Genomic DNA, 46,464 nt, shown 5'->3' on the forward strand with positions numbered 1-46,464 from the left:
CAAGGGCCGCCTCTACGCCCCCGAAGCCCTCCACCTGGTCGACGCCATCCCGCTCACCTCCGTCGGCAAGCCCGACAAGAAGCGCCTGCGCCAGGCCCTCGCCGACTGAACCCGCTCCGGACCTCGCGCTTGCGCGAGGTCCGGAGCGCGATGGGACGCGCACCGAAACCCCACCGAACCCCGGCCGGATCCCCACCCGCTTTCACCCCAAGGCGGGGTTTGGCTCAATGAACCACCGCCCCGGTGCCGAGAAGCCAACGGGGGGTGGCGGCGCTGAGGGCTGCCACCCCTCCCCGGCCCCGGCGCTGGGGCGGATTCACTCCGGGGCGGGGCCCCCGTCGGCCGAGTGAGGCCCGTCGGCCCCGTCGGCCCCGTCGACCGCATCGCCCGCATCGCCCGCATCGCCCGCATCGCCCGCCGCCAGGCAGCACCGCACGAAGTCCCGCACCACCGGGTTCCCGTCGTCCGCCGCGGCCCACGCCACCGCGATCCGGCTCGGGCTGACCCCGCTCACCGGCCGGTAGGCGATCCCCGGCCGGGCGTAGAAGCGGGCCGTGGACGCGGGGGCGAGCGCGACCCCGTAACCGTTCGCGATGGCGCTCAGCCAGTCGTCCGGATGCTCCACCACGGCGCCGAAGCGGACCGGGTGGCCCTCCCGCTCATCGGCGGCGACCCAGTAGTCCCGCCAACGGCCGGTCTCGGCCGGGGCCGCGACGAAGGGCTCGTCCCACAACTCCCGGAACGGGACCACCGCCAGCGCCGCCAGCCGGTGCGCCGACGGCAGCGCGACCCACCGCGGCTCGGTGAACAGCTCGGCCACCCGCCACCCCTCCTGCCCGGGGAACGGCAGCCGCAGCAGCGCCACATCGGCCTCCCCGGCGGCCAGCCCGGCCGTCGGGTCCGACCACGCGGTGTGCCGCATCTCGACCCGCCAGCCGGGATTGCGGTCGGTGAACCCGGCGACGATGCCCGGCGTGGCCTCGTTGGCGGCGCTGGCCAGGAAGCCCACCCGCAGCACCCGCTCCGCCCGGCTGGCCGCGCCCCTGGCCTCGCGCAGCGTCGCGTCCCAGTCGGCCAGCAGGCCCGGCACCCGCGCGGCGAGGCTCCGCCCGGCCACGGTGAGCGCCATCCCGGCCCGGGAGCGGACGAACAGCGGCACCCCGAGCAGCTTCTCCAACTGCCGGACCTGCTTGGTCAGCGCGGGCTGGGAGACGTACAGCCGCTCGGCCGCCCGGGTCAGGCTGCCGTCCTCGGCGACGGCGGCGAAGGTGCGCAGCAGCCGGGTGTCCACATCCATTCCACCAGGTTATGGAAGCCGGTATTGGACGCAAGCGGAGGCCCGCGAAGAGGCTGGACCCATGTCCATCACCTGTCTCGCCGTCACCGTCCTCGCCATCGCCGCCAACGCCGGAATCGCCGCCGCCGACTTCGCCAAGGCCCCCTTCGTCCTGGCCAATTCGGCCGAGGTGAAGGTGAAGCCGGAGTGGGTCCCGTGGCTCGCCTCGCTCAAGCTGGCCGGCGCCGTCGGCCTGCTGGTCGGCCTGGTCGCCCTCCCGCCGCTCGGCCTCGCGGCCGCGGTCGGGCTGGTGCTGTTCTACCTCGGCGCCGTGGCGACCCACGTCCGCACCCGGGTCCTCCACAACCTCCACTTCCCGGCCGGCTACCTGGCCCTGGCCGTCGCCACCCTGGCCCTCACCGCCACCCGCTGACCGGCCTACACCACCACCGCGCACACCTTGGTGGTGCCGTCCAGCACCGGCCACTCGGCACCGTACCGGCCGTTGCGGGCCGGGCAGTTGTCCCTGCTCGTGACGACCGCCGTGATGGCGAGCATCGCGTTGGCGGTCGACGGACCCTGCCTGAGGGTGCAGTCCCAGACCACACCGAGGAAGCCGTTGTCGATGGTTCGGTGGTCGGGGGTGTGGCCCAGAAAGCACTGGCCGTACCGGAACTGCCGCTCCAGGCACAGCACCGTCACCGAGTGGTCGCGGTTGGTGTGGACGTACGCGGCACGGCCTCCGCCCGCCGGACAGCCCGCCGCGGCGGCGGCGACCACGGCAACCCGGTTGAAGGCGCTGCCACCCCGGCAGTCCACGGCGACCGGGACCGTCCGGCTCCACGTTCCCCATCCGGTGTCGTAGACGTCCAGGCAGTCACCGGCGCGAACGGCGGCGAAAGCCACGTCCGCCGGGTCGGGCGGAAGCGGCGGCGGCGTGGGCGTCGGTGTCGGTGTCGGCATGGGGGTGGGGGTGGGGGTGGGAGTCGGCGTCGGCCTCGGTGCCGGCCTCGGTGTCGGCGGATCCGGACGCGGGTCGGTGTCGAGGTGCGTCGTCCGGTCCCACGGCACGACGGCGGACACCGACGGTGACGGGCTCGAATCCACCAACCCGCCCGCCACCTGCTGGATCGGCTTCCAGAGCGCGAACAGCAGCAGCCCGAGCACCAGCGCCGCGCCGAGCAGCGGGACGGTGATGTGGAAGTGCTGGTCCCGGCCCGCCTGGTTGACCCGCCCGTGGCCGCTCGCCGTGGCATTGAGGTTGAGGTTGACGTTGCGCGGGCCGCGCTCCGGCCGGTCCGGGCCGGGTGGCGGCCCCTGGGGGCTCACCCGCCCTCACCGTTCGTTGACGTGGATGTCCCCGACGGCCTGGTTGATCCGGGCCCGTCCGGAGGCCTCGGCGGTCATGGTGACCGACTGCTGCGGCACGGCGGGCGCCGATCCGCCGGTCAACTCCTCGACGAGCGCGCGCAGTTGTGCGGCGGCGCCGGGATCAGCGGCGAGCAGTCGACGCAGCCGGGCACCCCACAGGTCGACCACCTCCTGCTCCGCCCGCTCGTCCCCCGCACGGCGCGCCTGCGCCACGTCCTCGCGCGACTCGCCCAGCTCGGCGAGCACCGTCTCGGCCCGCTCGGGACGCCGGCGGCGCCACAACTCCCCGACGGCGGCACGGATCCGCTCCCAGGCGGTGGTGGTCAGCTGCTGGACGACGGCCGTCGCGGCGACGCCCGCGAGTGAGCTCAGTTCCGGGTCCATGGTCTCCCCCGACGGATATGGACGCTCTTCCGGTGCACCGGCGCTCCGGTGCACCGGTGTTCCGGTCAGGAGCGTTATACCCTGCCGGAGCGCCGGGCACCACGCGGACCGCACCGTTCCGCCGCGGCTACAGCTTCGCGAGGAACTCCCTTACGGTCAACGCGAGTTCGTCGGCGGCGGTGACCGGCAGCAGATGGTCGCCGGCCAGCTCCGCGAGGACCGTCCCGGGGCGGCGGGAGACGGCCTCGGCCGCCTGCTCGGCCGGGATCGCGCCGCCGGTGGCCCGCACCAGCAGGGCGGGGCAGTCGGACGCCGTCCAGTCGGCCCGGTGGTCGCCGTGGACCAGCTTCTCGGACTCGTACATGTCCTTCGGGTGGAAGGGCAGCCGCCAGGTGCCGTCCGCGTCCTCCCGCAGCCGGTCGGCGAAGTACGGGGCGGCCGGACCGAGCGCGGCGACCAGCGCGTCCCGGCTCTGGGCGTCGTACGGCAGGCCGAGCAGGAAGGCCAGCGGGTGCGGGCCCTCCAGGCCGAGCACCAGCGGACCCTCGACGTTGACGATCGCCTCGACCCGCTCGGGGTGGCGGGCCGCGAACTGGTAGGAGTTGATCGCCCCGAGCGAGTGGCCGAGCAGCACCGCCGTCGGCAGACCCAGGTGGTCGAGCAGCGCCTCGACGTCGGCGAGGTAGCCCTCCCGCGAGTAGTCGGCGGCCCGCTCCGAGTCGCCCTGGCCGCGCTGGTCGGGCGCGATCACCCGCCAGTCGGGGCCGAGTTCGGCCGCCAGCCGGGCCCACACCGCACCCTCCGAGAGGTGGCCGTGCAGCGCGAGCAGCGGGCGGCCGGTGCCGCCGAAGTCCAGGTAGGACAACCGGCGGCCGTCGATGACCAGTTCGCCGCGAACGGCTTCGGCGTGAGTGATGGCGTCGTTCATGTCCGGTTCCCCCCGGTGAAGCGGTTGATGGGATCACCATACTCATGACTCATACGTACGTGCAAGACAAACGTCCAAGACGTACGTCCGAACCGTCCACGCTGCACGGCGCATGGGACACCCGAACGGCGCGGACGTGCAAGACGGACGTCCGTCCGAGACGAATGTGCTACACGGACGTCCGATCCACTCCGCCGCCAGGGAACCACCCGCAGGCCGACGCCCCGGCCCGCTCCGCCACCTGGCCGCCCGGGCGCATCAGGCCGCGCCGAAGTGCCGCTTGGTGTCCGCGACCAGGGTCCGCAGGAAGGACCGGTTCGGCAGGTCCGTCAGCGCGGCCGGGCGGGCCAGCAGCGGGTTGGGCTCGAAGGCGAAGGTCCAGGTGAACCTGGTGCCGGTCGGGGTGGGCTCGACCAGGTAGTCCTCCCCGAAGCGCCGGAACAGCGGCAGGCTCGCCGAGGTGACGCAGAAGGAGTGCCGGGATCCCTCCTCCCAGCGCACGAACTCCTCCCGCAGGCGCAGCAGCCGCATCGCGGTGATCTCGCGGGTCGTGCCGACGCCGTGCGGGGGTCGCGAGGTGTAGCGGCCGCCGGCCAGGCCCCGGCACCAGGACAGCGGCGCGTCACCGGCGAGCCCCCGCCAGACCGTCTCCGGCGCCACCGGGAGGTCCAGCACGTACGCGTGGCGGTGCGGCGCGGTGTCGAAGAAGGACGGGTCGAAGCGTTCGAGCGTGAACCAGGGCATCGGGGCTCCTCTTCTCACGGGGTCTCACGGGTCTCGCGGATCCAACGGATCTCACGGATCTCACGGGGCCTCACGGGCGGACGTCCCGAGCGTCCCGACCGCCCCGCCCACCGCCCACCGCCCGCAGGGCGAAGGGCAGCAGCCGGTCGGCGGTCTCCTGGGCGGTGGCCTCGTCCACGTCCTCGGGCTGGTGCGGGGTGAGCAGGAAGTGGGTCATCACCGGCCCGACCACCACCTCGCCGAGCAGGTCCACGCCGTCCAGCGGCGGGATCTCCCCACGCTCGACGGCCCGCCGGACGACCTCCGCGACCCGCCCGTACACCGGCTGGAGGAAGGCCGTCACCAGCGCCTGGGCCAGGGCGGTGTTGTGGGCGGCCTCGCCGATCAGGGCGCGGATCAGCCGGCCGGGCTCGCCGGTCATGCTCGCCGCCTTGTCCCGGAGGACGACCCTCAGGTCGCCCTCCAGTCCGCCGGTGTCCGGCTGCTCGTAGGAGCTCTCGCCGTGCAGCGCGGCGGCGGCGATCACCAGGTCCTCCTTGGACGACCAGCGGCGGTAGAGGGTCGCCGTGGAGACCCCGGCCCGGGCCGCCACGGCGGCGGTGGTCAGCCCGCCGTAGCCGCTCTCCGCGAGGACGGCGAGCGTGGCGTCCAGCAGCGCCCGGTCCCGGGCGGCGTCACGGGGGCGCCCGCGGCGCGTCGTGGCGGCCGGTGCGGCGCCGGAGGTCGTGGCGCCGGACCGGGTGGCGCTGGACGGGGTGGTGCTGCGGCTCATGCCGGAAGTCTACCGAGAACTAGAAACGAAATCGTTTCGTTTCGTTTATGCTCGACGGCATGAGCCTCTCTGCCGAAGCCACGCCCACAGCCGCGCCCGCCTCCGCCGAAGCCACCCCCACCGCCGACCCCGCCGCGACCGTCGCCCGCCTGCACGCCGCCTTCGCCACCGGCCGCACCAAGCCCCTCGCCTGGCGCAAGGCCCAACTCCGCGCCCTGCGCCGCCTGCTGGTCGACCAGGAGGCCGTCTTCACCGCCGCCCTCCACGCCGACCTCGGGAAGAGCGCCGCCGAGGCCTACACCACCGAGATCGGCTTCACGGTCAACGAGATCGACCACACCCTGCGCCACCTCGACGGCTGGCTGCGCCCGCGCCGCATCCCCGTCCCGCTCGCCCTGCAGCCCGCCCGGGCCCGGACGGTCCGCGAGCCCCTGGGCACCGTGCTGATCATCAGCCCGTGGAACTACCCGCTCCAGCTCGCCCTGGCCCCGCTGGTCGGCGCGCTCGCCGCGGGCAACTGTGCGGTGGTCAAGCCCAGCGAGCTCGCCCCCGCCACCTCCGCCGCCCTCGCCCACTGGCTGCCCCGCACCCTCGACCCGCAGGCCGTCGCCGTCGTCGAGGGCGGCGTGCCGGAGACCGGCGCCCTGCTGGAGCAGCGCTTCGACCACGTCTTCTACACCGGCAACGGCACCGTCGCCCGCATCGTCATGACCGCCGCCGCCCGCCATCTCACCCCCGTCACCCTGGAGTTGGGCGGCAAGAGCCCGGTCGTCGTCGAACCCGGCACCGACCTCGCCACCGCCGCCCGCCGGATCGCCTGGGGCAAGTTCATGAACGCCGGCCAGACCTGCGTGGCCCCCGACTACGTCCTCGCCATCGGCGACACCGCCACCGAGCTCGAACGCCAACTCACCGCCGCCGTCCGCGAGATGTACGGCACCGACCCGGCCCGGAGCCCCGACTACGGCCGCATCGTCAACGAGCGCCACTTCGACCGGCTGACGGCCCTGCTCGCCGACGGCCGCATCGTCACCGGCGGCGACCACCACCGCGCCGACCGCTACCTCGCCCCCACCGTCCTGGCCGACGTCGACCCGGACGCCCCGGTGATGCGCGAGGAGATCTTCGGCCCCGTCCTGCCGATCATCCGCGTCCCCGACCTCGACGCCGCGATCGCCTTCGTCACCGCCCGCGACAAGCCCCTCGCCCTCTACGCCTTCACCGCCTCCGACACCACCAAGCGCCGCCTCACCACCGAGACCTCCTCCGGCGCCCTCGCCTTCGGCGTCCCCAACGCCCACATCGTCGTCCCCGGCCTCCCCTTCGGCGGCGTCGGCGAGAGCGGCCTCGGCCGGTACCACGGCGCCCACTCCATCGACACCTTCAGCCACACCAAGTCCGTCCTCGACAAGCCCCTCCTCGCCGACCCCCTCCGCCCCGCCTACCCGCCGTTCACCCCCCTCAAGTCCCGCCTCCTGCGCCGCCTCCTCTGACCGGCACGACGGCGAATCGACTCAGTCCGGCTGAGTACCCGTACGGATGCGGAGCACCCCGGCCGCCCCTAGCGTTCTGCGAGCCAGAGCGCACGCATGACGACGACGGGGAAAGGCACACCATGGACGCCATCGCGATCCGACCGGCCGAACGGCACACCTCCGCGAGCACCCTGCACAACCCGGGTCGCCCGGGCAGCTCCGGCGACGACCCCGACACCGGCTGGTCCAGGCGGCGCGGCCGCCGCCCCTGACCGCACCGCCGCCGCACCGCCACTCCGCCGCCGCACCGGCTACGCTGCCGATCGATCGTCAACTCACCCCGGGGGGAAGCATGGTCAACCAGATCATCGGCAACGTCACCATCGGCGGCCAGGTCATCCAGTCGACGAGCGTCACCATGGACGGCCCGGGCCGGAGCAACCCTGGCCCGGACGGCCCGGACGGCCCGGACGCGGGCGACTCCGCCCGCAGCACGGCCGACCTGGCCCGGGGCGTTACGGAGGACCTCGCCCACCCGGGCGCACAGGTCCGGCTCACCCACGGCGAACACCGTGCCGTCCTGCGCCTGCTGGCGCACCTGGACGACACCGGCGCCCCGGAGGCCGCCGTGGCCCGCGAACTGGCCGACCGGCTCCGGGGCCGATCGGGTCAGAGCCGGAACAGCGGCTGGTAGGCGTTGCCCTCCACGGCGTTGAGCAGCACGTACGACGGCCCGAGGCCGAGGGTGACCTCGCGCAGACGGGCCAAGGCCTCGGCCGCGGTGGGGACTTCGAGCCCGATCGCGGCCGCGGCCGCGTCCCGGTCGGCGAGCAGGTCGGGCTCGTCGGCCAGGTAGTCCTCGGCCGCCTCCGTGCTCTCCTCCTCGGTCAGCCGCACGCAGTCCCGCCACCACGGCACCGCCAGCAGCAGCCGGACCAGCTCCTCCAGACCGACGGCCAGCAGCGCCGCGCCGCCCTCCGAGTCGGCGTAGAGGACGGGGCGTTCGTCGCCGCCCTCGCCGCAGAGGAAGAAGGTGCCGCCCGCACCGCACTTGGCGACCTCCTCCAGGGCTTCGCCGGAGGCGAGCACGACCTCCTCCACGTGGGAGTAGGCGTCGAGGGAGAAGTCCCCGGGCCAGAGCAGGTAGTCGACGGTGGCGGGGGTCGCCCGCAGGCGATCGAGGAACGACATGCCGCACACCCTACGAGCCCGCTCCGACAACCCCGACGAAGGAACGAGACACGGTGAACGAAACAGGCGGTACCGGCGGAACCGACGAGGGAGCCGCCCGGACCGCGCTCTTCGAGGAGCACCGCCCGCACCTGCGCGCCGTCGCCTACCGGATGCTCGGCTCGGTCAGCGAGGCCGACGACGCGCTCCAGGACGCCTGGCTGCGGTACGACCGCACCGACACGGCCGCCGTGGCCAACCTCGGCGGCTGGCTGACCACGGTGGTGTCCCGGGTTTGCCTGAACCTGCTGCGCGACCGCGCCGCCCGCCGGGAGGAGCCGCTCCAGCCGGTCGGACCGGACGGCGCGAGCGGCCCCGAGCGGCTGCCGGACCCGCTGCTGCGCCGGGAGGGGGTGGTCGACCCGGAGCAGGAGGTGATGCTCGCGGACTCGGTCGGTCTGGCGCTGATGGTGGTGATGGAGTCGCTGTCGCCCGCCGAGCGGGTCGCCTTCGTGCTGCACGACCTGTTCGCGGTGCCGTTCGAGGAGATCGCCCCGCTGATCGAGAAGACCTCGGCAGCGACCCGCCAACTGGCCAGCCGGGCCCGCCGCAAGGTGCAGGCGCAGCCCGCGCCCGACCGGGACCTGGGCCGTCAGCGGCTGGCCGTGGACGCCTTCTTCGCCGCCTCCCGCACCGGCGATCTGGAGGCGCTGGTCGCCGTGCTGGACCCGGACGTGGTGCTGCGCTCGGACGGCGGCGCCGGGCTGGCCCGCCACACCGTGGTGCTCACCGGTGCCGCGACGGTGGCCGGGCAGGCCGTCCTGTGGGGCAGGCTGTCGCCGTTCGCCCGCCCGGCGCTGGTCAACGGCGCCGCAGGCGCGGTGGTCATCGGCGCCAACGGCCGGGCGCTGTCGATCATGGCGTTCACCGTCGTGGACGGCGCGATCACCGCGATCGACGTGATCGCCGACCCGGAGCGGCTGGCGGCCTTCGACCTCTCGGCCTTCCGGGACTGACGGCGACCGACGCAACCGGCCACGAGTGAACCGCCGGGGGTGGGAGGGCGAACCGCCCTCCCACCCCCGCCGCCTCACCGCCCGGCCTCACCGCCCGACGGCACCGTCCAGCTGCTCCCGGATGATGTCCGCATGCCCGGCGTGCCGCCCGGTCTCCTCGATCATGTGCACCAGCACCCAGCGCAGCGACGGCCCTTCGACCGCGTCGGGGCGCAGCGAGCGCACGCCCGGCCGGTCGAGGTCGGGGGCGGCCGCGACCACCGCGTTCGCCCGGGCGATCGCGTCCCGGTAGGCGGCGACCGCCGAGGCCGTGGAGAGCTCCGCCGGCGGGGCGTCCGACGTCAGGGCCGGCTCGTCCCCGAGGCCGCCGTACGCGTACTCGAACCAGTTGTACTCGACCACGGCCAAGTGCCGCACCAGCCACAGCAGGCTGGTGCCGGAGGCGACCCCGGGCCGCCGGGCGTCCTCGTCGGAGAGGTCCTCCACCTTGCCGATCACGGCCTCGCGCAGGTAGTCGAGGAAGGACAGCAGGGTGGTCCGCTCATCGGCGTTCAGGCCGGGCGGACGGACGTCGGGGCGCGGGCTGGGCGCGGTGTTCTCGGTCACCGCGCCACCCTAGCCACCCGAACCGACACCCCGACGGCCGGCCAACCGGCCCGACCGCCAACCAACCCGACGACCAGCCAGCCCGACGCCCCGACGACCAACCGCCCCGTCACCACCCCTGCGCGTGCACCCAGTCCGCGAGGTGCCGGGCGCAGCCGTCGACCGACTCCTGCCAGCTGCGGGCCGCACCGTCCCCGGCCTCGTCGCTGACGTACTTGACCAGCCGCACCGGCACCCCGGCCCGGTGGGCGACGGCGGCGACGGCGTAGCCCTCCATGTCGACCAGGTCGGCGTGCTCGGCGAGCCGCTCCTTGGCGTCCGGGGAGTCGACGAACAGGTCACCGGTGGCCAGCACCGGTCCGTCGCCCTTGCCGACCACCAGCGGGGCGCCGTAGCTGCGGCCGGTGAGGTGCTGGAGGGCGGCGGTGTTCAGGTCGTGCTGGATCACCTGGACGACGTGGTGCATGCCCTCCCAGCCGGGGCGCAGCGCGCCGGCCGTGCCGAGGTTGATCACCTCGGAGGGGAGTTCGCCCTGCGCCAGCACGGTGGCCAGGGCCGCGGTGGCGTTGACCTTCCCTATCCCGGTGAGCAGCACGGGCAGCCGGTCGTCGAGGTGGGCGGCCTCCTCGCGGACCGCGACGACGAGCAGCGGGCGGTCGGGCGAGATCGTTCCAAGCAGTCGCATGGGGCCCATGGTACGGAGCACGGGGGTGCCGGGCCCGGCGGCCGCGCGGCACGGAACCGCGGGGGCCCCGGCGGGCGTCGCAGCGGGCGCCAACCTCTCCGTGGGGCCGGTGCGATCGGCGACAACCGGTGACAATCGGCACAAGCCGTACGGAGGCGTGCGGAAACCGTGCACGACATGCTCAAGATCGGCGCAAGTCAGGTGTGGCCGGAGGGAGTCACGGCCATACTGCTGCCATCGGTCGGGCCCGGGGAGACGGGCCGGCCCCAGGGGAGGATGAGGCGGGTGGCGACACCAGTAGGCAACGGCGCACCGGGCGCCGCGTTCCCGGCACGACCGGGCACGCCGCCGGCCGCACCGGGGACGGCGGCGTTCGGCGCACCAACGGCGACCCCGGGCGCACCGGGCGCACCAGGTGCACCGGGTACCCCGGCATCCCCGGCACCCCGGGGAGCGGCGTTCCCTGGTCCGGCCACGCCGGGACCGGGCGCCGCACCGCCCGCGAAGCGGCCCCGGGGCACCGCGCCGGAGCGCGGGGTGCGCGCCCGGCTGGCCCAGGCCACCCGCACGCCCCCGGGCCGGCTGCGGATGGCCGGGGTGGTGCTCGCGGTGCTGACCGTGGCCTTCGGCGGGCTCACCGCCTGGCAGTTGGAGACCAGGGCGCAGGCCGCCGACCGGGTGGTCTCGTACAGTCAGCCGCTCAGCCGGGACGCCGCCGAGATCCACCGCTCGCTGGCCGACGCCGCCACCACCGCGGCCTCCGGCTTCCTGCTGGCCGGCGCCGAGCCGAAGGACGTCCGGGCCCGCTACGAGCAGGACCTCGCCCAGGCCGCCAAGCTGATCTCCCAGGCCGCCGCCCGGACCACCTCGACCTCCCCGGCCCAGGACTCACTCGCCCGGCTGAACCAGCAACTCCCGGTGTACGCCGGTCTGGTGGAATCCGCGCGGGCCGACAACCGGCAGGGCATCCCGCTCGGCGGCGCCTACCTGCGGTACGCCTCCGAGCAGATGCAGACCGTCCTGCTGCCGGCCGCCGCCGAGCTGAACACCATCGAGAACCACGAGCTGGTGACCGACTACGCCGCGGCCCGGTCCACGCCCTGGGGCGCGTACGGCCTGGCGGTGCTCACCCTGGCCGCGCTGGGCTGGGTGCAGCTGACCCTGTTCCGCCGCACCAACCGGGTGTTCAACGTCGGCCTGCTGGGCGCCACCGCCGCCGTCCTGGCCGGCACGCTCTGGCTCGCCGTGGCCGGGCTGACCACCGGCTCGGCGTTGAAGAAGAGCGACCTCGAAGGGGCCTTCCCGCTGCAGGCCCTCAACTCGGCCCGGGTGGACGTGCTGACGGCGCGCCTGGCGGAGAACCTGAACCTGGTCGCGCGCGGCTCCACCGCCACCTACGCCACCCAGTACGACGACGTCACCAAGCGCCTCGCCGGGACGGCCGGCAAGGGCACCCCGATGCGCGACCGGGCGGGCACGCTCTCCAACGCGCTGATCCTCGCCCCCGCCGCCGCGGACCAGCCGCTGGCCACCGCGGCCCAGCAGTACGACGAGTGGCAGGACCGGTACCGCAAGGCGCGCACCGCCGAGGTCGACAACGCCGATTACCAGGGCGCCCTGAACGCGACGGTGTCCGCCACCGACACCACCACCACCGCCGACGCCGCCTTCAACGCCACCGACCGGGCACTGGCCCAGGCCGCCGACGCCGAGCAGGCCCGCTTCACGGCGTACGCCGACGGCACCGCCGGGGACCTCCGGCTGGCGGCCGGCGCCGCCGCCGTGCTCGGCCTGGCGGCCGCGGTCGCCGCGCTGCGCGGCCTGGGCCGACGACTCGCCGAGTACCGGTAGAGGGGGAACGGACACTCATGCGCACACGGACACTCACGCGCGGCACGACCGTACCGACCAGGAGCGCCGCCGCACTGGCCGTGCTGGCCGCCTGCGCGGCCGTGCTCGGCGGGGGCGGCCCCTCCGGCGCCGCACCGGCCGGGGCCGCCGCCGCGACCACCGCGACCGCGCCGCAGGCCGTCCAGCAGAGCCAGGACCAGTCCGACTCCTGCGACATCTACGCCAGCGTGCCGCCGAGTTCGGTGGACGGCCCGGCGGTGAAGGCCATCAAGGGCAAGCGCAGCCTGGTGATCGGCGTCGACCAGAACAGCTACCGCTGGGGCGCCCGCAACCCGAACACCGGCCAGATCGAGGGCTTCGACATCGACCTGGCCCGGGCGATCGGCACCGCCATCATGGGCGACCCGGACAAGGTCGTGCTCAAGCCGGTGGCCACCGCCGACCGGGTCGACGCGGTGCAGAAGGGCCGGGTCGACCTGATCGTCCGCACGATGACCGTCAACTGCAAGCGGATGGAGCAGGTCGCTTTCTCCAAGCCGTACTTCAGCATCTCCCAGCGGGTGCTGGTGCCGAAGACCTCCCCGGCGAAGAACCTGGACGAGGCGATCGGCGGCAAGAACGTCTGCGTCGCCAAGGGCTCGACGGCCGCCGACGTGATGGACCCGGCCAAGGGCGCCAAGAAGGACGCCCGGGCCCAGCTGACGGTGGTGGAGAACCAGTTGGACTGCCTGGTCCTGATGCAGCTCGGCAAGGTCGACGCCACCATGACCGACGACGGCCTGGCGGCCGGTCAGGCCGCGCAGGACCAGACCGTGCGGATCGTGGACGGCGACGTGCAGCCCGAGGTGATCGGCGTCGCCATGCTCAAGACCAGCCCGGACCTCACCGCGCGGGTCAACCAGGTGCTGGCCGACTACCACGCGAGCGGCGACTGGGGGCGCAGCTACGACCGCTGGTTGAAGCCGTACATGCTCAACGACGCGGAGCGCTACTGGCCGGTCCCGCACTGAGCACCGCACCGGCCGCGGTGCCGGGCGCCGCATCGCGCACGGAGCACCGCTGACGCGGGGCGTTGACGCCGTCTTGACGCCCCGCGCCCGCACCGCCCGAGCGGCCACCGGCTAGGGTTCGGGACGATCACCACGGGGAGACCGGTGGTGGACACGGGGGTTGTCGTGGGATCGCACGTCGCACAGGGCGGGATCGCACGCGAGGAAGGAAGGACACCGCGGTGGCGGCATCGGCTGGCCCGGTACTGAGCCGGGAGGAGGTGGACCGCGCGCTCGCGCGCCTCGGCGCGGAGCGGGACGCGGTCGAGTCGGCGCTGCTCGCCCTCCAGGACCACCCGGGCCTGCGGCTACTGGACGGCGCCGAGCTGTCCGGCCGCACCCTGGAGCGCTGGTCCGTCGCCGGCAAGGGGCTGCCGCTGCTCTGGGCGCTGTTCGACCGCTACTCCGAGGCGCTCGCCTCGGCCCGCGCCGTCCGGGCCCGCAAGGCCAAGCCCGGCGGGCCCGAACTCGCCGAGCTGACCGAGCTGCTGACGGGCGACGCGGTGACCGTCCCGGGCGGCGCCGTGCCGGACGGGCCGCAACTGCTGGGCGCGCCCGCCAAGCTGGTCGAGCGGATCAGCCTGGACGCGCTGATGGCCCGGATGAACTCCTGGTACGCCACCGTGCTGGAGGTGGTCAGCGCGGCCGACGCGGTCTGGTCGGCGCTGCCGGCCCGGATCGACCTGCTGCTGGCCGAACTGCACCGGGTGCACACGCTGGCCGCCTCGCTCGGCGTGCGCCCCGGCAGCCACCCGCTGGGCGACGACCTGACCGGGCTGGAGCGGGACCTCACCGAGCTGCGCACCGAGGTCCGCGAGGACCCGCTGGCCCTGTGGCGCCCGGCCCGGGTGCCCGCCCAGCGCGGCACCGTCCCGGACGGCGAGGCCTTCGCCTCCCCCGCCGGGGTGGTGGACACCGAGCGCTTCGACCGGGCCGGGCGGGCCCTGGACGGCGTCCGGCTGGAGCTGGAGAACCTGCTGCGGCTGCGCGACGACGCCGAGGAGCGCCTCCAGGGCGTCGGCGACCTGCTCCAGCGGGCCGACGCCACCCTGGCCGAGGCCCGCCGGGCCCGCGGCGAGGTGCTGGCGAAGATAGCCTCCAGCGACGTGCCCGCGGTGCCCGGCCCGGCCTCGGCGCTGCGCGAACGGATCGTCACCGCCCTGGACCTGCGCCAGGCCGGGCAGTGGGGCCGGCTGGCGCCGCTGCTGGACGCGCTGGAGGACGCCGCCGCCAAGGAGCTGGCCCGGGCCCGGCACTCGCTCACCGAGGTGACCCAGCCGCTGGCCGTCCGGGCCGAGCTGCGCGGCCGGCTGGACGCCTACAAGGCGATGGCGGCCCGGATGCGGGTCGCCGAGGACCCGGAAGTGATCGAACGGTACGAGAAGGCGCGCTGGCTGCTCTGGAGCGCGCCGTGCGACCTGCGGGCGGCGGCCGCCGCGGTGGCCCGCTTCCAGCAGTCGCTGCGCCCGGCCCAGGCCGAGGCCTCCGACGGCGCACAGGCGCCCGGGCAGCAGGCGCACGGGCAGCACGCCCACGGGCACCAGTCCCACGGGCAGCAGGCACACGGGTCGGCCGGCCAGACGCCGGTCGACGGACAGGTACAGGGGGGCTGAGGTTGATGGGCGAGACGTGCGTGCGGCCGGAGTGCTCCGGCAACGGCACCATCGATGCGGACGGCTACTGCGACGAGTGCGGGCTGACCCCGGTGGGGACCACCACGGTCCCCCCGGCCGCCGCCGGCGCCGCCCCGCCGACCGCCACCGGGCCGACCACCGGGCCGACCACCGGGTCCGCCGCCGGGCCGGGCTCGCCGTGCCCGCGGGACTGCTCGGGCACCATCGACGCGGACGGCTACTGCGACGAGTGCGGGCTGACCCCGCCCGGCGGCGACACCGGCGTCACCCAGCCCTACGTGCCGTCCGCCCGGGTCACCCCGGACTCCGCCCCCGGCGGCTCGATGCGCTCGCTGTCGGCCCGCACCGGCTCCGGCCGGTCGATGTCCGGCCGCTCCCGCTCGCACCGCTCGACCCGCACCGGCAGCAGCCGCTCGGTCTCGGTGCGCTCCACCCGCGGCAGCGTCAGCGCCGGCACCCGCAACCGGCTGGGCGCCGGCCTGGTCACCGTGCCGACCGTGGAGACGGCCGACCCGGCGCAGGCGGTGCTGGAGAACCCCGAGGTGCCGGAGCGCAAGCGGTACTGCTCCAAGTGCGAGACCCCGGTGGGCCGGGAGAAGAACGGCCGGCCGGGCCGCCCGGACGGCTTCTGCACCAAGTGCGGCACGCCGTACTCCTTCACCCCCAAGCTGCGCCGCGGCGACCTGGTCGGCGGCCAGTACGAGGTGCTCGGCTGCCTGGCGCACGGCGGGCTCGGCTGGATCTACCTGGCGGTGGACCGGCGGGTCAACGACAAGTGGGTGGTGCTCAAGGGCCTGCTGGACACCGGGGACGAGGACGCGCTGGCCGCGGCCGTCGCCGAGCGGCGCTTCCTGGCCGAGGTGGACCACCCGAACATCGTCCGGATCATCAACTTCGCCGAGCACCCGGACCTGCGCACCGGCTCCACCGACGGCTACATCGTGATGGAGTTCGTCGGCGGCAAGTCGCTCAAGGACATCGCCAACGACCGCCGCACCCCGGACGGCCGGCGCGAGCCGCTGCCGGTCGAGCAGGCGATCGCGTACGCGCTGGAGGCGCTGCCGGCCCTGGGCTACCTGCACGGCCGGGGCCTGGTCTACTGCGACTTCAAGATCGACAACGTGATCCAGAGCGGCGACACGCTCAAGATCATCGACATGGGCGCGGTCCGCCGCTTCGACGACGACGGCGCGATCTACGGCACCATCGGCTACCAGGCCCCGGAGATCGCCACCGACGGCCCCTCCCCCGCCTCCGACCTCTACACCGTGGCCCGCACCCTCGCGGTGCTCACCTTCGACTTCCAGGGCTACAGCACCACCTACCGCGACTCGCTGCCCGGCCCCGAGGACGTCGAGGTCTTCGCCAGGTACGAGTCCTACTACCGCTTCCTGGTCCGCGCCACCGACCCGGACCCGGCCCGCCGGTTCTCCTCCGCCGAGGAGATGGCCGACCAGCTCACCGGCGTACTGCGGGAGATCCTGGCCCTCCAGGACGACCGGCCCCGGCCCGCGCCGTCCACCCTCTTCGGGCCCGAACTGCGCGTCGTGGACACCGAGTTGGTACTGCCCACCACCCAGCCCGGACAGCTCCGGGTGGCCGGGCTCGACCCGGCCGCCGCCGCCCTCGCGCTGCCCGTCCCCCGGGTCGACCCGGGCGACCCCAACGCCGGCTTCCTCGCCACCCTGCTCGCCACCGACCCCGAGGAGGCGCTCGCCGCCCTCGCCGGCGCCCCCGCCGTCTCGGTCGAGAGCCGGCTGCGCGAACTGCGCGCCCTGCTCGAACTCGGCCGCCACGGCACGGCCGTGCAGGAGCTCGCGAAGCTGGAGCAGGACCACCCGGACGACTGGCGGGTGGTCTGGTACCGCGGCCTGGTCGCCCTGGTCGGCGCCGCCGCGGACCTCGCCGAGGACCCCGCCGGCACCGCCGCCGAGCCCCGCCTGCGGGCGGCCGCCGAGGCCTTCGACGCGGTCTACGACGCCTTCCCGGGCGAGGCCGCCCCCAAGCTCGCCCTCGGCATCTGCGCCGAACTGCTCGGCGACGGCGGCGACGCGGCCGAGTTCTACCGGCTCGTCTGGACCACCGACCAGTCCTACCTCAGCGCCGCCTTCGGCCTGGCCCGGGTCCGCCTCGCCGAGGACGACCGGCCCGGCGCGGTGCGGGCGCTGGAGTCCGTCCCGGCCACCTCCAGCCAGTACACCGCCGCCCGGATCGCCGCCGTCCGCGCCCGACTGCGCGAACGGGCCGCCACCGACCCGCTCGCCGTCGACCTCGCGGCCGGCTCCGACCAGCTGACCGCGCTGCGCCTGGACGACCGCCGCCGCGAGGAGCTCTCGGTCGAGGTGCTCGGCGCGGCCCTCGGCTGGGTCGGCGCCGGCTCGGCCGGCGCCCCGCAGGGCACCGGCCCGGTCGTCCTCGGACGTCCCGCCGTGGAGCGGGAACTGCGCTTCGCCCTGGAACAGTCCTACCGGGTACTCGCCCGGTTGGCCGACCGGGCCGAGACCAGGATCGAGATGGTGGAACGGGCCAACCGGGCCCGCCCCAGGACGTGGGTGTAGCCGATGCCGCAGCAGACCGAGTGCCCGAGCTGTTCCGAGCCGATGGACCTTGACGACGCCTACTGCGGGCGTTGCGGGGCCGGCCGGGACGGCCGGGCGGCCCCGGGCGCGATGCCCGCCAGCTGGGCCGCCGCCCGCGGTGAGGCCGTCCCGCCGCAACGCGGGCCGGTCTGCGTCAACTGCGGGCAGGCACAGGTCACCGAGGACGGTTACTGCGAGGGCTGCGGGAGCGCCCAGCCGCGCCCGCGCGACCACATGGAGAAGGCGCTCGCGGGCGTCGCCGGGGTCAGCGACCGCGGCGTGCGCCACCACCGCAACGAGGACTCCTTCACCGTCGCCGCCACCTCGCTGCCCGGCGGGGAGCCGGTCGTGGTCGCCGTGGTGTGCGACGGCGTCTCCTCCTCCGACCGCCCGGACGAGGCCTCGGAGACCGCCGTCGACGCCGCCTCCGAGTCCCTGCTGACCTCCCTGGAGGCCGGCCGCGACCCGGAGGGGGCGATGCGCACCGCGATCGCGGACGCCGCCAAGGCCGTCGCCGACCTCGCCACCGACGGCGCCGGCCCGACCAGGCCCGACGTCAACGCGCCCGCCTGCACCTACGTCAGCGCCATAGCCGCGGGCGGCCGGGTGACCATCGGCTGGGTGGGCGACACCCGGGCGTACTGGATCCCGGACGACCGGGCCGGCGCCGAACCCTTCCGGCTCACCCAGGACGACTCCTGGGCCGCCCGGATGGTCGAGGCCGGGCTGATGGGCGAGGCCGAGGCCTACGCCGACCCGCGCGCCCACGCGATCACCGGCTGGCTCGGCGCCGACGCCGAGGAGGTCGTGCCGCACACCCTCGAATTCACCCCGCACGTCCCCGGAGTGCTGCTGATCTGCACCGACGGGCTGTGGAACTACGCCGAGGCGGCCACCGACCTGGCCTACTACGTCCGCCCGGACGCCCGCACCGAACCGCTGCTGGCGGCCCAGACCCTGGTCAAGTTCGCGGTCGCGGCCGGCGGGCACGACAACATCACGGTCGCCGTGCTGCCGATCGAACCGTCCGCCGCCGCGCTGGCGGAGATCGTGGAGACGCCGACCGCGCTGGACCTCAAGATCGTCAGGCCGGCGGCCGCCGCCGGGAACGACGACTACGAGGACTACGAGCCGACCCTGCCGGACCTCCCGGTGATCGGCTCCGCCGCCGCCCCGCTGCCCCCGGCCCCGGCCGTCCCGCCGGCGCCGCCCGTGCCCCCCGTCGCCCCGCCCGTCCCGCCGCAGCCGCCGCACCCGCCGACGGCCTGACCGGTTCCGCGCGACCGGACCGACGGCCCCCGCCCGCCGGCCCGCCCCACCGACCTGATCGCATCCACCCCTCACCCGACGGGAGCCACCGCCCCATGGCAACACTGGCGAAGCCGAACCTGCCCAGGTTCGACGTGGAGATCTTCCAGAACGAGTACCTGGCCGACGGCGCCCGCGAGGTCAACGCCATCGTCACCGTCACCTCCACCGGCGGCGGCACCTCCGGCGGCCGCCCGCTCGGGCTCGCCGACGCCGGCCCGCAGGGCGGCGACGCCAACGCGGCCGTGGTGGTCCTGGTCGACTGCTCGGGCTCGATGGACTACCCCAAGACCAAGATCAACGGCGCCCGCGAGGCCACCGCCGCCGCCATCGACGCCCTGCGCGACGGCACCGCCTTCGCCGTCGTCGCCGGCACCCACGAGGCCCGCGACATCTACCCCGGCGACGGCACCCTGGCCACCGCCTCGGCGGCCACCCGGGAGCAGGCCAAGGAGTCGCTGCGCCGCCTCACCGCGGCCGGCGGCACCGCCATGGGCACCTGGCTGGCCAAGGCCGACAAGCTCTTCCTCACCCGCCGCGACATCGCCATCCGGCACGCCATCCTGCTCACCGACGGCAACAACGAGCACGAGTCCGCCGAGGACCTCGCCCGCACGATCGAGCGGGTCACCGGCCACTTCACCGCCGACTGCCGCGGCGTCGGCACCGACTGGCGGATCGACGAACTGCGCAAGATCTCCTCCGCGCTGCTCGGCACCACCGACATCGTGGCCGAGCCCTCCGGCCTCGCCGAGGACTTCCGCTCGATGATGACCGGCGCGATGGGCAAGCAGGTCGCCGACGTCGCGCTGCGGATCTGGACCCCGGCCAACGCCACCGTCAAGTTCGTCAAGCAGGTCGCCCCCGCCGTCGAGGACCTCAGCGACCGCCGCGCCGAGGCCGGCCCCCGGGCGGGCGACTACCCCACCGGCTCCTGGGGCGACGAGAGCCGCGACTACCACGTCTGCGTCGAGGTCCCGGCCGCCTCGGTCGGCAACGAGATGCTCGCCGCCCGGATCAGCCTGGTGCTGCCCCCGCAGGTCGGCGGCGGCACCCCCGAGGTGCTCAGCCAGGGCCTGGTGAAGGCCGTCTGGACGGACGACCTCGCCTCCTCCACCCGGATCAGCCCCCAGGTCGCCCACTACACCGGGCAGGCCGAGCTGGCCTCCTCCATCCAGGAGGGCCTGGAGGCCCACCGCTCGGGCGACGTCGACACCGCCACCGCCAAGCTCGGCGCCGCCGTCCGGATCGCCCACGCGACCGGCAACGAGGGCACCTTCAAGCTGCTGCAGAAGGTGGTGGACGTGGTGGACCCGAAGGAGGGTACGGTTCGGTTCCGTAAGGACGTGAGCGAGGCCGACTCGATGACCCTTGAGACCCGGTCGACCAAGACGGTACGTGTGAAGAAGTGACCGCGAAGTGACCGCTGTAGACGTGATCGGGCCGGCCGCCCGGCGCGACGCCGCACCGCACCGGCCCGAAACGAGGGGGACCTGATGCCGATCTGCCCGAGGGGCCACGAGTCGCAGGCCGAGGACTGGTGCGACTTCTGCGGCTTCCCGATGACCCCGCCGGCCCCGGCGCCCGGCGCCCACGGGGGCTACCCCGGCGCGCCCGCCGGACACCCGCAGCACGGCGGTGCGGCCTTCGGCACGCCGCCGCCGCCCCCGCCGGGGGCCGTCCCGCCGCCCCCGCCCGGGGCGTTCCCACCGCCCGGCGGCTACCCGCCGCCCGGTGCCTTCCCGCCGCCGGCCGGCCCCGGACTCACCGAGGGCCTGGCCGTCTGCCCGATCTGCCGCAGCCCGCAGACCGGGCGGTTCTGCGAGGAGTGCGGCTACGACTACGAGCTGTCCGCGCCCTCCGGCCGCCAGGCGCCGGCCGGCGGCGCGCCCTCGCCGGGCCCGGCCCAGCCCCCGCCGCTGAACATCCCGGCGGCCTACGGCGGAGCCCCGGCCCCGCAGCAGCACCAGCCGCACCAGCCCCACCAGCAGCAGGCCGCGGAGTACCAGCCGCAGGCCCCGCAGCCCCACCAGCCGCAGCAGCACCAGGCCCCGCAGCAGCACCAGCCGCAGGCCCCGGAGTACCAGCCGCAGCCGGAGTACCCCCACACCTACGGCTACCCGCCGCCGGAGGGCGCCTTCCCGGAGGCCCCGGTCCGCGAGGACTCCGGCCCGGTGTACGCCCAGCCCGCCGGCCCCGGCCCGAACACCCGCGGCGGCGACTTCGGCACGTCCTTCCACCTGGCCCCGCCGCAGGCCCCGCCGCAGGCCCAGCCGGGCGCCCAGCCGGAGCCCGCCCCGGCCGGGCCGGTGCGCAGCAACTGGATCGCGGTGGTCTCGGCCGACCGCGACTACTTCACCGACATGATGGCCCGCAGCGGCCCCGAGGCGGCCGGCCTGTTCTTCCCGCCGTACTGCCCCGAGCGCCGCATCCCGCTGACCGGCCGCGGCCAGCTGCGGATCGGCCGGCGCAGCCAGCACCGGGGCACCGTCCCGGAGATCGACCTGTCGGTGCCGCCGGAGGACCCGGGCGCCTCGCACCAGCACGCGCTGCTCGCCGAACAGGCGGACGGCAGCTGGGTGCTGGTGGACCAGGGATCGACCAACGGAACCACCGTGAACGGGGGCGAGGAACCGATCTCCCCGAACACCGCCATCCCCCTGGGCGACGGCGACCGGATCCACGTCGGCGCCTGGACGACGATCACGGTGCACCGCGCCTGACCTGCGCTTTGAGCATTCGTCAGGGGTAACTCCGGCCGGGCCGGGCGGAATTCGCTTTTCCGCCCGGCCCGGCTTTTCCGGTGCCTCCCTCAGGGAATCCACAAGTTCCCGTCCCCGGTGTGCACAAGACGCCCCATGAGCCCTATTCTCTGGCTTCATGACTGCTGCTATATCCGCTGACGGCATCCGCCAGCGGTACGGGGATGTGCAGGCCGTCGACGGGGTGTCGCTCACCGTCGAGGCCGGCGAGTTCTACGGGATCCTCGGTCCCAACGGGGCCGGGAAGACCACCACCATGGAGATCCTGGAAGGGGTCCGCAAGCCCGACGAGGGCCGGGTCGAGCTGCTGGGGATGGCCCCCTGGCCGCGCAACCCGAAGCTGCTGCCGCGCATCGGCGTGCAGTTCCAGGCCTCCGCCTTCTTCCGGAAGCTGACCGCCCGGGAGACGATCCGCACCTTCGCGTCGTTCTACGGGGTCGGCCCCAAGCGGGCCGACGCGATGCTGGAGCGGGTCGGGCTCTCGGACAAGGCCGAGACCCTCACCGACCAGATGTCCGGCGGCCAGGCCCAGCGCCTGTCGATCGCCTGCGCCCTGGCCCACGACCCGGAGCTCGTCTTCCTGGACGAGCCCACCACCGGCCTCGACCCGCAGGCCCGCCGCAACCTCTGGGACCTGCTGCGGGACATCAACGCCGAGGGCCGCACCGTCGTCCTGACCACCCACTACCTGGACGAGGCCGAGGTGCTCTGCGACCGGGTCTCGATCATGGACCACGGCAAGATCCTGCACACCGGTGCCCCGGCGGCGCTGATCCGCGAGATCGACGACACCGTCCGGATCAGCGTGGCCTCCGGCCAGCTGCCGGTCGAGCGGGCCCGCGAGCTGCTGGCCGCGGCCGGCGCCGACGTCGCCACCCTGGAGGACGACACCGTCTCGCTCTCCGTCTCCACCCGCCTTCCGGCCCCGGTGCTCAGCGTCCTCGCCGAGCAGAACGCGCTGCGCGGCCTCGAAGTGCGCGGCGCCACCCTGGAGGACGTCTTCCTCCAGCTGACCGGACGGGAGTTCCGCGCATGACCAGCACCTCCACCGAGCCGAAGGTCCCCGCCCAGCGCGGCGGCTCGGCCGGCTCCGCCGACGGGCGGGAGCGGGTCAGCGCGTTCTGGAGCCTGTCCCGCGCGATGCTGCTCGGGATGAAGCGCGACCGCACCGCGACCTTCTTCGTCCTGCTGTTCCCGCTGGTCTTCCTGGTCTTCTTCGGCTCCGTCACCAAGGGCTCCGCCAGCCCGCACGCCAAGGTCGCCCAGGTCGGCGCGGTCAAGCTGTTCGACTCGATCCAGGGCGACGAACGGGTCGGCCTGGACAAGGTCCTCACCATCACCAGGACCGACGACGAGGCCGGCACCCTGGAGAAGGTCCGCAAGGGCGACTTCGACGCGATGATCAGCCAGGGCCCGGACGGCAAGGTGGAGCTGCGCTACACCGCCGCCGACCAGGTCAAGGCCGGCGCGGTCCAGGGCATCCTCAACTCGGTCGTCCAGAGCGCCAACCAGGCCGCCACCCACCAGCCGGCCGCCTACGTGCTGGACTCCCAGCAGGTCGAGGACCAGTCGCTCAAGCCGATCCAGTTCCTCACCCCCGGCCTGCTCGGCTGGGCCGTCGCCACCGGCGCGGTCTTCGGCGCCGCGCTGACCCTGGTCAACTGGCGCAAGTCCAAGGTGCTGCGGCGCCTGCGACTGGCCCCGATCAGCGCCGGTGCGGTGGTCAGCTCCCGGATCGCGGTCTCGCTGGTGACCGCCTTCCTGCAGACCACCGTCTTCCTGGTCGTCGCGACGAGCTTCTTCGGGCTCAAGCTCACCGGCAACTGGTGGCTGATCCTGCCGCTGGTGGCCTGCGCGACGCTCGCCTTCATGTCGATCGGTCTGCTGGCCGGCTCGGTCGCCAAGACCGAGGAGGCCGCGAACGGCATCTCGCAGCTCATCGTGCTGCCGATGTCCTTCCTGTCCGGCTCGTTCTTCCCGCTGGACGGCGCCCCGGACTGGTTGAAGACCGTCTCCCAGGTCATGCCGCTCAAGCACCTGGTGTCGGCCGCCCAGTCGGTGCTGACCCGCGGCGGCGGCGCCATGGACGCCCTGCCCGCCATGGGCGGACTGCTGCTCTTCGCGGCCGTGTTCACCGGCATCGCCTGGAAGCTGTTCAAGTGGGAGGACGCGTAGCCGTCCGCGCACTGCCCTGACCACTCAGGCCCGACGGGGTCGTACGTCTTTCGTCCCGGTGTACGGCCCCGTCGGCGTCTGCGACCATGGTCGGGTGACAGAGATCGGACGAGGCACGTTCAGCGAGGAGACCTTCTTCGAGCAGGTCGGCGGTGAGGACACCTTCCGGCGCCTGACCCGCCGCTTCTACGAGGGCATCGCCGAGGACGAGTTGCTGCGGCCGATGTACCCCGAGGAGGACCTCGGACCGGCCGAGGAGCGGATGGCGCTGTTCCTGATGCAGTACTGGGGCGGCCCGCGCACCTACAGCGACCGGCGCGGCCACCCGCGGCTGCGGATGCGGCACGCGCCGTTCAAGGTCGACAAGGCCGCCCACGACGCCTGGCTCACCCACATGCGGGCCGCCGTGGCGAGCCTGGAACTGCCCGCCGAGCACGAGCGGCAGCTGCTGGACTACCTGGTCTACGCCGCCGCCTCGATGATCAACACCCCGGGCTGAGCGTAGGCCTGCCGCTACCGCAGCAGGATCAGCGCAGCAGGATCAGCGCAGCGGGCTGAGGCCCAGTCCCGCGCCCGGCGCGGCCGCGGTCCGCACCACCACCGAGCCCACCGGGGAGCTCAACCGCAGCCAGCCGCCCGCCCGGTGCACCGAGAGCGGCGCCTCGGGGCTCAGGAAACCGATCCGGTACGAGGCGTGCACGGCGCGCAGCGGCAGCTCCGGCAGCACCGAGACCGGGCGGGACCACACCTCGTCCGCCAGCCGGTCCAGCACCGCGCGGGTGCGGTGGTGGGCCGGGACGGCCTCACTGCGCTCGCGGAACTCCCCCACCGCCGCCATCAGTTCGCGGCACACCTCGGCCGCCGGCGGGGTCCCGACCGGCCGCCAGCCGACCCGCGGCGGCAGCAGCCCGGCCCAGGCCGGGCCGGTCACCGGCGCGGGCAGCGCGACGGCGCCGGAGTCGGCGTCCACGCCGTCCAGCAGCTGGCCCGCGGAGACGGTCAGGTCCACCGGCTCGTCCAGGCGGTCCAGCCGGGCGGTGCGGATCGCCAGCACGCCGGACTCGCCCAGCGGCAGCCGTCCGAAGACCGCCAGCACGCCGTCCGCCGCGGCCGGGTCGACCGCCTGCAGCCGCACGGCCGCCGCCTTGTCGAAGCGCAGCAGGCGCAGCAGGAAGGCGGAGAGGTCGGCGGCCTCACCGGTGTCGGTCAGGGCGAGGCGGGCGGTGACGGTCAACGCGGCTCAGCTCGAATCGGTTCGGGGGTCCAGGGACTTTCAGACTGCCGCGCCGACCGGGGCCTCGTCCATGAACCGGGAGAGGAACTCCCGCTCCACCGGCGAGATCCGGCGCGGCCGGCCCGCGGCCAGGTCGTAGGGCACCACCACGGTGGAGGCCCGGACGTACACCGTCTCGGAGCCGTCCTCGTGGACGTCCTTGATGTCGTAGGAGACGGTCAGCGAGGCGCTGCCGATGTGCGTCACCCGGGTCTCCACGGTGACCGGCTCCGGCCGGTGCACCAGCGGGCGCTTGTAGTCGATCTCGTGGCGGGCCACCACCGAGCCGCCCGCGAACTCCCCGGCGCCGGCCTCGGCGGCCTGGGTGAACATGAAGTCGATCCGGGCCTCCTCCAGGTAGCGCAGGAAGACCACGTTGTTGACGTGCCCGAAGGCGTCCATGTCGGACCAGCGCAGCGGGCAGGCGTAGATGTGGCGAGCCACGGGTGTTCTCCTCGGTGTCCGGTCGCCCGCCGCCGAACCTCGGTGACGGGCCGCGGCCCGGCAGGCCGCCCCCGGGGGGCAGTCTGCCGGGCCGTTGTGACAGCTGGGTGTCAGCCTCGGGTCAGCTTCTTGTACGTGGCCCGGTGCGGACGGGCGGCGTCGGCGCCCAGTCGCTCGATCTTGTTCTTCTCGTACGACTCGAAGTTGCCCTCGAACCAGAACCACTTGCTCTCGCCCTCGTAGGCGAGGATGTGGGTGGCCACTCGGTCCAGGAACCAGCGGTCGTGGGAGATGACCACGGCGCAGCCGGGGAACTCCAGCAGGGCGTTCTCCAGCGAGGAGAGCGTCTCGACGTCGAGGTCGTTGGTGGGCTCGTCGAGGAGCAGCAGGTTGCCGCCCTGCTTGAGGGTGAGCGCCAGGTTCAGGCGGTTGCGCTCACCGCCGGAGAGCACGCCGGCCGGCTTCTGCTGGTCCGGGCCCTTGAAGCCGAAGGCCGACACGTAGGCGCGGGACGGCATCTCGACCTGGCCGACGTTGATCCAGTCCAGACCGTCGGAGACGACCTCCCAGAGGGTCTTCTTCGGGTCGATGTTGGCGCGGCTCTGGTCGACGTAGCTGATCTTGACGGTCTCGCCGACCTTGACCTTGCCGGAGTCCGGGGTCTCCAGGTCCTGGAGCATCTTGAACAGCGTCGTCTTGCCGGCGCCGTTCGGGCCGATGATGCCGACGATGCCGTTGCGCGGCAGGGTGAAGCTGAGGTCGTCGATCAGGACCTTCTCGCCGAAGGCCTTGTTGAGGTTCTCGACCTCGATGACGACGCTGCCCAGGCGCGGGCCCGGCGGGATCTGGATCTCCTCGAAGTCCAGCTTCCGCATCTTGTCGGCCTCGGCCGCCATCTCCTCGTAACGGGCGAGGCGGGCCTTGGACTTGGCCTGGCGGCCCTTGGCGTTGGAGCGGACCCACTCCAGCTCTTCCTTGAGGCGCTTGGCGCGCTTGGCGTCCTTCTGCCCCTCGACCTTGAGACGGGACTGCTTGGTCTCCAGGTAGGTGGAGTAGTTGCCCTCGTACGGGTAGGCGCGGCCGCGGTCGAGCTCCAGGATCCACTCGGCCACGTGGTCGAGGAAGTACCGGTCGTGGGTGACGGCCACGACGGTGCCCTTGTACTTGGCCAGGTGCTGCTCCAGCCAGTTCACCGACTCGGCGTCGAGGTGGTTGGTGGGCTCGTCGAGCAGCAGCAGGTCGGGGGCCTCCAGCAGCAGCTTGCAGAGCGCCACGCGGCGCTTCTCGCCACCGGAGAGCTTGGTGACGGCCCAGTCGCCGGGCGGGCAGCCCAGGGCGTCCATGGCCTGCTCCAGCTGGGCGTCCAGGTCCCAGGCCTCGGCGTGGTCCAGCTCCTCCTGGAGCTTGCCCATCTCCTCGAGCAGGGCGTCCGAGTAGTCGGTCGCCATCAGCTCGGCGATCTCGTTGAAGCGGTCGAGCTTGCCCTTGATCTCCTTGACGCCGTCCTGGACGTTCTCCAGGACCGTCTTGGTCTCGTCGAGCGGGGGCTCCTGGAGGAGCATGCCGACGGTGAAGCCGGGCGAGAGGAAGGCGTCGCCGTTGGAGGGGTGCTCCAGGCCGGCCATCATCTTCAGCACGGTGGACTTACCGGCACCGTTGGGGCCCACGACGCCGATCTTCGCCCCGGGGAGGAAGCTGAGCGTCACGTCGTCAAGGATGACCTTGTCTCCGTGCGCCTTGCGCACCTTGCGCATCGTGTAGATGTATTCCGCCACGTGAGATCGCTCCGGCGTCGTCGGGAGTATTCGTCTTGCAGCGTTCCATTGTGCCGCACCCGGCCGGGAGCCCCGAACCGCCGGGGTGACCCCACCGGGGTATCCGCGCCGGGATGTTCGCCCCGGGGGTGTCCGCGCCCGGGGCGCGCGCACCGGGCCCGGGCCGGGAAACGCGACGGCCCGGCTCCCCGCAGCTGGTGCGGGGAGCCGGGCCGGGCTCCGCTCGTTCGGGGCCCCGGGAGGTCAGCGCCTCCCGGAGCACCGCTCAGGCGGTTCGGACCGTTTCAGACGGTTCAGGCGGTTCAGGCGGTGGTGCGACCGTGACGGCCACGGCGGCGCAGGACGAAGACCGCGGCGCCACCGGCCACGACCAGGCCACCGGCGACGGCGGCGAGGATCGGGGTGGAGTCATTGGCACCGGTCTGGGCCAGGCCACCGGTGCCCGGGGCGGCGCTGGTGGTCGACGGGGCCGGGTGGGCGGCACCGGAGCTCGGGGTGCCCGAGGGGGTGCCCGAGGGGGTGGCGGTGGTGGTGCCGCCGCCGGTCGGGGTGGTCGGGGCACCGGTCGGGGTCACGCCGGTCTTGCAGTCGAGGACCCCGGTGAACTTCTTGGAGTAGCCGTTCGGGCCGGTGACGGTGATGTCGTACTTGGTCTTCTCGGCGACCTTGACCAGCACGGTCTCGGTCTTGCCGGGCTGCACGGTGACCTTCTGGCCCGGCTGCACGGTCACCTCGGCCGGCTGGTCGCCGGTGTTGGTGACGGAGACGCGCACGCCGCCGTTGGCGCACTCCTCCTTGGCGGAGCTGTCGACGATCGCGCCCTGGCCCTGCTTCCAGGTGGCCTGGCCCGCGGCCGCGACGCTGAGCTTCTTGGAGCCGGCCAGGATCATGGTCTGGCTGTGGTTGCCCTGGTCGTCCAGGCCGCTCATGAAGACCCGGCCGCTGAGGACGGTGGTGTCGGCGGTGGCCTTGAGCACGGCCTTGCCGTCCGGGGTGCCGCCGGGGACGTCCAGGAACAGCTGGGTGTCCTTGGCGACCGGGCCGGCCAGCGTGCCGTTGACCGGCTTGCCGTCCTTGTCCAGCACCTTGATCTTGTCGGCGGCGTCGCCGGAGACGGCGAGCTTGACCTCGTTGGCGCTGGTGTTCAGCACGAACGGGCCGAGCTTGGCGCCGGACTTGCCGGAGACGGAGTCCGGGGTGAGGGTCAGCGAGGGCTTCGGCTCGGCCGCGACGCCCTTGTTGGCGTCACCCGTCAGGTAGTCGCGCAGCTTCTTGGCGTGCTCGTTGCGCGGGGTCGCGGTCTTGTTGTCCGAGAACTTCCAGATCGCGGACTGGGTGCCCGCGGCGGCGTCCTTCTCCGAGAGCTCGGTGTCGCCGATCGCCTTGCGCAGGGCGTCGATCGGCACCTGCGGGTACGAGTTCTCCAGGATCCAGCGGATCTTGGGGGCGTTCGCGTTGCCGTTGAGGGAGCTCGCGGACCAGTCGGCCTCGTGGTACTTGGCCTTGCTGTCCAGGTACACCGGGTTGTCGAAGTCGATGCAGTAGGTCTGCAGCAGCTCGCCGGAGGCCGTCTTGAGGGTGAACAGGCCCGCGTCGACGCTGTCCTTGCCCTGGACGTCGACCCGCTCGCCGAACATGTCCGGCTGGACGATCGCGGTCACGCCCGACGCGGGGGCGTCAGCCGCGACCGCCGCACCGGCCGCGAACAGTCCTCCGCCCAGCCCGATGCTGGTCGTGAGCATGACAGTGGTTATGCGGGACAGACTCCGCCCCTGCCGCTTGAACATCTGGGATCCCTCCGGAGCGGGCTTGCACCGAGTGGGCAGCCCGCCGACTTGCCGTGCCGCGCGTGCCCCCTGTGGCACTGCTGCGGGTGTGAACCAAGTGAATCCTATTGAGCCCCGGAGGCCCCGAAACCCCCATGCGAAATCAGGACGATTCCGTATCTGGATCGTTATCAACCCTCTCAGGTTCCACACAAGCTGACGTACCGACAGAATCTTTGCGCGACTTTCCGTTATCCGGACGAGATTGCGCGTGCGGGCGCAACGACGTTCTCGATCAACATATTTGTCGACAGGGAAGGTCACCGACCGGTCAGCCCAGCAGCGCCCGGTCTTCACCTCCCCGCTCCCCCTCGGACACCTCGCCCTGCTGCCCCGTCACCGCCCGCGCACCCGGCGGCGGCTCCGGCCGAGCGGGCACTGAGGCCAGCGCCGAAGCCCGGCGCGACTCCAGTGCGTCGACGATCCACCCCGGCACCGGCTCGCCCGCGGGCTTCGCGCCGGGCGGTTCCGCCGCGCCCGTTGGCTGCCCGCGCACACCCGCCGCCCAACGGAACGCCGTGGTACCCCGGGTGAGGTCGTGTCCGATCGACCGGGCGTCGATCTCGACCCGACTGTGCTTCACCTCCCCTTCCGTCCACTCCCGCACCCGCAGCCGACCCGTCACCAGCACCGGCTCGCCCTTGGCCAGCGAGCCGATCAGGTTCACCGCGAGCGCCCGCCAGGCCGTCACCCTCAGCCACTGCGTCCCACCGTCCGCCCAGCAGGCGCGCTCGCGGTCGTACCGCCGCTCGGTGCAGCCGAGGAGGAAGTCCGCCATCGGCACCCCGCCGGCGGTTTCCCCGTAGCGCACCTCGGTCGCGACATTGCCGATCACCGTCACCTGAACCTCGTTCACAGCGCACTCCCCGTTCTCGCCGACGCACCGTACGGAATCGAGCGGTGCGAGTTCAGAGTGCGTCCCGGAAGAAATCACGACCACCCGGTTCCGAAATCCTGTGGACAACTAGTAGGCCGATCGGCAGGGTGAAAAACGGCCGTCACTCACAGGGGTGAATTTCGGCCTTCGCACACCGCTCGGGTACCATCTCTTCGCGGTCATGACAACAAACGGCCAGATCGCGGCCACCCCCGCAGCGCGGCGGAACACCCGGGCCGGGCCGTCCGCGCACGTCATCACGCCGGAGCGCGCCGAATAGGACCCCCCACCCGCACCGGCGGCGGGACATTCTCCGTGTCGAATCCATAACGGGTGGGGAGGCAGCCCCGTAACGACTGCACAACGTCCGGCCCGGAACTGTCCCAGACCGCTGCACACACGGTCTCCACCTGCGATTATCGGACCGCTCCACCGAACCGACACACCAACGACGGTGTCGTCACACCCGGCCGAGGAACTGGACACCCTTATCCTGTCCCCGACAGGGCGAGGGCCCACCAACCCCCACCCCCACCCTCAGGTACGGGGCCGGACAACGTGCGCGCCCAGCGCTCGTCGCCCGATCCCGGCCACGGTCACGCCCGCCAGGGCGCCGTCCGTCCCGCCCCCATAGCTCAGCGGATAGAGCACCCGCCTTCTAAGCGGTAGGTCGCAGGTTCGAATCCTGCTGGGGGCGCCACCCTGCGAATTTCCGCAGGCCATCGCGCCCGTGAGTACTTTCCGTGGCGGTTTATCACCTCCGGGTAATCCAGCACCCACCGCGCATAACCCGTGACAATGCGTGTCATGACCGCCGCGAAAGCCGGTCGGGCGGAAAACCGGAATTCCGGGCGAATCCCCCACCCTTGAACGAAACAGCCGCCCGAACGACCGACCGGCGAAATCCGACAAAAGCCGGACAGAGGCGCCCGGGACGCCTCACCCCGGGGCCGGAACCCGGCTCGCGACCGAACTGCGGCCGAGCCGCGGCGGGCCCGCGGTCGAACTCTCGCCACCCAGGAGGGGACTAACCGACCAGCCCCGTCAGATAGGCGTCGAGCAGCGCGATCTGCCGCTGCGCCGGGAACTCCGCCGGGGCGAACAGCGACTGCACCACCAGCCCCAGCACGAAGGCCTGCGCGCCCGCCGCGAGCCCGGCGGGATCGGCGCCGGCCGGGAGCTCGCCGAGCCGCTGGGCGTCCACCACGTGCCCCGTGAGCGCCACCCGTGACCGGGCGTAGCGCCCCGCGTGCGCGGCCGCCAGTTCCGGGTCCGCCAGGGCGACGTCCCAGGAGCTGACCCAGATCCGGTTGCCGGACTCGGTGGCCTCGTCCAGCGGCAGCACGTCGAGCAGTGCGGCCCGCAGGCGGGCCAGCCCCTCGGGCGGCGGCGGGGTGCCGTCGGCGGGCGCCAGCCGGCGGGGCCGGGCGGCGGAGCGGCGGTCGAGCTCCTCCAGGGCGTGGCTCAGCAGTGCCCGCTTGTTCGGGAAGTAGTGCGTCAACAGTCCGGTGGAGGCACCCAGTTCCGCCGCCACAGCGCGCAGCGTCAGCCCCTCGAAGCCCTTGGCGGAGAGCACCCGCCACACCCCCTCGGAGACTTCCGAACGGCGGGCGTCATGGTCTCCACGGGCTGGCGTCATGGGGGCTATCGTACATACCAAACGTTTGTTATGAATGATCCGAACGGCCCACCCCACTCCCTTCTCCACTCGCGCCCCACCCCCTCCCCCACTCCCGCCGCGCGCACCCCGTCGCACCACCCCGAGAGGCCCGCCCGTGTATTCCGTCCCGCTCGCCGAGAACGCCGAACTGCGCCCGCTGGAACCCTGGCAGGCCCCCGAGTTCCTGGCCCACATCGACCGCGCCCGCGCCCACACCGACCCGTGGATCCCGTGGGCCACCCGCACTACCGACCTGGACTCGGCCCGCGCCACCCTGCAGCGCTACGCCGACGGCCAGGCCGCCGACTCCAGCCGGATCTACGGCATCTGGCGCGACGGCACGCTGGTCGGCGGCGTGATGTTCGTGCACTTCGACACCCGGAGCGGCAACTGCGAGATCGGCGCCTGGACCGAGCCGGCCGGCGAGGGCGGCGGACTGATCACCGCCGCCGTCCGCCGGCTGCTCGACTACGCCTTCACCACCCGCGGCCTGCACCGCGCCGAGTGGTGGTGCTCGGCCGCCAACGCCCGCAGCCGGGCGGTGGCCCAGCGGGTCGGGATGCAGCGGGAGGGCGTGCTGCGGGAGTGGTTCCTGCACAACGGCGTCCGCCACGACAAGGAGATCTGGGCGGTCCTGGCCTCGGAGCACACCGCCACCGGGGCCTGACGGCCCGCCGACCCCTCCTCGGCGTACTCCTCGGCGTACTCCTCGGCGTACTCCTCGGCGCCGGCACGGGAAAGCGGAGCGGGGCCCGGTGGACACCCCCGTGGGTCCACCGAGCCCCGCTCCGCCGTCCTCCCCCGCCCGGCTCCGCCAGGCCCCGGCGGCCCTGCTCAGGCCGCCAGCACCGGCCCCTCGGCCGCCGCGGGAGTCTCCGCGGCCCCAGCGGCCCCAGCGGCCCCAGCGGCCCCTGCGGCCTCCACCGCCGCCGGCTCCGCCGTGCGCAGCCGCAGCGCCAGCAGCAGCACCAGGACCATCACCCCGCCCGCCGACAGGAAGACCACGTCCACGGCGTCCGTGAAGCTCCGCAGCGCGTGCCCCCGGGCCGCGCCGGTCATCGTGCGCACCGCGGAGAGGGAGCGCCCGGGCTCGGCGGCCTCGAACACCCGGGTCAGCACCGTGCCGAAGAGCGCCGCGCCGAGCGCGTTGCCGAGGGTCTGGAAGAACCGGACGCCGGTGGTGGCGACGCCGAGCTGCTCGCGCGGGGCGGTGTCCTGCACCATGGTGATCAGCTGCCCGATCAGCTGCCCGAACCCGGCTCCCAGCAGGGCGAGTTCGGTGCCCACCGCCCACAGCGGGGTGTCCGGGCCGCTGAGCCCGAGCAGGGCCAGGGCGAGCACCGAGACGCCCGAGCCGACGATCAGGAAGGTGCGCGGCTGGTGGCCGCGGGCGATCAGCCGGGTGGCGAGCAGGCCGACGCCGGTCATCCCGGCGGCCATCGGCATCAGGTAGAGGCTGGCCGTGGTCGGGGCGATCCCCCGGGCGATCTGCAGGTAGATCATCACGTAGACGATCGCGCCCATCATGCCCATCCCGACCAGGCCCTGGACCGCGAAGCCGATCCGCACCACCGGGATCCGGAACAGCGAGAGCGGGAGCACCGGCTCGGCGGCGGTGGCCTGGCGCCACAGGAAGAGGCCGAGCGAGGCGAGGGTGGCGGCGGAGAGCCCGAGGATCACCGGGGACGTCCAGGCGTAGTCCTTGCCGCCCCACTCGGTGACCAGCAGCAGCCCGGTGGCGAAGGCGGCGGCCAGGGTGGCGCCGAGGAAGTCCAGGCCGCGCCGGCCGAGGTCGCGCGGCAGCTTGATCACCAGGGCGACGCCGACCAGCACGAGCAGGCCGAGCGGCACGTTGAAGTAGAAGATCCAGCGCCACCCGAGGTGGTCGGTGAACAGCGCCCCGACCAGCGGGCCGACCGCCATGCCGAGCCCGGCGACGATGCCGCCCATCGCGCCGCCCTTGCCGCCCCTGCGCTCCTGCGGGTCCTGGAGCTGGGCCATCACCACCATGGTCACGCTCATCAGCCCGCCGCCGCCGATGCCCTGGACGGCCCGGAAGGCGATCAGCTCGCTCATCGACTGCGCGGCGCCGCAGAGCACCGAGCCGAACAGGAAGGTGCCGACCGCGCCGAGCAGCACCCGCTTGGCGCCGTACACGTCGCAGAGCCTGCCGTAGAGCGGGAGCAGCGCGGTGGCCGCCAGCGAGAAGGCGCTGACCAGCCAGGGCAGCCGGTCGACGCCGTGGACCGGGTCGAGGTCGCGGACGATCGGCACGGTGGCCGCCGAGACGATGTTGGCGTCGAGCACGGCCAGCACGATCGTCACCAGGCAGAGCAGCATGCCGAGTTGGCGCTGGGCGGTGGTCATCAGGGTGGATCCGGCCCGGCCGGGTGCGGGCGGGGCAGCGGGTGTGTGCGGGGCAGCGGGTGCCATCGGGAAGTCCCCCCGGGGTGTGTGGAGTCGGCCCCGACCGGTGCGGTCCGGCGGGCTCGGCACCACCATGGCAGGAGTTTTGGACTGGGTCAATTCTTCATCCAGACCAATCTTTCATCCCGACACATCTTTCTGCTCGGTCTAGCTTTGATCCTGGTACAGTCTTCGCATGGCGACCCACCACGGCTTGGACCTCGGCCCCGACCGCGACCTCGACGCCCTCCCGCTGCGCGAGCGCAAGAAGATCCAGACCGGCGTCCGGATCTTCCGCGCGGCCATCGGCCTCTTCATCGAACGGGGCTTCGACCAGGTCTCGGTGGCCGAGATCGCGGCCGCCGCCGAGGTCTCCAAGATGACCGTGTTCAACTACTTCCCGACCAAGGAGGACCTGGTCCTCGGGCCGATGGAGCAGCACCTCGACGAGCCCGCCCGGGTGGTGCGCGACCGCGCCCCGGGCACCTCGGCGGTGACGGCGCTGCGCGAGCACTTCCTCGCCGCCCTGGAGCGCCGGGACCCGGCCACCGGCCTGAGCGACGACCCGGTGGTGCTGGACGTGATCCGGCTGATCCACGCCACCCCGGCGCTGGCCCTGCGCGCCACCGCGGCCTTCGACCGGCGCGCCCAGAGGCTGCTCGCCGACGAGCTGCGCGACCAGGACCCGGCCCACGACGAGCTGACCGCCCGGGTCGCCGCCGCCCAGCTGCTCGCCGTCCGGCTCACCCTGATCACCGGCAACCACCTGCGGATGCTGGCCGGCGAGCGCGCCGCGGACGCCCTGCCCGGCGCCCTCGACGAGGCCCGGCGCGCCTTCGCCACGGTCGAGCACGGCCTCGGCACGTACTGCGCCGGACCGGCCCGGGGGAGCGCGGACCCGGCCTGAGAGAGTGGGCGCACCACGACCGACGCCGGAGGTGCGCATGGACCAGCCGCTGCTCACGCGGGACCGCTCCGCCCTGCCCGCCCGGGCCGAGGGCCTGAACGCGTACGTCGGCGAGGACGGCGTCGCCGTCCTGGAGTTCGCCCGCCCGCACCGCCGCAACGCGGTGACCCTGGCGATCTGGCGGGCGCTGCCCGAGGTGCTGGACCGGCTCGCCGAGCGGCCGGGCGTCCGGGCCCTGCTGCTGACCGGCGCCGGGAACACCTTCAGCGCCGGCGCGGACATCACCGAACTCGCCGAGGTGTACGGCGATCCGCGGCGCGCGGACGCCTACCACGCGGTCAACGTGGCCGCCGAGGAGGCGCTCGCGGCCTTCCCGCACCCGACCCTCGCCGTGGTGCACGGCGCCTGTGTGGGCGGCGGCTGCCAACTGGCCGTCGCCTGCGACCTGCGCTTCGTCGCCGAGGACGCCCGGCTGGGGATCACCCCGGCCAAGCTCGGCGTGGTCTACCCGGCGGTGCCGACCCTGCGGCTGGCCCGGCTGGTGGGGCCGGCCCGGGCCAAGTACCTGCTGTTCTCCGGCGAGTTGGTGCGCGGCCGGGACGCACTGCCGCTGGGCCTCGCCGAGCGGGTCCTGCCGGACGCCGAACTGGACGCCGCGGCACTGGAGTTCGCCCGGCTGCTGACCACCCGCTCGACCCAGACGATCGGCGCGGTGAAGGCCGCGCTGGCCGTCCCGGCGGAGCGGGCGGCCGAGGCGCTGGAGCCCTGGGAGCGGCGCTCGCGGAAGGCCCCGGACGTGCACGAGGGGCTGGCCGCGTTCCTGGCGGGCCGCCCGGCGCGGTTCTGAGCAACGGCCCCGCGGGCCCTCCGGACGGACGGCGGCACCGCCGGCTCACGTACGATCGTGCGACCGGCGCCGAGCCGCCGACCGCCCTTCCCCACCCGGAGCACGCACCCCGATGACCACCGAGGCCACGGCCGCCCCCACCAGCCGGACGACCTGGGCCCGCCGGGTCACCGACGGCGTCGAGCCGAAGAACGTGATCATCGCGGTCTGCCTGCTGATCGGCGGCCTGCGCTACGGCTGGTCCGGTCTCGGCTGGGCCGCCTTCGCCGCACTGTTCGCGGCCGTCATCCCGACCCTGTTCATCCAGCGCGGCATCCGCAAGGGCACCCTGGAGGACCGCCACGTCGGCCACCGGCAGCGCCGGCTGACCGTCATCCCGTTCATCATGGGCTCGGTCGCCGTCAGCTTCGCGGTGATGATCCTGGCGCACGCCCCGCGCGACCTCACCGCGATGGTGGCGGCGATGTTCGCCTCGCTGGTGCCGATCCTGGTGATCACCGTCTGGTGGAAGGTCTCCGTGCACACCGCCGTGGCGGCCGGCGCGGTGGCCTGCCTCGGCATCGCGCTCGGCCCGCTGTGGCTGCTGCTCTACCCGCTGGTCGCGGTGATCGGCTGGTCCCGGGTGGTGCTGCGGGACCACACCACCGCACAGACGATCGTCGGCGCGGTGGTCGGCTCCCTCGCCGCCGGGCTGACCTTCTGGCTGGCCCGGTAGTCCCGACCCGGCAGCCCGACCCGGCAGTCCGACCCGGCCCCGGCCCCGGCCGGCGGATCGGCCCGGGCTAGCGGATCGGCATCCCCGAGACCGCCCGGGCGATCACCAGCCGCTGGATCTCGCTGGTCCCCTCGAAGATCGAGTAGATCGCGCTGTCCCGGTGCATCCGCTCCACCGGGTACTCCCGGGTGAAGCCGTTGCCGCCGAGGATCTGCATCGCCTGCGCGGTGACGAACTTGGCCGTCTCGCCCGCGTAGAGCTTGGACATCGAGCCCTCGGCGGCGGTGAACGGCTGGTTGTTGGCGGCCATCCAGGACGCCCGCCAGACCAGCAGCCGGGCCGCGTCGATCCGGGTCCGCATGTCGGCGAGCTGGAAGGCCACGCCCTGGTTGTCGATGATCGGGCGGCCGAACTGCTCCCGGGTCTTCGCGTAGTCCAGCGCGACCTCGTACGCGGCCCGGGCGATGCCGATCGCCTGCGCCCCGACGGCCGGGCGGGACGCCTCGAAGGTGGCCATCGCCGCGTTGCCCCGGCCGCCCGTCCGCTTGACGCCCTCCCGGGCCCGGGCCAGCCGCTCGTCCAGCTTCTCCTTGCCGCCGAGCAGGCAGCTGCCGGGCACCCGGACGCCGTCCAGCACCACCTCGGCGGTGTGCGAGGCGCGGATGCCGTGCTTCTTGAACTTCTGGCCCTGGCTCAGCCCGGGGGTGCCCGGCGGGACGACGAAGGAGGCCTGCCCCTTGGCGCCGAGCCCGGGGTCGACGGTGGCGACCACCACGTGCACGGCGGCGATCCCGCCGTTGGTGGCCCAGGTCTTGGTGCCGTTGAGCACCCACTCGTCCTTGGCCTCGTCGTACACGGCCCGGGTGCGCAGCGCGGAGACGTCCGAGCCGGCGTCCGGCTCGGAGGAGCAGAAGGCGGCCACCTTGACGTCGTCGGGGGTGCCGAACATCTGCGGGGTCCAGGTGCCGATCTGCTCGTCGGTGCCGTTGGCGAGCACCGCGACGGCGGCCAGCGTGGTGCCGACGATGGCCAGCCCGATGCCCGCGTCGCCCCAGAACAGCTCCTCCATGGCGATCGGGATGCCGACGCCGGAGGGGTCGAAGTACTGCTGGGCGTAGAAGTCCAGCGAGTAGATGCCCAGCTTGGCGGCCTCCTGGATGACCGGCCAGGGGGTCTCCTCGCGCTCGTCCCACTCGGCCGCGGCGGGGCGGATCACGTCGGCGGCGAAGCCGTGCAGCCAGTCGCGTACGGCGAGCTGGTCCGCGCCCGGGTCCAGCGAGAACGTGCTGCTCATGAGGGAGCCTCCGCAGAAGGGGTGACGACGCAGGGATGGCGGTGCAGGGATGGCGGTGCAGGAGTCACGACGCGGGGATCACGGCCGCCGGGTGCGACCCACCGGGGTGTTACCCCGGGTAACATCGTCGGAGTCTGCTACTGATTGGTAACCGGTGTCAACGCCCAGGCCACCCAGAATCCCGAGGAGCAGCGCATGTCCCGAGAGCCCCGCCGCGAGCAGCTGCTCAACGCCGCCGACCGGGTCATCCAGCGCGAGGGGCCGAGCGCCAGCATGAACGCCATCGCCGCCGAGGCAGGCATCACCAAGCCGATCCTCTACCGCCACTTCGGCGACCGGACCGGCCTGATCAGGGCCCTGACCGAGCGCCACACCGGCGGCCTGCTGGCCGCCGTCCGGGCTGCCCTGGCCGAGCCGCTGGAACGCCGCGACCGGGTCGAACACGTCCTGGACACCTACCTCGCCGGGATCGAGGCCCGCCCCCAGGTCTACCGGCTGCTCACCCACCCCGAGCCCGGCGACCCCAGCGGCGCGGGCAACGCCCTCGCCCCCGCGCTGCGGCAGATCGCCGAGGAGATCACCCGCGCCGTGCAGAACCAGGTCGACCTCGGCGCCGACCGCGACCTGCTCGCCGAGGCCTGGGGCCGGGGCATCACCGGCATGGTGCTGGCCGCCGGCGACTGGTGGCTGGAGACCAGACCCTGCTCGCGCACCCGCATGGTGCAGGCCCTGGCCGACCTGCTCTGGGGCCGGCTCGCCGCCGCCGCGGACCTGCCCACCGCCGTCCTGCCGCCCGCCCCCGCCGAACCGAACGGCGACTGAACTCCCCCTCCGCGCACGGCCCTTGCCCCGCCCGGGCCGCACCGGGCCACCGCACCGGCCCCGTCCGCGCACGACCCTTGTGCCGGCCCGGGGAGCGCGGGCATCATCGGGCCCCCACCCCCCGCCGTGCGAGGTCCCCGATGCGCCTGTGCCGCACCGCCGTCGCCCTGCTGCTCGCCGCCACCGCCACCCTCGGCGCCGCCGCCCCGGCCGCCGCCCACGGCGGCCCCCCGACCCGCCTCCCCAGCCACTTCCCCACCGGAACGGCCACCGGCCCGGACGGCCGCACCGCCCTCACCGACGACCGGGGCCGCCGCCTCCAGCTGCGCGGCGTCAACCTCGACAAGTACGCCGAGGCCACCCCGGCCGACCTCGACTCCGTCGCCGCCCAGGGCTTCACCCTGGTCCGGCTGCCGGTCTCCTGGACCAGGCTGGAGCCCGAACGCGGCCGCCTCGACCCCACCGAACTGCACCGGATCCAGGCACTCCTCGACCGGGCCGACCGCCTGGGCCTGCTCGTCCTGGTCGACTTCCACCAGGACGTCTACGGGCCGCGGTTCGGCGGCGGCACCAACGGCATCCCGCGCTGGGCCACCCGCGACGACGGCCTGCCCTTCACCCCCGACCCGAAGGACTGGTTCGCCGGCTACTTCCAGCCCGCCGTCCAGGCCGCCTTCCGCCACCTCTACGACGACCCCGACCTGCGCGCCTGGCAGGCCGACTTCTACACCCGGCTCGTCCGCGAACTGCGCGGCCACCGCTCCCTGTTGGGCTACGACCTGTTCAACGAGCCGTTCGGCCCGGTGGACGGCGACCCGACCGACCCGGCCGTGCTCGCCGCCGCCTCCGCCGCCCTGGAACAGGGCCGGCTCGCCAACATGTACCGCCGCCTGATCGCCGCCGTCCGCCGGGCGGACTCCCGCGCCTGGCTGTTCGTCGAACCGACCGTCCTGGTCGGCCAGGGCGTGCCCACCGCCCTCCCCGGCTTCACCGACCCCCGACCCGGCGCGCCCCGGCTCGGCTACGCCCCGCACTTCTACGACACCGCGGTGGAGAACGGCGCCGACTGGAACCCCGCCGACGGCTTCGTCGAGCAGTACGCCGCCGCGATCACCGGCTACCCGGCCGCCCACCACCTGCCCGTGCTGGTCGGCGAGTGGGGCCCGCCCGACTCCCGCACCCCCGGCAACACCCTGCTGGTCCGCCGCCAGGTCGCCGCGATGGACGGCTTCGCCGAGGGCTGGACGATGTGGTACTGGTGCCGGGGCACCGGCGGCTACTGCGCCCTCGACCCGGCCGGCCACCCGGCGCCCGGCGACGGCCCCGCCTTCGGCCCGTACCCGGCGGCCGTCCCCGGCACCGACGTCCGGACCGCCACCGGGGGCGACGCGGGCACCGCCACCGTCCGCTGGACGGCCGACGGCAGCGGCCGCACCGGCGAACTCGTCCTGCCGCCCGCCGCGTTCCCGCGCGGCGCCCGGGTCGCCGTCTCCCCCGCCGGCGCCCGGGTCGAGGTCGAGCAGCCCGCGGACGGCCGCGCGGGAACCGTACGGATCCGGCTCCCGCACGCCCGCCCGGGCACGCCCGTGACGGTCACCCTCACCCCGCGCTGACCGGCCCGGACCGCCGGCCGGCCCGTCCCGTCGACCAGCCCAGACCGCCGACTAGCCCAGACCACCGACTAGCCCAGTCCGCGGCGCTCCAGCAGCGGCGCGGTCTCCGGCGCCCGGCCGACCACCGCGCGGAAGGACTCCAGCGGGTCCCGGCCGAACCCGCGCGCCAGCAGCTCGCGCCGGAACAGCTCGCCGCTGTCCCGCACCGACCGCCCGTTGGTCTCGAACCACCGCACGGTGTCCGCGTCCAGCACCTCCGACCAGATGTACGCGTAGTACCCGGCGCTGTAGCCGCTGGAGAAGATGTGCTGGAAGTACGGCGTGCGGTAGCGCGGCGGGATCGCCGCCACCGCGAGACCGGCCTCCGCCAGCACCCGCGCCTCGAACTCCTCGGCGTCCTCGACCCGGTGGCCCTGCGGCAGGGTGTGCCAGGCCCAGTCCAGCAGCGTCGCCGCGAGGTACTCCACCGTCCGGAAGCCCTCCCCGAACCGTTCGGCCGCGGTCATCCGCTCGACCAGCTCGGCCGGCAGCGGCTCCCCGGTGGCGTGGTGGCGGGCGTAGTTGGCCAGCACCTCGGGCCGGACCATCCACATCTCGTTGACCTGCGAGGGGAACTCCACGAAGTCCCGCGGCACCGCGGTGCCCGCGAACAGCGGGTAGCGCACGTCCGAGAACAGCCCGTGCAGCGCGTGCCCGAACTCGTGGAACAGGGTGCGCACCTCGTCCCAGCTCAGCAGTGCCGGCTCGCCCGGCGCCGGGCGCGGGACGTTGAGGGTGTTCAGCACCACCGGCCGCCGCCCGGTCAACCCGGACTGGCCCACCAGCTCGTCCATCCACGCGCCGCCGCGCTTGGACGCCCGCGCGTGGAAGTCCCCGATGAACAGGCCCAGCGCGGTGCCGTCCTCCTCGAACACCTCGAAGACCCGGGCGTCCGGGTGGTGCGCCGTCAGTTCCGGCCGCTCGGTGAAGGTGATCCCGTACGCGAGCCCCGCGGCGAAGAACACGCCGTCCACCAAGACCCGCTCCAGCTCGAAGTACGGGCGCAGCGCGGCGGTGTCCACCTGGTAGGAGGCCTGCCGCACCTTCTCCGAGTAGTACGCCCAGTCGTGCGCGGCGATCTCCTCGACGCCGTCCGCGGCCGCCACCGCGGCCAGTTCGGCGGCCTCCCGGCGGGCGTTCGCCACGGCCGGCTCCACCAGCCGGGCGAGCAGCCCGGACACCGCCTCGACCGTCCCGGCCGTCTCGTCCGCGACGACGTGGGCGGCGTGGTTCGGGAAGCCCAGCAGCGCGGCCCGCTCGGCGCGCAGCCCCGCCATCCGGATCGCCAGCGGCCCGTTCTCCGCGCCGGCGCGGGCGAGCGAGGCGGCCAGCAGCCGCTCGCGCACCGACCGGTCGGCCAGCTGGGCCAGCTCGGGCTGGGTGGAGGTGCTCTTCAGGCTGAGCACGTACCGGCCCTCGTGGCCGAGCACCCGGGCGTTCTCGGCGGCCCCGGCGATCGCCCCCTCGGACAGCCCGGCCAGCTCCTCGGCGGTGTCCACGACCAGCGCGGCGGCGCGGGTGGCGGCGTTCACGTTCTGCTGGAACGTCGTCCCCAGCGCGGCGAGTTCGGCGTTCAGCTCGCGCAGCCGGTCCTGCTCGGCCGAGCCCAGCCGGGCGCCGGAGCGGACGAACGCGGTGTACCAGCGCTCCAGCAGCCGCAGCGACTCCGGGTCCAGCCCCAGGGCGGCCCGGTTCCCGTGCAGCGCCTCGATCCGGGCGAACAGCCGCCGGTCCAGGTGGATCGCGTCGTGGTGGGCCGCGAGCAGCGGGCTGACCTTCGCCTCCACCTCCTCCAGCAGCTCGGTGGTGTCGGAGGAGGACTGGTTGCGGAACACCCGGTCCACCCGGTCCAGCAGCTCACCGGAGCGCTCCAGGGCCACCAGGGTGTTCTCGAAGGTCGGCTCGGACCGGTCGTCGGTGATCGCCGCGATCTCGGCCAGCTGCTCGGCCGTTCCGCGCTCGTACGCGGGCAGGTAGTGCTCCTCCCGGATCTCGGCGTAGGGAGGCAGTTCGTAGACCAGGGGGCTGGCCGCGAAGAACGGGTTCTCGGTCATTCCGCCGACCCTACGCGGTGTCACCCCGCGTGCCCATACACCCCAGGTCATCGTTGTCAGACCCACCCGTTAACGTCGACCGCGCGGACCCCCGGTCCGCACACCCGCGCCCCACCCGTACACCCGCCCCGCACCCCCGGCCCGCCGCAGCACCGCCAGAAGGCGCCCCAGGAGAGGAGACACCCGCCGTGGCCCCCAGAACGGCCCTCGTGCCCGACCAGCACGGCCCCGGCGGCCGCCTCCAGCCGCTCGACGACACCGGCCGGCCGCTCGGCCCGCCGGAGGCCGTCCGCGACCTCGCCGCGGCCGTCGCCGCCCTGGAGTCCGCCGACCGCCCGCGCTGGGTCTGGGCCGCCGCCGACTCCGGGTACGCCCCGCTGCTGCCCCGGCTGCCCGACCGGCTCGCCCGCTGCCACGACCTCCGGCTGGTCGAGGCGCTGCTGCTGGCCCACGAGGGCCGCTTCGGCGCGCCCCGCTCGCTCGGCGCCGCCTGGTCCCGGCTGCACGGCCTGCCCGTCCCGGACGACCTGCCCGAACCCGGCCTGTCCGACGCGGACGACGGCCAGGACACCCTGTTCGCCCCCGACCGGCTGCAACTGCCGCCCGGCGCCGACCCACTGGCCGCCGTGGTGGCCGTGCACGCCGAACAGCAGCGGCGGATCGCCGCCGTCACCGACCCGGCCGCCCGGCAGCGCTTCCGGCTGCTGGTCGCCGCCGAGTCCGCCGGCGCCCTGGTGGCCGCCGAGATCGCCCACGACGGCCTGCCCTGGCGCTCCGACGTCCACGACCGGCTGCTCACCGACCTGCTCGGCCCCCGCCCCGCCGTCCCCGGCACCCAGCCCCGGGTGCTCGCCGACCTCGCCGTCGAACTCCAACAGGCCCTCGGCGCCAAACCGTTCAACCCCGACTCGCACACCCAGGTGCTGCGCGCCTTCGCCGAGGCCGGCATCCAGTTGACCTCCACCCGCTCCTGGGAGCTCAAGCGCATCGACCACCCCGCCGCCCAACTCCTCATCCGCTACAAGGAACTGGCCCGGATCCACGTCGCCCACGGCTGGGCCTGGCAGGACGCCTGGGCCCGCGGCGGCCGCTTCCGGCCCGAGTACGTGGTCGGCGGCGTGGTCTCCGGCCGCTGGGCCAGCCGCGGCGGCGGCGCCCTGCAGATCCCGCGCATCCTGCGCCGCGCCGTGGTCGCCGACCCGGGCTGGCTGCTGGTGGTCGCCGACGCCGCCCAGCTGGAGCCGCGGGTGCTCGCCGCACTCTCCCAGGACGCCGGGCTGGCCCGCACCGCAGCCGGCGGCGACCTCTACGAGTCGCTCGCCGCCCAGGCCTTCCAGGGCGACCGCGACAAGGCCAAGCTCGGCCTGCTCGGCGCCATGTACGGGCAGACCAGCGGCGACATCGGCCCGCTGCTGAACACCCTGCGCCGGCGCTACCCGGCCGCGATGGGCTACGTCGAGGCGGCGGCCCGCACCGGTGAGGACGGCGGCGTGGTCACCTCCCGGCTCGGCCGGGTCTGCCCGCCGGCCTCCGCCGCCTTCCTCGACCTCACCGAGGCCGACGCCGGCGGCGAGACCGGCGGCCGCACCGCCCGCGCCCGCGGCCGCTTCACCCGCAACTTCGTCATCCAGGCCAGCGCCGCCGACTGGGCGCTCGCCCTGCTGGCGGCGCTGCGCCGGCGGCTGGGCGAACTGCCCGTGCCCGGCCCGGCGGACCGCCCGCACCTGGTGTTCTTCCAGCACGACGAGGTGATCGTGCACACCCCGGCCAACCTGGCCGAGCAGGTGGCCGCCGCCGTCGCCGAGTCCGCCGACGAGGCCCGCCGGCTGGTCTTCGGCGACACCCCGGTGCGCTTCCCGCTCAGCACCGCGGTGGTGGACTGCTACGCCGACGCCAAGTGAGCGCCGCTACACCTTGCGGAAGGAACGCGCCTCCTCCGCGGCCGCGACCACCTCGGCCAGCCCCGCCCCGGTCGAGGCGGTGACGACGGCGGCCACCGCGCCCTCCACGAACGGCGCGTCCACCAGCCGCACCCCCGGCCGCGGCTCGTCCTCCAGCACGGTCACCGCGGTCAGCACCGAACTGCCGAGGTCCGGCAGCACCACCACCCCGGCCCCGCCGTCCGCCTCCACGACCGCCCCGGCGATCAGCTCGTAGCTGGTGCCGAGCCCGCCGTCCTCCGTCCCGGCCGCGACCACCACCCGCACACCGTCCGGGGCGAGTTCACCGAGCAACTCGCGCAGCCCCTCGGCCAACTTGGCACTGTGCGACACCAGAACGATTCCCACCCGTCCACTCATGCGCCCGACCCTAGGCCCCGCCCCACCGCACCGGAAGGGTGAGCGGAACCGCGCGTGTCGCACCCCGTGCCCGCACCCCCCATCCGGCGTAGCGTCGGCCCCAGGCTGTTGCGTCCACACCGCGGTCACCCAAGGGAGCGAAGAACGTTGAAGAAACTGATCAACACCCCGGAGAGCGTCCTGGAGGACGCCCTGGCCGGAGTCGCCGCCGCCCACCCCGAGCTGGCGGTGGACGTCCCCAACCGGGTGATCACCCGGGCCGCCCGCCCGGCCGGCCCCAAGGTCGCGCTGATCTCCGGCGGCGGCTCCGGCCACGAGCCGCTGCACGGCGGCTTCGTCGGCCCCGGCATGCTCGACGCCGCCTGCCCCGGCGAGGTGTTCACCTCCCCCGTCCCGGACCAGATGCTGGCCGCCGCCAAGGCCGTGGAGAACGGCTGCGGCGTCGTCTTCGTCGTCAAGAACTACACCGGCGACGTGATGAACTTCGAGCTCGCCGCCGAACTCGCCGCCGAGGAGGGCCTGGAGGTCCGCACCGTCCTGGTCGACGACGACGTCGCGGTCGAGGACTCCACCTGGACGGCCGGCCGCCGCGGCACCGGCGCGACCGTCCTGGTCGAGAAGACCACGGGCGCCCTCGCCGAACGCGGCGCCCCGCTCGACGAGGTCGCCGCCCTCGGCGAGCGCGTCAACGCCGCCTCCCGCTCCTTCGCGATCGCGCTCACCGCCGCCACCGTCCCGGCCGCCGGCAAGCCCGGCTTCGACCTGCCCGAGGACGAGATCGAGGTCGGCGTCGGCATCCACGGCGAGCCCGGCCGCCGCCGCGAGAAGCTCCGCCCCGCCCGCGAACTGGCCGCCGAGGTGGTCGAGACCATCCTCGCCGACCACCACCTGACCCCGGGCGACGAGGTGATCGCCCTGCTCAACGGCCTGGGCGCGACCCCACTCCTGGAGCTGTACGTGGTCTACGGCGAGGTGGCCGCCCGGCTCGCCGACCGCGGCATCACGGTGGCCCGCAGCCTGGTCGGCAACTACGTCACCAGCCTCGACATGGCGGGCTTCTCCCTCACCCTCACCAAGGCCGACGCCCAGCTGCTGGACCTCTGGGACGCCCCGGTCGACACCCCCGCCCTCAAGCGCGCCTGAACGGAGCCGGCATGGACTTCGACACCCCCCTCGCCGAGGCCTGGATCCGCGCGATCGCGACGGCCGTCGAACAGCAGCAGACCCTCCTCACCGACCTCGACTCGGCGATCGGCGACGGCGACCACGGCAGCAACCTCCGCCGCGGCTTCGCCGCCGCCCTCGCCGCCCTGGACGACCTCCGGCCGGACGGCCCCGGCGCCGTCCTCACCAAGACCGGCACCACCCTGATCTCCAAGGTCGGCGGCGCCTCCGGCCCCCTCTACGGCAAGGCCTTCCGCGCCATCGGCGCCGCCCTCCCCGGCCCCGCCGACCCGGCCACCCTCGCCGAGGCCCTGGCCGCCGGCCTGGACGCCATCCGCGCCCTCGGCAAGGCCGACCCCGGCGACAAGACCATCGTCGACGCCTGGACCCCCGCCGTCGCCGCCCTCCGCACCGCAGCCGCCACCGGCGCCGACCTCCCCGAAGCCACCGCAGCCGCCGCCGAAGCCGCCGAACAGGGCGCCCGCGCCACCACCCCCCTCCGCGCCCGCAAGGGCCGCGCCTCCTACCTCGGCGACCGCAGCACCGGCCACCAGGACCCCGGCGCCACCTCCACCGCCCTCCTCTTCCGCACCCTCGCCCAAACCACCGCCCCCAGACCACCCCCCCCCCCCCCACCCGGCGGGGGGGGGCCCGCCCCCCCCC

Annotated in this window: 43 protein-coding genes and 1 tRNA gene; 25 read left to right on the top strand and 19 right to left on the bottom strand. The window is 74.1% G+C overall.

The features are described from left to right. Window positions 1-316: 316 nt before the first annotated feature. Entirely contained in the window at window positions 317-1,297 is a 981-nt protein-coding gene (locus tag ACFXPX_RS27245; protein WP_380643801.1) for a LysR family transcriptional regulator, read from the bottom strand. Window positions 1,298-1,358: 61 nt separating this feature from the next. On the opposite strand from ACFXPX_RS27245, the gene ACFXPX_RS27250 reads away from it, so the two are divergent. Next, complete coding sequence (locus tag ACFXPX_RS27250; protein ID WP_380523270.1) at window positions 1,359-1,709, top strand: DoxX family protein; 351 nt, start codon at window positions 1,359-1,361, stop codon at window positions 1,707-1,709. A 5-nt stretch (window positions 1,710-1,714) separates the two neighbouring features. Here ACFXPX_RS27250 and ACFXPX_RS27255 read toward each other — a convergent pair whose 3' ends face one another. The 5 genes from ACFXPX_RS27255 to ACFXPX_RS27275 form a co-directional block, all read right to left on the bottom strand. Beyond that, on the bottom strand, window positions 1,715-2,605 hold the full coding sequence (locus ACFXPX_RS27255; RefSeq protein WP_380643803.1) for a hypothetical protein: 891 nt from the start codon (window positions 2,603-2,605) through the stop codon (window positions 1,715-1,717). A 6-nt stretch (window positions 2,606-2,611) separates the two neighbouring features. Next, entirely contained in the window at window positions 2,612-3,031 is a 420-nt protein-coding gene (locus ACFXPX_RS27260) for a hypothetical protein (RefSeq protein WP_380643805.1), read from the bottom strand. A gap of 127 nt (window positions 3,032-3,158) precedes the next feature. Then, window positions 3,159-3,959 carry an alpha/beta fold hydrolase gene (locus ACFXPX_RS27265; RefSeq protein ID WP_380643807.1) on the bottom strand — a complete coding sequence of 267 codons (801 nt, stop codon included), beginning with the start codon at window positions 3,957-3,959 and terminating at the stop codon, window positions 3,159-3,161. Window positions 3,960-4,217: 258 nt separating this feature from the next. Further along, complete coding sequence (locus tag ACFXPX_RS27270; protein ID WP_380523276.1) at window positions 4,218-4,703, bottom strand: SRPBCC family protein; 486 nt, start codon at window positions 4,701-4,703, stop codon at window positions 4,218-4,220. A 70-nt stretch (window positions 4,704-4,773) separates the two neighbouring features. Further along, window positions 4,774-5,475, bottom strand: coding sequence for a TetR/AcrR family transcriptional regulator (locus ACFXPX_RS27275; RefSeq protein WP_380643809.1), 702 nt, complete (start codon window positions 5,473-5,475; stop codon window positions 4,774-4,776). Window positions 5,476-5,534: 59 nt separating this feature from the next. On the opposite strand from ACFXPX_RS27275, the gene ACFXPX_RS27280 reads away from it, so the two are divergent. The 3 genes from ACFXPX_RS27280 (at window position 5,535) to ACFXPX_RS27290 (ending at window position 7,644) form a co-directional block, all read left to right on the top strand. Then, a complete protein-coding gene (locus ACFXPX_RS27280) occupies window positions 5,535-6,968 on the top strand; it encodes an aldehyde dehydrogenase family protein (RefSeq protein WP_380643811.1) in 1,434 nt (477 codons plus the stop codon). Window positions 6,969-7,090: 122 nt separating this feature from the next. After that, on the top strand, window positions 7,091-7,222 hold the full coding sequence (locus ACFXPX_RS27285) for a hypothetical protein (RefSeq protein ID WP_375896225.1): 132 nt from the start codon (window positions 7,091-7,093) through the stop codon (window positions 7,220-7,222). An 80-nt stretch (window positions 7,223-7,302) separates the two neighbouring features. Further along, window positions 7,303-7,644 (top strand): hypothetical protein, encoded by a 342-nt coding sequence (locus ACFXPX_RS27290; protein WP_380643813.1) that lies wholly within the window; start codon window positions 7,303-7,305, stop codon window positions 7,642-7,644. Here ACFXPX_RS27290 and ACFXPX_RS27295 read toward each other — a convergent pair. Next, window positions 7,620-8,141: a hypothetical protein gene (locus tag ACFXPX_RS27295; RefSeq protein WP_375896230.1), complete on the bottom strand. Its 522-nt coding sequence runs from the start codon at window positions 8,139-8,141 to the stop codon at window positions 7,620-7,622. The two genes, ACFXPX_RS27290 and ACFXPX_RS27295, sit on opposite strands and share 25 nt — an antisense overlap. Window positions 8,142-8,194: 53 nt before the next feature. On the opposite strand from ACFXPX_RS27295, the gene ACFXPX_RS27300 reads away from it, so the two are divergent. Beyond that, window positions 8,195-9,136: a sigma-70 family RNA polymerase sigma factor gene (locus ACFXPX_RS27300; RefSeq protein WP_380590362.1), complete on the top strand. Its 942-nt coding sequence runs from the start codon at window positions 8,195-8,197 to the stop codon at window positions 9,134-9,136. Between the two features lie 87 nt (window positions 9,137-9,223). Here the strand turns inward: ACFXPX_RS27300 and ACFXPX_RS27305 are convergent, their stop codons facing one another. Together ACFXPX_RS27305 and ACFXPX_RS27310 are read right to left on the bottom strand one after the other, a co-directional pair. Continuing rightward, window positions 9,224-9,742, bottom strand: a complete 519-nt coding sequence (locus tag ACFXPX_RS27305) for a DinB family protein (RefSeq protein WP_380404382.1) — start codon at window positions 9,740-9,742, stop codon at window positions 9,224-9,226. Between the two features lie 109 nt (window positions 9,743-9,851). Then, entirely contained in the window at window positions 9,852-10,427 is a 576-nt protein-coding gene (locus tag ACFXPX_RS27310) for a nucleosidase (protein ID WP_380590358.1), read from the bottom strand. A 537-nt stretch (window positions 10,428-10,964) separates the two neighbouring features. Here ACFXPX_RS27310 and ACFXPX_RS27315 point away from each other — a divergent pair. The 10 genes from ACFXPX_RS27315 to ACFXPX_RS27360 all read left to right on the top strand — a co-directional run bounded on the left by ACFXPX_RS27315 (window position 10,965) and on the right by ACFXPX_RS27360 (window position 24,284). After that, a complete protein-coding gene (locus ACFXPX_RS27315; protein WP_380643816.1) occupies window positions 10,965-12,278 on the top strand; it encodes a hypothetical protein in 1,314 nt (437 codons plus the stop codon). Window positions 12,279-12,295: 17 nt separating this feature from the next. Then, the gene (locus tag ACFXPX_RS27320) at window positions 12,296-13,288 is read left to right on the top strand and encodes a glutamate ABC transporter substrate-binding protein (RefSeq protein WP_380590352.1); all 993 of its coding nucleotides are present in this window, start codon (window positions 12,296-12,298) and stop codon (window positions 13,286-13,288) included. A gap of 221 nt (window positions 13,289-13,509) precedes the next feature. After that, complete coding sequence (locus ACFXPX_RS27325; RefSeq protein ID WP_380643818.1) at window positions 13,510-14,940, top strand: hypothetical protein; 1,431 nt, start codon at window positions 13,510-13,512, stop codon at window positions 14,938-14,940. A gap of 5 nt (window positions 14,941-14,945) precedes the next feature. After that, complete coding sequence (locus ACFXPX_RS27330; RefSeq protein ID WP_380523287.1) at window positions 14,946-17,519, top strand: tetratricopeptide repeat protein; 2,574 nt, start codon at window positions 14,946-14,948, stop codon at window positions 17,517-17,519. Between the two features lie 3 nt (window positions 17,520-17,522). Beyond that, window positions 17,523-18,809, top strand: coding sequence for a protein phosphatase 2C domain-containing protein (locus ACFXPX_RS27335; RefSeq protein ID WP_380590343.1), 1,287 nt, complete (start codon window positions 17,523-17,525; stop codon window positions 18,807-18,809). A 95-nt stretch (window positions 18,810-18,904) separates the two neighbouring features. Then, on the top strand, window positions 18,905-20,260 hold the full coding sequence (locus ACFXPX_RS27340) for a VWA domain-containing protein (protein WP_380523289.1): 1,356 nt from the start codon (window positions 18,905-18,907) through the stop codon (window positions 20,258-20,260). 84 nt (window positions 20,261-20,344) lie between these two features. Beyond that, window positions 20,345-21,571 carry an FHA domain-containing protein gene (locus ACFXPX_RS27345; protein WP_380643820.1) on the top strand — a complete coding sequence of 409 codons (1,227 nt, stop codon included), beginning with the start codon at window positions 20,345-20,347 and terminating at the stop codon, window positions 21,569-21,571. 157 nt (window positions 21,572-21,728) lie between these two features. Further along, complete coding sequence (locus tag ACFXPX_RS27350; RefSeq protein ID WP_375896259.1) at window positions 21,729-22,646, top strand: ABC transporter ATP-binding protein; 918 nt, start codon at window positions 21,729-21,731, stop codon at window positions 22,644-22,646. After that, window positions 22,643-23,785: an ABC transporter permease gene (locus ACFXPX_RS27355; RefSeq protein WP_380643822.1), complete on the top strand. Its 1,143-nt coding sequence runs from the start codon at window positions 22,643-22,645 to the stop codon at window positions 23,783-23,785. The genes ACFXPX_RS27350 and ACFXPX_RS27355 overlap by 4 nt, the downstream gene beginning before the upstream one ends. A 94-nt stretch (window positions 23,786-23,879) precedes the next feature. Next, window positions 23,880-24,284: a globin gene (locus ACFXPX_RS27360; protein WP_375896264.1), complete on the top strand. Its 405-nt coding sequence runs from the start codon at window positions 23,880-23,882 to the stop codon at window positions 24,282-24,284. 42 nt (window positions 24,285-24,326) lie between these two features. Here ACFXPX_RS27360 and ACFXPX_RS27365 read toward each other — a convergent pair whose 3' ends face one another. The 5 genes from ACFXPX_RS27365 to ACFXPX_RS27385 all read right to left on the bottom strand — a co-directional run bounded on the left by ACFXPX_RS27365 (window position 24,327) and on the right by ACFXPX_RS27385 (window position 29,959). After that, entirely contained in the window at window positions 24,327-25,019 is a 693-nt protein-coding gene (locus tag ACFXPX_RS27365) for a hypothetical protein (RefSeq protein WP_375896267.1), read from the bottom strand. Window positions 25,020-25,058: 39 nt separating this feature from the next. After that, complete coding sequence (locus ACFXPX_RS27370) at window positions 25,059-25,502, bottom strand: thioesterase family protein (protein WP_360242622.1); 444 nt, start codon at window positions 25,500-25,502, stop codon at window positions 25,059-25,061. Between the two features lie 110 nt (window positions 25,503-25,612). Further along, the gene (gene ettA / locus ACFXPX_RS27375) at window positions 25,613-27,277 is read right to left on the bottom strand and encodes an energy-dependent translational throttle protein EttA (RefSeq protein WP_375896271.1); all 1,665 of its coding nucleotides are present in this window, start codon (window positions 27,275-27,277) and stop codon (window positions 25,613-25,615) included. Between the two features lie 302 nt (window positions 27,278-27,579). Then, window positions 27,580-29,019, bottom strand: coding sequence for a Cys-Gln thioester bond-forming surface protein (locus tag ACFXPX_RS27380; protein ID WP_380530024.1), 1,440 nt, complete (start codon window positions 29,017-29,019; stop codon window positions 27,580-27,582). A gap of 355 nt (window positions 29,020-29,374) precedes the next feature. After that, window positions 29,375-29,959 (bottom strand): single-stranded DNA-binding protein, encoded by a 585-nt coding sequence (locus ACFXPX_RS27385; RefSeq protein ID WP_380643824.1) that lies wholly within the window; start codon window positions 29,957-29,959, stop codon window positions 29,375-29,377. 645 nt (window positions 29,960-30,604) lie between these two features. Between ACFXPX_RS27385 and ACFXPX_RS27390 the strand changes: the two genes are divergently transcribed. Further along, a tRNA-Arg gene (locus ACFXPX_RS27390) sits at window positions 30,605-30,680 on the top strand. 327 nt (window positions 30,681-31,007) lie between these two features. Here the strand turns inward: ACFXPX_RS27390 and ACFXPX_RS27395 are convergent. Then, window positions 31,008-31,619, bottom strand: a complete 612-nt coding sequence (locus tag ACFXPX_RS27395; RefSeq protein ID WP_380594820.1) for a TetR/AcrR family transcriptional regulator — start codon at window positions 31,617-31,619, stop codon at window positions 31,008-31,010. Between the two features lie 136 nt (window positions 31,620-31,755). Here ACFXPX_RS27395 and ACFXPX_RS27400 point away from each other — a divergent pair, with 136 nt between their 5' ends. After that, complete coding sequence (locus tag ACFXPX_RS27400; RefSeq protein ID WP_375896709.1) at window positions 31,756-32,307, top strand: GNAT family N-acetyltransferase; 552 nt, start codon at window positions 31,756-31,758, stop codon at window positions 32,305-32,307. Window positions 32,308-32,474: 167 nt separating this feature from the next. Here the strand turns inward: ACFXPX_RS27400 and ACFXPX_RS27405 are convergent, their stop codons facing one another. Next, window positions 32,475-34,007: an MFS transporter gene (locus tag ACFXPX_RS27405; protein WP_380643837.1), complete on the bottom strand. Its 1,533-nt coding sequence runs from the start codon at window positions 34,005-34,007 to the stop codon at window positions 32,475-32,477. 235 nt (window positions 34,008-34,242) lie between these two features. Here ACFXPX_RS27405 and ACFXPX_RS27410 point away from each other — a divergent pair, with 235 nt between their 5' ends. The 3 genes from ACFXPX_RS27410 (at window position 34,243) to ACFXPX_RS27420 (ending at window position 36,515) form a co-directional block, all read left to right on the top strand. After that, window positions 34,243-34,953 carry a TetR family transcriptional regulator gene (locus ACFXPX_RS27410; RefSeq protein WP_380643826.1) on the top strand — a complete coding sequence of 237 codons (711 nt, stop codon included), beginning with the start codon at window positions 34,243-34,245 and terminating at the stop codon, window positions 34,951-34,953. A 37-nt stretch (window positions 34,954-34,990) separates the two neighbouring features. After that, window positions 34,991-35,800, top strand: coding sequence for an enoyl-CoA hydratase/isomerase family protein (locus tag ACFXPX_RS27415; RefSeq protein ID WP_380530017.1), 810 nt, complete (start codon window positions 34,991-34,993; stop codon window positions 35,798-35,800). Window positions 35,801-35,912: 112 nt separating this feature from the next. Further along, window positions 35,913-36,515, top strand: a complete 603-nt coding sequence (locus tag ACFXPX_RS27420; protein WP_375896703.1) for a hypothetical protein — start codon at window positions 35,913-35,915, stop codon at window positions 36,513-36,515. 67 nt (window positions 36,516-36,582) lie between these two features. Here the strand turns inward: ACFXPX_RS27420 and ACFXPX_RS27425 are convergent, their stop codons facing one another. After that, the gene (locus ACFXPX_RS27425) at window positions 36,583-37,809 is read right to left on the bottom strand and encodes an acyl-CoA dehydrogenase family protein (RefSeq protein WP_380404327.1); all 1,227 of its coding nucleotides are present in this window, start codon (window positions 37,807-37,809) and stop codon (window positions 36,583-36,585) included. Between the two features lie 195 nt (window positions 37,810-38,004). On the opposite strand from ACFXPX_RS27425, the gene ACFXPX_RS27430 reads away from it, so the two are divergent. Together ACFXPX_RS27430 and ACFXPX_RS27435 are read left to right on the top strand one after the other, a co-directional pair. Further along, window positions 38,005-38,631, top strand: a complete 627-nt coding sequence (locus ACFXPX_RS27430; RefSeq protein WP_380643828.1) for a TetR family transcriptional regulator — start codon at window positions 38,005-38,007, stop codon at window positions 38,629-38,631. A gap of 140 nt (window positions 38,632-38,771) precedes the next feature. Then, window positions 38,772-40,244, top strand: coding sequence for a glycoside hydrolase family 5 protein (locus tag ACFXPX_RS27435; protein WP_380643830.1), 1,473 nt, complete (start codon window positions 38,772-38,774; stop codon window positions 40,242-40,244). 68 nt (window positions 40,245-40,312) lie between these two features. Here ACFXPX_RS27435 and ACFXPX_RS27440 read toward each other — a convergent pair whose 3' ends face one another. Beyond that, entirely contained in the window at window positions 40,313-42,337 is a 2,025-nt protein-coding gene (locus ACFXPX_RS27440; RefSeq protein ID WP_380594824.1) for a M3 family metallopeptidase, read from the bottom strand. Window positions 42,338-42,525: 188 nt separating this feature from the next. On the opposite strand from ACFXPX_RS27440, the gene ACFXPX_RS27445 reads away from it, so the two are divergent. Continuing rightward, complete coding sequence (locus ACFXPX_RS27445; RefSeq protein WP_380643831.1) at window positions 42,526-44,238, top strand: bifunctional 3'-5' exonuclease/DNA polymerase; 1,713 nt, start codon at window positions 42,526-42,528, stop codon at window positions 44,236-44,238. A gap of 6 nt (window positions 44,239-44,244) precedes the next feature. Here ACFXPX_RS27445 and dhaM read toward each other — a convergent pair whose 3' ends face one another. Beyond that, window positions 44,245-44,637, bottom strand: coding sequence for a dihydroxyacetone kinase phosphoryl donor subunit DhaM (gene dhaM, locus ACFXPX_RS27450; protein ID WP_375896688.1), 393 nt, complete (start codon window positions 44,635-44,637; stop codon window positions 44,245-44,247). Between the two features lie 147 nt (window positions 44,638-44,784). Between dhaM and dhaK the strand changes: the two genes are divergently transcribed. Both dhaK and dhaL read left to right on the top strand, forming a co-directional pair. Beyond that, entirely contained in the window at window positions 44,785-45,780 is a 996-nt protein-coding gene (gene dhaK, locus ACFXPX_RS27455; protein ID WP_380643833.1) for a dihydroxyacetone kinase subunit DhaK, read from the top strand. An 11-nt stretch (window positions 45,781-45,791) separates the two neighbouring features. Beyond that, window positions 45,792-46,464: dihydroxyacetone kinase subunit DhaL (gene dhaL, locus ACFXPX_RS27460; RefSeq protein ID WP_380643835.1), on the top strand; the 673-nt coding region annotated here is incomplete at its 3' end.

Origin of the sequence: Kitasatospora sp. NPDC059146 (genome assembly GCF_042786665.1) — a bacterium.
Lineage (GTDB): Bacteria > Actinomycetota > Actinomycetes > Streptomycetales > Streptomycetaceae > Kitasatospora.

Bases quoted from the DNA above. Each gene is read 5' to 3' on its own strand.
- ACFXPX_RS27320 (WP_380590352.1), top strand. From the start codon at position 12,296: ATGCGCACACGGACACTCACGCGCGGCACGACCGTACCGACCAGGAGC.
- ACFXPX_RS27330 (WP_380523287.1), top strand. From the start codon at position 14,946: ATGGGCGAGACGTGCGTGCGGCCGGAGTGCTCCGGCAACGGCACCATC.
- ACFXPX_RS27265 (WP_380643807.1), bottom strand. From the start codon at position 3,959: ATGAACGACGCCATCACTCACGCCGAAGCCGTTCGCGGCGAACTGGTC.
- ACFXPX_RS27340 (WP_380523289.1), top strand. From the start codon at position 18,905: ATGGCAACACTGGCGAAGCCGAACCTGCCCAGGTTCGACGTGGAGATC.
- ACFXPX_RS27310 (WP_380590358.1), bottom strand. From the start codon at position 10,427: ATGCGACTGCTTGGAACGATCTCGCCCGACCGCCCGCTGCTCGTCGTC.
- ACFXPX_RS27395 (WP_380594820.1), bottom strand. From the start codon at position 31,619: ATGACGCCAGCCCGTGGAGACCATGACGCCCGCCGTTCGGAAGTCTCC.
- ACFXPX_RS27275 (WP_380643809.1), bottom strand. From the start codon at position 5,475: ATGAGCCGCAGCACCACCCCGTCCAGCGCCACCCGGTCCGGCGCCACG.
- ACFXPX_RS27350 (WP_375896259.1), top strand. From the start codon at position 21,729: ATGACTGCTGCTATATCCGCTGACGGCATCCGCCAGCGGTACGGGGAT.
- ACFXPX_RS27250 (WP_380523270.1), top strand. From the start codon at position 1,359: ATGTCCATCACCTGTCTCGCCGTCACCGTCCTCGCCATCGCCGCCAAC.
- dhaM (WP_375896688.1), bottom strand. From the start codon at position 44,637: ATGAGTGGACGGGTGGGAATCGTTCTGGTGTCGCACAGTGCCAAGTTG.
- ACFXPX_RS27280 (WP_380643811.1), top strand. From the start codon at position 5,535: ATGAGCCTCTCTGCCGAAGCCACGCCCACAGCCGCGCCCGCCTCCGCC.
- ACFXPX_RS27355 (WP_380643822.1), top strand. From the start codon at position 22,643: ATGACCAGCACCTCCACCGAGCCGAAGGTCCCCGCCCAGCGCGGCGGC.
- ACFXPX_RS27345 (WP_380643820.1), top strand. From the start codon at position 20,345: ATGCCGATCTGCCCGAGGGGCCACGAGTCGCAGGCCGAGGACTGGTGC.
- ACFXPX_RS27430 (WP_380643828.1), top strand. From the start codon at position 38,005: ATGTCCCGAGAGCCCCGCCGCGAGCAGCTGCTCAACGCCGCCGACCGG.
- ACFXPX_RS27440 (WP_380594824.1), bottom strand. From the start codon at position 42,337: ATGACCGAGAACCCGTTCTTCGCGGCCAGCCCCCTGGTCTACGAACTG.
- ACFXPX_RS27335 (WP_380590343.1), top strand. From the start codon at position 17,523: ATGCCGCAGCAGACCGAGTGCCCGAGCTGTTCCGAGCCGATGGACCTT.
- ACFXPX_RS27420 (WP_375896703.1), top strand. From the start codon at position 35,913: ATGACCACCGAGGCCACGGCCGCCCCCACCAGCCGGACGACCTGGGCC.
- ACFXPX_RS27285 (WP_375896225.1), top strand. From the start codon at position 7,091: ATGGACGCCATCGCGATCCGACCGGCCGAACGGCACACCTCCGCGAGC.
- ACFXPX_RS27415 (WP_380530017.1), top strand. From the start codon at position 34,991: ATGGACCAGCCGCTGCTCACGCGGGACCGCTCCGCCCTGCCCGCCCGG.
- ACFXPX_RS27270 (WP_380523276.1), bottom strand. From the start codon at position 4,703: ATGCCCTGGTTCACGCTCGAACGCTTCGACCCGTCCTTCTTCGACACC.
- ACFXPX_RS27435 (WP_380643830.1), top strand. From the start codon at position 38,772: ATGCGCCTGTGCCGCACCGCCGTCGCCCTGCTGCTCGCCGCCACCGCC.
- ACFXPX_RS27245 (WP_380643801.1), bottom strand. From the start codon at position 1,297: ATGGATGTGGACACCCGGCTGCTGCGCACCTTCGCCGCCGTCGCCGAG.
- ACFXPX_RS27425 (WP_380404327.1), bottom strand. From the start codon at position 37,809: ATGAGCAGCACGTTCTCGCTGGACCCGGGCGCGGACCAGCTCGCCGTA.
- ACFXPX_RS27290 (WP_380643813.1), top strand. From the start codon at position 7,303: ATGGTCAACCAGATCATCGGCAACGTCACCATCGGCGGCCAGGTCATC.
- ACFXPX_RS27410 (WP_380643826.1), top strand. From the start codon at position 34,243: ATGGCGACCCACCACGGCTTGGACCTCGGCCCCGACCGCGACCTCGAC.
- ACFXPX_RS27380 (WP_380530024.1), bottom strand. From the start codon at position 29,019: ATGCTCACGACCAGCATCGGGCTGGGCGGAGGACTGTTCGCGGCCGGT.
- ACFXPX_RS27260 (WP_380643805.1), bottom strand. From the start codon at position 3,031: ATGGACCCGGAACTGAGCTCACTCGCGGGCGTCGCCGCGACGGCCGTC.
- ACFXPX_RS27295 (WP_375896230.1), bottom strand. From the start codon at position 8,141: ATGTCGTTCCTCGATCGCCTGCGGGCGACCCCCGCCACCGTCGACTAC.
- ACFXPX_RS27405 (WP_380643837.1), bottom strand. From the start codon at position 34,007: ATGACCACCGCCCAGCGCCAACTCGGCATGCTGCTCTGCCTGGTGACG.